Genomic DNA, 57,671 nt, shown 5'->3' with positions numbered 1-57,671 from the left:
TACGCGGGCGAACGCCTGCGCGACGCCGCCAAGAACAAGCTGCTGTCCCCTCTCGATGGCGAGCTGCTCACGCAGTTGAAGAAAAAGAAGTTCGCGCCCGCCGCCATCGAAGGCACGCGCATCGACGGCGAGGTCTATGGCTTTCCGCTGTACTACTACGCCTGGGGATTCTTGTACCGCAAGTCGCTGTTCGAACGCCTGGACTTGCGGCCGCCGGCCAGCTGGAGCGAGTTCCTGCAAACCTGCGAACGCCTGCAGGCGGCGGGCGTGACGCCGCTGGCGGTGGGCGCCAAAAGCGGCTGGCCGGCGGTCGCCTGGTTCGACTACCTGAACCTGCGCATCAACGGCATCGACTTCCACCGCAAGCTGTTGCGCGGCGACGCCAGCTTCGGCGACGCCCGGGTGCGCCAGGTGTTCGACACCTGGAGCGACTTGCTGCGCAAGGGCTACTTCCTGGAGGCGACAATGGAGCAGGAACCGGACCGGGTGCCGCCGTATCTGTACCGCGATCATGTCGGCATGGTGTTGACGGCCAGCTTTGTCGCCGCCAAGTTTCCGGCGGCGGTGGCGGCCGACATGGGCTTCTTCGCCTTCCCGAACTACACGCCCAACCTGCCCGCGTATGAGGAAGCGCCGCTCGATGTGCTGGTGCTGCCGGCCAGGGGCCTGAACACCCACGCCCGCAATCGCTTCCTGGCCTTCCTCGCGGACGGCGGCGCGCTGCGCCAGATCGCCGAGGCCGACCAGACCTTTTCGGTCCAGGCCGACCCGGCCACGCCGCCCAACCTGCTGGGCGAGGCCACCAGCGCGATCCTGGCCGGCGCGGCCGGGCTCACCTACTTCTTCGACCGCGACGCCAGGGCGGACCTGGTCGCGCCCGTGTATGAAGGACTGCGCCAGTTCCTCAAGCCGCCCCATGACACCGGGCTGCTGGTGCGCAGCATCGAGAGCGCGCGCCAGAAAACCCGCATGCCCGGCTACCGTCAGTAGGCGGGCATGGCGCGCACGGCCTGGCGCTTACTGCGCGCGGTCGTAGGAAAACTGGATGCCGGCGGTGCCGCCGGTGGAGACGAACAGGTCGATGAAGGCTGGCACGGTGTCGGTGCGCTGCCAGTCGCGCTGCAGTTCGCAGAACAGCTGCACCGTGCTGATCAGCTTGCCGCCGGCCTGCTCGATGCGGCGCAAGGCCATCTCGTGCGCGGCCAGCGAGGTGCCGCCGACGGCGTCGGCCACCACGTACACCTCGTAGCCGGCCGCCAGCGCGTCGAGCGCCGGGAAGGTCAGGCAGGCTTCGGTCCACAGCGCGGTCATGATCAGTTTCTTGCGGCCGGTCGCTTGCACCGCCTGGCGGAACTCGACGTCTTCCCACGAATTGATGGTGGTGCGGTCGATGGTCGGGTAGCCGTCCAGCACCTTGCGCAGCTGCGGGATGGGCGGCCGGTTCAGGCCGGTCTGGACGTTGACGGTCGAATGGATGATCGGCAAGCCGTAGGCGACGGCGGCCTTGGCGGCGCCGACGATGTTGTTGATCAGCAGCTGGCGGTCCATCGAGGCTATCGAGTTCACCTGCACAGGCTGGTAGTCGATGACGACCAGGGCGCTGTTCTGTGGCGTGAGCAGATGGTCGGTGGCGGGATCACGGATGGTTTCGCTGGTCATGGGAACTCCTGGTCTCTAAAAGTTAAGAACACGTATGATAGTTCCGCAACAAACCTCGCAAAAGTGCCATAAAATGCCCTCAGTGTTCTTAATTTGAAACGATGATGGATTTAAACGACATTTTTTACTTCGTGAAGGTGGTCGAGCACGGCGGTTTTACCCAGGCCGGCCGCGCGCTGAACATGCCGAAGTCCAAGCTCAGCCGCCGCATCGCCGCGCTGGAGGCGGCCCACAACGTGCGCCTGTTGCAGCGGACCACGCGCCACTTCTCGGTCACCGCCATGGGCCAGGAATTTTACGAGCGTTGCCAGGGCGTGCTGGTCGAGGCGGAGGCGGCGCGCGAAGTCATGCAGCGGGTCCACGCCGAACCGCAGGGCGTGATCCGCATGAGCTGCCCCACCGCCCTGCTCGACTATCGGATCGGCGACCTGGTGGCGCGCTTCATGGCCGCGTATCCCAGGGTGCAGGTCCACCTGGACGCCACCAACCGCCGCGTCGACGTGCTGGGCGAGGGACTGGACCTGGCCTTGCGGGTGCGCTTTCCGCCGCTGGAAAACGTCGATCTGGCCATGCGCGTGCTGTCCGGCAGTCCGCAGCGCCTGGTGGCCAGCCCCGGCTTGCTGGCCGCCCACGCCACGCCGGCCGATCCGGCCGGGCTGGCCGACCTGCCCAGCCTGGATTGGGGGCCGGTGCGCGAACACGCCTGGCAGTTGCTCGGCCCCGGCGGCGCGCAAGCGCAGGTCCGGCACCGCCCGCGCTACGTCACCGACGACATGACGGCCCTGCGGCAGGCGGCGCTGCGCGGCACCGGCATCGTGCAACTGCCCGAGATGGTGGTCGAGGCCGACCTGCGGCAAGGCCTGCTGGTCGACATGCTGCCGGGCTGGGCGCCCAAGGGCGGCATCATCCACGCGGTGTTTCCGTCGCGCCGCGGCCTGCTGCCCGGCATACGGCTGCTGATCGACTTTCTGGCCGAGCACATCCGCAAGGAGTGAAACGCAACACCGGCGCCGCGGCGATTGTCATGCAATTGCAATCGGACTACACTGATACGTCCCATCCCGAGTCCCCCGCTGCGCCCACGCGCGGACGCATCCATCGCTTCTTCTTTGAGGAAATCGCAATGAAAAAGGTCATCAGTGTGCTGGCGAGCGGTCTGTTGTTGCTGTCCCTGGGCGGCGGCGCCCTGGCCGAAGAGAACCGCGGCAGCGCCGAGCAGGCGGTCGCGCTGGTCAAGAAGGCGGCGGCCTATTTCCGCGCCAACGGCAAGGACAAGGCCTTCGCCGCCTACGACGATCCCAAGGGCGAATTCGTCGACCGCGACCTGTACATCTTCGTCTACAGCCAGAAGGGCGAGATCCTGGCCCACGGCGCCAACAAGCGCATGATAGGCAAGAACCTGATCGACATTAAGGACGAGGATGGCAAGAAGTTCGTCAAGGAACAGATCGACCTGGCCATGGGCAAAGGCAGCGGCTGGGTCGATCTCAAGTGGATCAATCCGGTGACCAAGGCCATACAGCCCAAGGCCTCGTATGTGGAAAAGGTCGATGACGTGATCATCGGCTCCGGCATCTACAAATAAGCGCCGGCCAGAACATGCGCCGTCGTCCGGCAACGCGCTGCGCCCTGTGGCTGGCGCTGGCCTGCGCCCTCGCGGCGCCGTCCGCGCCGGCGCTGACGGTCGGCGTGATCGACTCGGCGCCGCTGGCCTACCGCGACGCGCACGGGGCCGCCGCCGGCCTGCATGTCGACATCCTGACGGAACTGGCGGCGCGCACCGGCATCCCGATCGACATCCATATCGAACCCAAGGCCAGGTTGCTGGCCGAGCTCAAGGTGGGCAAGCTGGACGGCGCCATCTTCTTCGCCTCGCCCCAGGTCGAGCTGGTCGCGCTGGACGCCGGCGTCACCGACGAGGCCAGGCTGGTGGCCTTGGGCCGTCGTGGCACCCATCTGGAAAGTTACGACGACCTGCTGCGGGCCGGGACCATCCTGCACATGGCCGACACCACGCTGGGCGCCACGCTGGATGCGGACCGGCGCATCCGCAAGCACCAGGTCAACACCTACGAGCAGATGGCCAGGATGTTCGTGCAGCAGCGCGCCGACGTCATCGCCGGAAATATGATGGTGTTGCTATACCAGTTGAGGAAAACCGGCGGCGAGCAGCTGGTCGAGCCGTCGGCCATCCTGTTCCGCAAGGTCGACAACCACTTGTTCATCTCGAAGAAATCGCCGCATCAGGACCAGACCGCCCTGCTGGCCCAAGCCTTGCAGGAGATGGCCAGGAGCGGCGCCATCGACAAGTTCATCGGACGCTACCAAGGGGCTGAGCCGGGGCGCTTGGTGCTGGTCCCGTTGGCAGCGGCGGCGCCGACTGCGCCCGCCGCAGCATCAGCTCCAGCTCGGACGCCGGCACCGGCCGCGAAAAATAATAACCCTGCATGACGTCGCAGTTGGCCTGGCGCAGGAACTCGACCTGCTGCGCGTTCTCCACGCCCTCCGCCACCACCGACAGCCCCAGGCTGTGGGCCAGCGCGATGATGGCGATGGCGATCGCCGCGCCGTCGCCCGGCACGTCGCTGACGAAGCTGCGGTCGATCTTGAGCTGGTCGATCGGGAAGCGCTTCAGGTAGGCCATCGATGAATAGCCGGTGCCGAAATCGTCGATCGACAAATGGATGCCGGCGGCCTGGATGCGCTGCATCAGCGCCAGGTTGGCTTCGACGTTTTCCATCATCGCGCTCTCGGTCAGCTCCAGCTCCAGCAGGTGCGCCGGCAGCCCGGTCTCCGCCAGCAGCGCCTCGATCTCGTCCATCAGGTCCTGGTCGCGGGTCTGGTGGGCCGACAGGTTGACCGCCACGTGGGCGATGCCCTCCAGCAGTCCCTCGCGCAGCCATTGCGCGGCCTGGCGGCAGGCGGTCTGCAGCACCCAGCGTCCCAGCGGCACGATCACGCCGCTGTCCTCGGCCACCGGGATGAATTCCGCCGGGCTGACCGGCCCCAGTTCCGGACAGGTCCAGCGCGCCAACACCTCGAAGCCGATCATGCGGCCGCTGCGCGTGTCGATCTGCGGCTGGTAGTGCAGCATCAGTTCATCGTTGTCGAGCGCGCGCCGCAGCCTGGCCTCCATCGTCAGCCGCTTGTGGGCGCGCAGCGTCATCTCCTGGTGGAACACCTGGCTGGTGTTCTTGCCCAGGTGCTTGGCGTGGTACATCGCCATGTCGGCGCCGCGCATCAGCGTCTCGGCGTTGTCGCCATGCGCCGGATAGGTGGCCACGCCGATGCTGGCGCTGACGTACAGCTGCTGGCCCTCGACCGGGAACGGCGCCGCCAGCGCGCCGAGGATCTTGTCGGCCACCCCGGCCGTGACGCGCGCCGCGTCCGTGGCCTCGACGATGACGACGAATTCGTCGCCGCCGATGCGGCAGATGATGTCCTGCGCGCCCAGCGTCGCCAGCAGGCGCCGCGCCACCAGCTGCAGCAGCAGGTCGCCGCAGGTGTGGCCCAGGGTGTCGTTGACCACCTTGAAGTTGTCCAGGTCGAGCAGCAGCAGGCCGACCGCGCTGGCCTGGCGGTCGGCCCGGCCCAGGCAGGCGTCGAGGTTCTCGTTGAAGGCGTTGCGGTTCGGCAGCGCCGTCACCGGATCGACCAGGGCCAGGTAGTTCAGGCGCCGCTCGGCCGCGCGCACGGTGGCGCGCATGCGCGCCACCAGCAGCCAGGCCAGCGCCATCGAGGCCAGCGCCACCGCCAGCGTGTAGGCCGCAAACGCGGCCAGGCGGCGGTACAGCGGCGCCAGGGTGGCGCGCAAGACCACGCTGCCGATCACGGCGCCGTTGGCGGCGACCGGCTCCAGCACTTCGAGCGCGCCGGCGGAAAACACCTGGCGCCCGTCCCGCAAGGCCTGGTCGACGGTGGGCGGCGCGCCGCCGGCGCGCCGATAGCTGGCCAGCGGCACGCTGCGCGGATCGAGGATGGCGGCGCTTTCCACCACCGGCGACAGCGCCAGTCCGGCCAGCGTCTCGGCGGCGGCGCGCTGGTCCTGGAACATCAGCGCGGCGCTGCTGTTGCTGCCGACGATGCGCGCCTGCACCTGCACATCGTCGAGCAGCGCATCGCGCAGCACAAAATACTGAAACACCACCAGCAGCAAGGCGGCCACGCCGAGCGCGGCGCCGGCCACCAGCAGCATGCTGCGCGCGACGGTGCTGCCGAGCGCTCCCGTGGCTGCGCCCTGGTCGGACGCCTGCGGCGGCGCGCGCATCATTGCACGCTCCTGGCCAGGCGCAGCAGCTTGGAGCTGAGCACCATGCGGGCGCCGCGCAAGGCGCCGAGGTCGGCGTCGAACACCACCCGCTTGTCGTCCATGAACAGCGCCAGCATCGCGCCGGCGCGGGCGATCTGGCGGTCGTCGGCCACGGTGAGCACGCTGGCGCCGGCCGCGGCCAGGTCCTGCCGCAGTTGCGGCCAGGCGTCGCGGTCCTGGCGGTCCAGCACCAGCAGGTGACAGTTGCGCGGCGCCGCGCCGGCGGCCAGCACGCGCACCTCCAGCCGGTGGCCGTTGACGCTCTTGTCGCGCAGCTCCTGCAGCGCCGCCAGCAGCGCGTTGCCGCTGTAGGTGCACAGCACCAGCGGACTGGCCTGCGGCAGCGCCTCGGCCGGCCATTCGGCGAACACCGCGAAGTTGAACACGAAGGCCGCCTTGAGCTGGTACTCCGGCACCGCGCTTTCCGCGCGCGCGGCGGCGCTCCAGCCGCCCAGCAACAGGGCCAGCGGCAAGCTGGAGAACCACACGGCTATGGCGCGCACCATCGGCATCTCAATAATCCAGCATCAGTTTCAGTTGCAGCCGCCGGCCGTCCTGCAGGATCGCGTCCTGCAAGTGCTCCACCGAGGCGGGATCGGCATAGCGGCGGTTGAACAGGTTGTAGGCGGTCAGCGCCAGGTCGGCGTGGCGCGTCAAGCGATGCGAGTACAGGTTCAGGTTGGCCAGCAGCGCGGCGCCGGTGCTGCCGCCCTGGATCATGGCGCGCCGGCCCACGTACTGGGCCTCGGCGCCGGCGCGCCAGGCGCCGTGCAGCGGCATGGTCAGGTTCAGCTTGACCAGCTGGCTGGGCGTGTTGACGTTGCCGCCCTCGCCGTCGCCGCCGTCCTGGCGCGTGCGCTGCCAGCTGTAACTGGCCTTCAGGCGCGCCGCGTTGCTCCAGTTTTGCTCGTATTCGAATTCCACCCCGCGCGCCACCGCGCGGCCGGCATTGACAAAGATCGGCAAGCGGCCCTGGTCGACCTGCGTGATCAGCGCCGACACCACGTTGCGGAAAGCGGAGACCGTCACGCGCCGGTTGCCGGCCAGCTGGCGCACCAGCGCCAGCTCGGCGCTGACGATGCGCTCGCGGCCCAGCGCGGGATTGGCCAGCTGGCCGCCGTCGCCGGGCGCGCTGTAATACAGCTCATAGTTGTTGGGCGCGCGGTAGGCGTTGCCGTACATGGCCTTGAGCGTGGTCGCCGCGCTCCACTGGTGCACCAGCGCCAGGCGCGGGCTGAACACGCCGCCGGTGGCGACCTGGCGGTCGTAGCGCAGGCCGGCGTTCAGCAGCAGCGCCGGCGTCAGCGCCAGCTGGTCCTGCAGGTACAGGCCGTAGCGGTTGCCGTCGTGGTTTTCGTTCAGGTACAGCGCATACGGATCGACGTCGAAGTTGAGCATGCGCTGGCGATAGTCGTCCTCGTAGGACAGGCCGGCCAGCAGCTTGTGGTCGCCGACATTGGCCAGCAAGGTCAGCTCCGCGCCGCACCAGCGGCTGGCGAAGACGTCGCGATTGAGGACGCCGTTGGCGTCGTCGCCCACGTAGTAGCCCAGCGAGCCATACTCGGCCCAGTAGGCGCGCGCATTGAGCTCGATCTGCGGCGACAACATGGTGCGGTAAGCCAGGTCGGCGTAGTTCTGCGTGTCGACCGTGCGCGAACGCGGATCGTTGAAGCGCTGGCTGTACGAGGCGGTCGGCACGCCCTTGTCTCGCTCCGCGTGGATCAGGGTGGCGGTCCAGGCGCCGTGGATGGCCTTGGCGAACAGGCGGTGGCCGCTTTCATAATCGAGGCCGCGCGCCACGCCGTCGCTGACGCCGTCCCGCGCGTAGGCGGCATAGAACTGGTCGCGGCCGTCGGTCTTGTGGCGGCTGGCCGACAGCAGCCAGTCGGTGCCAAAACTGTCGGTCCAGGCCTGGCTGGCGTGGCCGCGGCGGGCGCCGTCCTGGCCGCCGGCCAAGGTCAGCGCGCTGCCGTCGATGTCGCGCGGGCGGCGCGTGATGACGTTGATCACGCCGAAAAAGGCGTTGGCCCCATACACCGACGAACCGGGACCGGGCACGTATTCGATGCGCTCGACCAGCTCCAGGTCGAGCGGGAATTCCCCGCCCATCGGCCCCGAATCGAACACCGCGTCGTTGATGCGGTTGCCGTCGATCTGCAGCAGGAAGCGGGTGTTGTAGTCGCCAGGCCGCAGGAAGCCGCGCGCGCCGACGTAGCTGTAGTTGCGGTCGTAGCTGGCGTAGACCCCGCGCACGCTGCGCAGCACCTCGGCCAGGCTGCGCCAGCCATAGGCGCGGATATCGGCGGTGGTGATCACGGTGACGCTGGACGGCGCCTCGCTGGCGCGCTGGACGAACTTCGACGCGCTGTACACCTCCAGCGACATCAGTTGCTCCAACGGCAAGGCCGTCAAGTCTTGCGCGGCGTCGCCGGCCGCTGCGGCGCCTGCGTGCAACGCGAGCACACCGCACAGCACGGGGAGGCATAGCGGCGCCGTTCTCCGTTGATTCATCATCGCCATCTGCCTCTCACACCCGAATAATTGCTCCAATAAAACATGTTGGCAGGTTGAGGCGCGCTTGTACAGTCGGTGCTGCCGATGACAGCCATGCGCTGGTGTTTCCGCAACAACGCGGACGCGCCCGCGCCCACTTCCCGCCATTTCGTGTCAGACGAGGCCGGCTTGACATTTATCAAGCCGTTTGGCGATCTCGTCAGATATTGTTTGCGCAATATTTAATTATAAGCAACTAGGGACATGCAAGTGAGTTCGACACCTCGACATCACTCTTGAACCACGCCAGTAACGCCCTGAACAGGGGCGGCACGCTGCACCTCGCGCCACACCAGCACGCACGGGGACATTTGGGTTAGTGGCTCGGGATTCACCACAAGGGAATTCTGAATGACCAATTATTCTGACATTTGCATCATCGGCGCAGGCATAGGAGGTTTGACTTGCGCCACCCGTTTGATACGCGCCGCCATCAGCAAGCACCTGCGCATACGGGTGTTCGACCTGAATGCCGCCGTGGGCGGCCGCATCCAGTCGCGCAAGATCGACGGGGAGGAAATCGCCGAACTCGGCGCCGCCCGCTACTCGCCGCAGCTGCATCCGAACTTCCAGCAGTTGATGCAGGGCAGCGAACTGCCGCACGCGGTCTATCCCTTCACCGAGGCGGTATTCCACGAGCGGGTGCAGGAGCAGCTGAAGGCTACCCTGCTAAGCCTGAGCAAGATGGTGAAGGAACATCCGCACGACTCGTTCCTGCAGTTCGTCAGCCACTACCTTGGCGCCGCCGAAGCCACCCGCATCATCATGGCCACCGGCTATGACGCCCTGCTGCTGCCCATCGTCTCCCCGGCCATGGCCTACGACATCATCAAAAAACACCCGGAGACGCAAAGCATCACCGAGAACGCCGCCAACGAATGGCTGTACGCGACCGACGGCTACGGCCAACTGCTGAGCCAGCTGCAGGGCGAGGCGCAGGCCGGCGGCGTGCAGTTCGAGCTGGGCCACCGCCTGCTGTCGGTGGAAAAATCCGGTGCCGAGCACGTGCTCGCCTTCAACCACATGGGCGAACGCCGGGTGCACCGGGCGCGCCATCTGGTCATGGCCGTGCCGCCCACCGCCATGGCGCGCCTGAACCTGGACCTGCGCTCCGGCTGGAGTGCGTTCCAGTACGATTCCCTGCCCTTGTTCAAAGGCTTCCTGACCTTCGACCAGGCCTGGTGGCAAGCGCTGGGACTGACCGACAAGGTGTTGATGGCCGAGAACCCGCTGCGGAAAATCTACTTCAAGGGCGACAAATACCTGCTGTTCTACACCGACAGCCACAGCGCGACCTATTGGCGGGACTGCCTGACGCAAGGCGAGGACGTCTACCTGGAACACGTCCGCCGCCACCTGGAGGAAGTGCTGCCGCTCAACGGCCAGCCACTGCCGCCGATCAAGGGGCATTTTTACAAGCATTGGCCGCACGGCGTCGAGTTCTGCATGGACACCGACGCCGACCATCCGGCCGCCCTGCTGCACCAGGACGGCATCATCGCCTGCTCGGACGCCTACACCTCGCACTGCGGATGGATGGAAGGCAGCCTGATCAGCGCGCGCCACGCCAGCCAGCTGCTGCTCGACCGGCTGAGCCAACAGGGCGGCGCCGCGAACGACGCCAAGGCGTTCGACACCTCGACCGCCGAGGGTGTATGAGTCTGCTTGATTTTCCACGCTTGCACTTCCGAGGTTACGCCCGCGCCAATGTGCCGACCGCCAATCGCAACACGCACGGCCACATCGACATCGCCACCAACACGGTCTCGATGGCGGGAGCCCCCTTCGACCTGGACCGCCCTCCGTCCGACTTCCACCAGCACCTGAAGCAGCTCGCGCCGCGCTTCGATGCCGCCGGCAAGCCGGACCCGGAAGGCGTGTTCAGCCAGGCCAGCGGCTACAACGCCTGCGGCAACAACCACTTTTCGTGGGAAAACGCCAGGATCACCGGCGTCCAGCTGCGCCATGGCGAGGTCGACACCGAGGACGCGCTGGTCGGCGCCAAGCTGGCCTTGTGGGGCCACTACAACGACTACCTGCGCACCACCTTCAACCGCGCCAGGTGGGTCGACAACCACCCCGCCCAGCCGGACACCACCTTGATCTACGCCGGCCAGTTCACGCTGAGCGGCAAGCTGGCCACGGCCAACACGCCGGCCCTGTTCAGCGCCGACATCGCGCAGGCGCACTCGGTGCGCTGGCTGGGCAGCGGCCATATCACCGAGCGCAGCGGACATTTCCTGGACGAGGAGTTCGGCCGCTCCAGGCTGTTCCAATTCTCGGTGGCGAAGCAGGACCCGCATTTCCTCTTCAATCCCGACACGCCGCTGCCGGCCAGCATGCGCGCGCTGCAACAGGCGCTGGCCGGCGACGATGTGTTGGGCCTGACGATCCAGTACGCGCTGTTCAATATGTCGACACCGCAGAAGCCGGACTCGCCGGTGTTCTACGACCTGGCCGGCAGCATCGGCCTGTGGCGGCGCGACGAGCTGGCCACCTATCCATCCGGCCGCCTGCTGCTGCCGCGCCAGGGCAGCCTGGGGCCGGTGCTGGTCCAGCTGGATGGCGAGCGGGTCTCGCTGAACATGCCGACCGCGATTCCGTTCACCACCCGCGCGGCCGGCCCCGTGTCCGAGCAGCATCCGACGCACGCCCTGGGCGGCAAGGCGGCGCTGGGCGACCTGCTGCTGCATGGCGCCGACGGCGTGCTGCTGGCGCGCATCCCCGAGCAGTTGTACCTGGACCACTGGCGCCACCACGGCGTGGTCGACGTGCCGCTGCCGCATGGCGCCGTGGCCACCGGCCCGCTCAGCCTGGGCAACGCGCAGGCGCAGTGGGACGAGGCCGAGTGGGTGCACCAGTCCGACAGCAACCAGCTGTATCTGGAAGCCCCCAACCGCCAACAACGGCAGGACTACCCGCAGACGATCACGCTGCAAAGCCGCTACCGGGGCGAATTGAAGGAGCATCCGGCGCTGGCCGTGCAGGCCGGGCACGGCGAACTGCTGGCATTCGACCTGCAAGCCTCGGCACTCGGCGCTGGCTACACCGAGCTGACCGTCACCGGCCGCGCATCCGGCGCCACCCGCATCGTGCTGGGCGAAGGACGGCACGCCCAGCACCTCGGCGCCCGCGTGCTGCCCGACGACTGGCATCTGGACCAGGTGCCGGCCGAACAGGTCGACTACGCCTTCCTCTACCGCCACGTGATGGCTTATTACGAGCTGGTCTATCCCTTCATGGCGGACAAGGTGTTCAGCCTGGCGGACCATTGCAAGTGCGACACCTATGCGCGCCTGATGTGGCAGATGTGCGATCCGCAGAACCGCGACAAGAGCTACTACATGCCGAGCACGCGCGAGCTGTCGTTGCCGAAAGCGCGGCTGTTCCTGAAATACCTGACCCAGGTCGAAGCCGCCGCCAGGACCGCCGCGCCGCCGGAACCGGCGCCGCATGTCATCCGCAGCAAGGAAGCGCTGATCGACGAGCTGAAAAAGGCGGTCGACCTGGAACTGTCGCTGATGATGCAGTACCTGTATGCCGCCTACAGCATCCCCAACTACGAGCAGGGCCTGAAGCTGGTCGAGGCCGGCCGCTGGCGGGCGGACGAGCTGGAGCTGGCCTGCGGCGACGCCGACCGGCGCCGCAACAGCGGTGCGCGCGGCGCGCTGCTGGAGATCGCCCACGAAGAGATGATCCACTACCTGTTGATCAACAACGTGCTGATGGCGCTGGGCGAGCCCTTCCACGCGGGCGTTCCGCTGCTGGGCCAGCAGGCGCGGGAGCGCTTCGGCCTGGACACGGAGTTTGCGTTCGAACCATTCTCCGAGCACGTGCTGGCCAGGTTCGTGCGCTTCGAGTGGCCGGACTACCTGCCCACGCCGGGCAAATCGATCGCCAGCTTCTACCTCGCCATCCGCCAGGCCCTGGCCGAGCTGCCCGAACTGTTCGACGCCGACGGCGGCAAGCGCGGCGGCGAGCACCACCTGTTCCTCAAGGAGCTGACCAACCGCGCCTATCCCGGCTACCAGCTGGAGGTTGGCGACCGCGCCAGCGCGCTGTTCGCGATCGACTTCGTCACCGAGCAGGGCGAAGGCGTGGCGGTCGATTCGCCGCATTTCGACGTCTCGCATTTCCACCGATTGCGCGCGCTGGGCGGCCGTTTCTCGTCGCGCGACAAACCGTTCGAGCCGGCCCTGCCCTCGCTGAAAAACCCGGTGCTGGCGGCGCGCGCCGACTGCACCGTGGTGACCGATCCGCAGGCCCGCTCGCTGATGCAGCTGTACCAGGGCTGCTACGAGCTGACCTTCGGCCTGATGGGCCACCATTTTGCGCAACAGCCGCTGGGCAGCCTGCGCCGTTCGCGCCTGATGAACGCGGCCATCGACATCATGACCGGCCTGTTGCGGCCCGTGTCGGCCGCGCTGATGAACATGCCGTCCGGCCTGCCCGGCCGCAACGCCGGGCCGCCGGTGCCGGAGCCGCCGCGCGCCGCCGTCAGCGCCGACTACAGCCTGGGTTGCGAACAGCTGGCGCAGAAATGCCAGGCGCTGGCGCAGTACGCGCGCAGCCTGGAGGCCGGCGTGGTCGCCTCGGCGCAGATCGACATGTTGGCGTTTTTTAATCAGCAATTAACCGATTTATCTCGGGGAAAGATGTCTAGAGAGGCTTGAAATGAACAAGATCATCATCGTCGGCGGCGGCCTGGCCGGCAGCCTGACCGCCATCTACATGGCGCAACGGGGCCACGACGTCCACATCATCGAAAAGCGCGCCGATCCGCTGGGGCCCAACGCGGCCAGCGCCGATCCGATCGGCTCGCGCGCGATCGGCGTCAGCATGACCGTGCGCGGCATCAAGGCGGTGCTGGGGGCCGGCATCAGCAAGCAGGAGCTGGACCAGTGCGGCGAGCCCATCGTCGGCATGGCGTTCTCCGTGCGCGGCGACTACAAGGTGCGCGAGCTGACCCCGCTCGAAGGCCTGTTCCCGCTGTCGCTGGACCGCACCGCCTTCCAGCGGCTACTGAACCGGCACGCCGTCAAGCACGAGGTCAACTACTACTTCGAGCACAAATGCCTGGATGTCGACCTCGACCGGAAGACCGTGCTGATCCAGGGCAGCGATGGCGCCATGCAGACGCTGCAAGGCGACCTGATCATCGGCGCCGACGGCGCCCACTCGGCGGTGCGGCGCGCCATGCAAAGCGGCGTGCGGCGCTTCGATTTCAAGCAGACCTTCTTCCGCCACGGCTACAAGACGCTGGTGCTGCCGGACGCCGCCGGACTGGGCTTCCGCAAGGACTTGCTGTACTTCTTCGGCATGGATTCCAAGGGCCTGTTCGCCGGCCGCGCCGCCACCATCCCGGACGGCAGCATCAGCTTCGCCATCTGCCTGCCCTACACCGGCACGCCCAGCCTGGCCACGCTCAACCGGGAAGCGCTGGCGGAGTTCTTCAGCCGCTACTTCGGCAGCCTGCCGCCGGCCAGCCGCCAGGAATTGCTGGAGCAGTTCATCGCCCTGCCCAGCAACGACCTGATCAACGTCCGCTCCAACACCTTCCACTACAAGGGCAATGTGCTGCTGATCGGCGACGCCGCGCACGCCACCGCGCCCTTCCTCGGCCAGGGCATGAACATGGCGCTGGAGGATGTGTATGTCTTCGCAACCCTGCTGGAGCGCCAGCCCGACGCCCTGCCCCAGGTGCTGGCCGAGTTCACCCGCCAGCGCAAGGTGCAGGCCGACGCCATGCAGGACATGGCGATCGCCAACTACGAGGCGCTGAGCAACCCGAATCTGATTTTCTTCCTGCAGACCCGGTACACCCGCTACATGCACAAGAAATTCCCCCGTGTTTATCCGCCCGACATGGCGGAGAAACTGTACTTCACATCGGTTCCCTACGATGAGTTGCAGCAAATCCAGAAGAAGCAAAACGTTTGGTACAAACTTGGAAGGGTAAATTAATGAAGATACTCGTAATCGGCGCAGGCCCCGCAGGACTGATCTTTGCCAGTCAGATGAAGCAAGCCCGACCGGGCTGGGACATCAGCATCGCGGAAAAGAACACCCAGGAAGAAGTGCTGGGCTGGGGCGTGGTGCTGCCGGGACGGCCGCCGCGCCATCCGGCCAATCCGCTGTCCTACCTGGAGCAGCCGGAGCTGCTCAACCCGCAGTACCTGGAAGAGTTCAAGCTGGTGCACCGCGACCAGCCCAACCTGATGAGCACCGGCATCACGCTGTGCGGCGTCGGCCGCCAGGCGCTGGTGCAGGCGCTGCGCGCCAAGTGCGTGGCGGCCGGCATCGCCATCAACTACGAAACGCCGCTTGCCAGCAAGGAACAGCTGGAAGCCGAGTACGACCTGGTGGTGCTGTCCAACGGCGTCAACCACAAGTCGCTGGAGTTGCCGCAGGCGCTGGCGGCGCAGGTCGACTTCGGCCGCAACAAATACATCTGGTACGGCACCACCCAACTGTTCGACCAGATGAACCTGGTATTCCGCAGCAACGAGCAAGGCATCTTCATCGGCCACGCCTACAAATACTCGGACACGATGAGCACCTTCATTGTCGAGTGCAGCGAGCACAGCTTCGCCCGCGCCGGGCTGGAGCACCGCAGCGACAGCGAAGTGGCAGCCTACCTCGCCAAGACCTTCGCGGCCGAACTGGGCGATCACGGCCTGGTCAGCCAGCCTGGCCAGGGCTGGCGCAACTTCATGACGCTCAGCCGTGAACAGGCCTGCGACGGCAAGTTCGTGATGATCGGCGATGCGCTGCAGTCCGGCCACTTCTCGATCGGCCACGGCACCACGATGGCGGTGACGGTCGCGCTGCTGCTGGCGAAAACCCTGAGCGCCGAGGCCGACACCGCCGCCGCCCTGGCCAGCTTCAACGCCCGCGCCGTGCCGCTGGTGCGGCTGTTCAAGGACCACGCCGACAGCAGCCGCCGCTGGTTTGAAACCGTCAGCGACCGCATCGGCCTGAGCAACGCCGAACTGACCATCAGCTTCGACGCCCGCCGCAAGGACTTGCCGCCGTTGCAGGACGCGCTGATGGCCACGCTCGGCTACGCGCTGGGTCGATAAGGAGCCGCCATGCCGACCTACGCCACCCCGCCGCTGCTGCCGCCGCAATGGAGCAGCGCCTACATCTCCTACTGGTCGCCGATGCGGGAAGAGGACGAAGTCACCTCCGGCTATTGCTGGTTCGACTACGAGCGCAACATCTGCCGCATCGACGGCCTGTTCAATCCCTGGTCGGAACGGGAAACCGGCCACCGGCTGTGGATGTCGGAGATCGGCGACGCCGGACGCGAGCGCAGCCGCAAGCAAAAGGTGGCGTATGCCAGGCAAGGCGTGCAACTGCAGGAAACGGCGCTGCCCGACGAGGTGGCGCCGTTCCGCGAACTATTCCTGCCGCAGGCCATCCTGCGCGACGGCGCGGCGCTGCACGACGGCCGCCATGCCGTGCTGGGCCGGCAGGCCGACGCCTGGGTGATCGAACGCCCCGGCAAGGCGCGTTCGATCTTCTACCTGCAAGCCGGCGGCAACCACCTGCTGCGCATGGTCACCGGCAACGACCCGCAGCATCTGTCGGTGCGCGATTTTCCAAACTTCTCCGCCGCCGCTATTGCGGCCGACATTTTCACGCCCGACTAGGCCTTATTTTCAAAGGAAACCTGTATGCCCTTGCTTGTCTACATACTCGGCTTGACGATCTTCTCGCTGACCACCTCCGAATTCATGGTCGCGGGCATGATGCCGTCGCTGGCGCTGGCCCTGGGCGAACCGGTGACGCGGATCGGCTACCTGATCTCGCTGTACGCCATCGGCATGGTGGTCGGCGGGCCGCTGATCACCGTCGGCATGCTCAAGCTGCGCATCACCAAGAAGGAAGGCTTGCTTGGGCTGCTGAGCCTGTATGTGATCGCCCAATCCATCGCCGCCTCGGCCACCAGTTATGACGTCATGGCGATCGCGCGGCTGGCCACCGGCGTCGCAGCGTCGGCCTGCTTCGGCGTCTCGCTGGCGATCTGTGCCGACGTGGTCGACGTGCGCGCGCGCGGGCGCGCCGCCGCCATCGTGATCGGCGGCCTGATGCTCGCGTCCGTGGTGGGCGTGCCGATGGCCACGCTGATCGACCAGCATCTGGGCTGGCGCGCCAGCTTCTGGCTGGTGGTGGTGCTGACGGTGCTGTGCATGGTGCTGGTCACGCTGCTGGTGCCGCGCTCCAAGCCATCGCAGGCGGTCAGCCTGGACAGCGAACTGAAGGAGTTCCGCAATCCCCATCTGTGGACGGCCTTCGCCAGCAGCGGCCTCATCATCGGTGCGATCTTCGCCGCCTTCAGCTACTTCGCGCCCATCCTGATCGAGGTCAGCGGCTTCCCGCCCTCCTCGATACCCTGGCTGCTGGGCGTGTACGGCGTCGCCAACGTGGTGGGCAATGGCGTGGTCGGGCGCTTTGCCGACCAGTACACGATCCCGCTCATGGTCGGGGGCATGCTGATCCTGGGCGTCAGCCTGGCGCTGTTCGCCGTCTTCGCACAGGACCAGACGATCAGCGTCGCCTTGCTGGTGGTGACCGGCCTGGTCGGCATGTCGATGAATCCCGCCATCATCGCGCGGGTGATGCGCACCGCGCATCCGGGGCCGTTGGTCAACACCATCCACACCTCGGTCATCAACATCGGCCTGGGGGCCGGGTCGTGGATCGGCGGGCTGGGGATCGCCGCCGGCTACGGCCTGCGCTCGCCGTTGTGGGTGGGCGTCGCGCTGGCGGTGCTGGCACTCATCAGCCTGCTGCCCTATCTCGGGCAAAGAACTACAGCGCGGGCGCGACTTCCTTCAGCATCGCCACTGCGCTGACCAGCCGGGCATTCAGTTCCTCATGCTTGAGCACGCCTCGCTCCAGATCGAAGTTGTCATTGAAAGCGGGAATGGCGAGGCTGGCCTTGACCTGCCCGCCAAAGAATGGCGCGGAGCCGGTGGCGGCGGCCAGCACGGAGGCGCCGCCACGGGCGCCGGGCGAGGTCGCCAGCAAGACCATCGGCTTGTTCTGGAACACCTTGGGTTCTATCCGCGAGCACCAATCGAACAGGTTCTTAAAGGCGGCGCTGTACGAGGCGTTGTGTTCGGCAAACGAGATGATCATGGCGTCGCAGGCGGCGATTTTTTGCAAGAAGGCCTTGGCCAGTTCCGGATGGCCGGAGGCCGCTTCCCGGTCGATGCTGAACAGCGGCATTTCGTAATCGTTTAAATCCAGCAGCTCGACCTCGGCGCCGTCCAGCAGGCCGGCGGCGTAGGTCGCCAGTTTCTTGTTGATCGATTTGCGGCTGTTGCTTGCTGCGAATGCTAATACTTTCATATTTCTCCTGATGGATACGATGTCGAACTAACACTTATTGTATAGTACATGTTTTATTTTTAACAAATTTCCGAAAGGCAAACGACATGAAAACAGCATCTCTCGTCCTGGGCGCCGCACTGGCGTTCGCCGGCAGCGCGCACGCAGCCAACTACACGCTCGACTTTGACGCCCCCAAGATCTGCACCGCCAACGGCAGCGGCTACGGCGCGCATCAGGATTGCTCCAACGGCAATGGCAGCATCGGGCAGGATTACGGCGACGTGGCCGGCGTGGTCGATGTTCATTACGCCGCGCCCTATACCGGCGCCGGCACGCTCAATTGGTGGAGCACCGGCTACAGCACCCTGCATGGCGTGCTGTGGGGTGGCAAGAACGACGCCCATTCGGCCGCCCGCATCGATCTGCTGCCGCAGCAGGCCGGCCAGGTGGTGAGCCTGTCGCGCTTCGACCTCGGCACCTACGGCAGCGCGCACACCACCTCGGTGACGGTGTCGGCGATCGGCGGCCCGGTGTTGTTCAGCTTTGACGGCATTATTCCGACCGGCAACTCGGCCACCACCCTGATGCCGAACGTCTCCTCGGCCAGCGGCCTGAGCATTCTGTGGCATGACAGCGCCTACAACGTCGGCATCGACAATATCAAGTTCTCGGTGAGCGCCGTGCCAGAGCCATCGTCGTATGCGATGCTGGCGGGCGGTTTGCTGTTGCTCGGCGCGATCGCGCGCCGCCGCCGCGCCTAGGCAATACGAAAAAAGCAGCGCTTCGAAGCCGAGCCTTACCCAAACGATATAGCTGAGTGCAAAAGTCGTATTGGCGTTTTCCGGTCCAAATCGCCTAAGATTTTCACTTGGCAGATTTAAAAAAAGGGTACGGCCGCAACCAGGCCGTCCATCCGGAGACAAACTTCACATTTCGAGCGTTGCATGAGCACTTTTTCCACCCTGGACGTCACCGTCTTTCTCGTTTATTTCATCCTGGTCGCCGGCTACGGCATCTGGGTTTTCCGACGCAAGCAAGGCGGCTCCGGCAAAGCCTCGCATGACTACTTCCTGGCCGAGGGTTCGCTGACCTGGTGGGCCATCGGCGCCTCGCTGATCGCCTCCAACATCTCGGCCGAGCAGTTCATCGGCATGAGCGGCTCCGGCTTCCGCATCGGCATGGCGATCGCCGTGTATGAGCTGATGGCCGCCGCCACGCTGGTGATCGTGGCCGTGTTCTTCATGCCGGTCTATTTGAAGAACCGCATCTACACCATGCCGCAATTCCTCGAACAGCGCTACGGCAAGGCGGTCGCCACGACGATGGCGCTGTTCTGGCTGGGCCTGTACGTGGTGGTCAACCTGACCTCCATCCTCTACCTGGGCGCGCTGGCCATCAGCAGTCTGTCCGGCATCGCCTTGCTGCCGTGCATGCTGTTCCTGGCCGTATTCGCGGCCGTCATCACGCTGGGCGGCATGAAGGTGATCGGCTACACCGACGTGGTGCAAGTGACCTGCCTGGTGGTCGGCGGCCTGGTCACGACCTGGCTGGCGCTCGACATGGTGGCCGCGCTGGCGCACAAGCAAGGCGCGCTGTCCGGCCTGTCCGAACTGTACGCCCATACCCGCGACCACTTCGACATGGTGCTCACGCGCGACAATCCCAACTACATGGACCTGCCCGGCCTATCGGTGCTGCTGGGCGGCATGTGGATCGTCAACCTGAACTATTGGGGCTGCAACCAGTACATCACCCAGCGCGCCCTCGGCGCCGACCTGCCGACCGCGCGCAAGGGCCTGCTGTTCGCGGCCTTCTTGAAGCTGCTGATGCCGGTGATCGTGGTGCTGCCCGGTATCGCCGCGTATGCGCTCGACAAGTCCGGCGCGCTGGGCGATGCGATGAAGGTTGGCGGCGAAATCAATCCCGACCGCGCCTACCCTATCCTGCTCAATCTTCTGCCATCGGGCTTGAAGGGTATTGCCTTCGCCGCGCTGACGGCGGCGGTGGTGGCCTCGCTGGCCGGCAAGGCCAACAGCATCGCCACCATCTTCACGCTCGACATCTACAACAAGGCCTTCAACAAGCAGGCCAGCGAACAGCGCATGGTGTGGATCGGCCGTGTCAGCGTGGTGGTGGCGATGGCGCTGGCCGTGCTGATTGCGCCGATGCTGGGCATCGACAAGAAAGGCGGCTTCCAGTACATCCAGGAATACACCGGCTTCGTCTCGCCCGGCATCCTGGCCATGTTCCTGCTGGGCTTCTTCTGGAAAAGGACTACGGCCGGCGCGGCCATGTTCGCCACCTTGGGCGGCCTGGTTGGTTCGATCGTGCTGAAATTCCTGCCGTCGATGATGGATCTGTCCTTCCTGGTGCCGATCGGCTTTGCCAAGGTCACCGCCGGCGGCCTGGCCGAGATCCCCTTCCTCGACCGCATGTTCATCGTGTTCTGGGTGGTGGTGGCCGGCATGGTCGTGATCAGCAAGATGGCCGGCGTCAAGCGCGACAACTTGTCGAAGCCGATGCACATCGATACTTCGCTGTTCCGCGTCGACGGCGCTTTTGCGCTGGGTTCGGCCGTGATCGCCGTCGCGCTGACGACGATCTACAGCCTTTGGTGGTAACGACGCGCCCGATATCCGGAGATACACAAGCAAAAGCCGCGGGCGGGGCGTGAAGCGTAGCCGCAGTAAATTTGGACGCGGCGACGTCGCTCGCCCGGTTGCGCGCATACCAATGTAGCATTCACAATACGCTATGAGATCCAGAGGGAGTTCAGTGTCGCTCTCAGGCTCAACAGCCCGGCCCTCGTCTCCCTCCGTAGAATCGATTTTGCATCCAAAATTTTGCTCGACATGACAACCTGCCTGTTAGGGGCTATCATCGGACTATGGTTACGAACAACGCTCGGATCAAGATTTCGGAAAATGGGGAAAGCGGTGGCCAAAAAGATCGGCAGTTCTGTCGTAGGTGAGAAGAGTACCAAGAAGACGATAGCTAATGTGGCTGAAAAGGTCGTGTTGTCAGTTCATAAGGCGCCCGCGTCAAAGCCTCCAACAGGCAAGACTTACAAAGTGACGCTCGCGCGCGCTAAGGGGCGAGGCCAGACAGTTGTCATATCGGCACCCGGCAAGGTCCTCGAGGCGAATACCACCTTGAAGCCAGGGAAGATCGTGAAGTTGAACCTTTCGCGAAGCAACGTAGTGGGCAAACATCCCGAGATCCACCACCTTCCGGCACCCAAGACCAAGTTGAAGCTCGACGACGAAACGCGAAAGTCGCTCTTAGCCTCGATGGTGCTGATCTGATGGCCCTCTCAGTGAATAAACCGGCTGACTACGATACCCGAGTCTTCCTTAATTGCCCGTTCGACGCCAAGTTCAAGCCTCTTTTCGACGCAATCGTCTTTACGATTCACGATCTTGGCTTTCAGGCTCGGACTCGCTCCATGACATGAGCCGCGTGCAGTTGGGGAAGAACAGGCTACCTCGCTTTAACATGCCATTCGAGGCCGGAATCGCCTATGCAATGCATACGTTGAATCCATATCAATGGGACCACCACATTGGCATCCTGGATGGGGTTCAGTACCAACACAACGCAAGCATCAGCGACCTTGCGGGGTTGGACACCAAGGTTCATGAGAACGATCCCGTCAAAGCAATTGGCTGTGTTCGGGATTTTCTCCGCAAGAAGTCTGCACGTACGCTGCCGGGGGCTAAGCATGTGACCGACCGTTATCTCGCATTTCAGGGCACCTTAGCTGTGGCCGCCAAGAAAAACAAAGTCAAGCTGAGCGAACTTAAATCCTGGAATTACGCAAACGACCTTCAGGACCTGATGGCTAGTTGGATACTCCAGAACCCATCGTAGAGTCGAACTCAACTCTAACTCATCTGACAGCTCATCTCAGGCCAAGTCAGCGCTAGTACAAAATAAGAAGAGCAGACGCTGCATTTGCAGCGCCCGCTCTTTTTTATCGTCCAGCGTTTTACCGGGTTAGCTTGCCCGTCACATCGTAGACGGCGGCCTCCAGATGCACCACGGTGCTGATGGACTGCTCGTCGGCAGCGCTGGACGCCAGGGTGAGCTTGTAATCGCCCTTGGCGACCTTCCAGGTTTTCGATGCCGAGTCATAGACCGCCAGCAAGCGCGGATCGACGGTAACAGACGACTGAACGCCCGCCCCCGGTTGCAGCTCGACCTTCTGGAAGCCGGCCAGACGCTTGGGCGCTTCCCAGCGCACCTTCAACGGCGACACGTAGAGCTGGGCCACCTGCTTGCCCGCCACCTTGCCGGCATTCTTCACCGTGAACGAGGCCCGCAGCACGCCGCCCTTGACGCTGGCGGCCAGGTCCGAGAAAGCAAACTCGGTGTAGGACAAGCCGTGGCCGAACGGGAACAAGGGCTTGAGGCCCTTCAGGTCGAACCACTTGTAGCCAACCGCCGCGCCTTCGCTGTAGTCGACATCGAAGCGCCGGTCCGCCACTTCGGGGTAACCGTCCAGCACCGGGCGCGGCAATTGCGATTCCGACGCCGGGAAGGTGGCCGGCAAATGTCCCGACGGATTGACCTCGCCAAACAGCACGCCGGCAATCGCCTCGCCGCCATCGCTGCCGGGATACCAGGCCTCCAGCACGGCCGACACCTTCGGCAGCCACGGCATCGTCACCGGACCGCCGGTTTCCAGCACCACGACCGTGTTGGCGTTGGCCGCCACCACCGTTGAGATCAGCTCGTCCTGCTGGTCGGGCAGCGACAGGTTCGGCATGTCGAAGCCCTCGCCCGTCCACTGTGTGGCGAACACCAGCACCACGTCGCTGTCGCGCGCCAGCTTGGCCGCTGCAGCGCGGTCGCTGCCGTCGTTGTACACCACCGTGGCCGACGGCATGCGGGCCTGGATGGCTTTCAGCGGCGACGACGGATAGACCATGACCGGACCGGGCCAGGTCTTGGGCGCCAGTTCCGGCGCCGCATTGCCGCCGGCCGGGTACACCAGCGACGAACCGCCACCGGCCAGCACGCCGCGGTCGGCATAGCCGCCGATCACCGCGATGCGTTTGGCGGATGGCTTCAACGGCAAGGCGCCGGCGCTATTCTTCAGCAGCACCATGCCCTCCTGCGCATCCTTGCGCGACACGGCCGCGTGCGCCTTGAAGTCGATGGTCTGCGGCGCCGGCGCCACCGGGTGGTCCACCACGCCGTGCGCGAACATCGCATACAGGATGCGGCGCACCATGTCGTCCAGGCGCGCCTGCGGCACCCAGCCGTTCAACACGGCCTCCTTCAGCGGCGGGCCGAAATAGTCGGCCTGGTCGAACGGCATGCCCGATTGCTGGTCCAGCCCGGCATTGGCGGCCGGCACCGTGCTGTGCACCGCGCCCCAGTCCGACATCACCCAACCCTTGAAGCCCCAATCCTTCTTCAGCACCTCGTTCAGCAGATAGCTGTTCTCGCACGAATAGGCGCCGTTGACACGGTTGTAGGAACACATGACCGAACCCGGATTGCCGTCCTCGTTCGCGATCTGCAAGGCCAGCAGATCCGACATGCGCGCCGAGCGGTCGTCGATCCTGACGTTGAGCGTGGTGCGGCCGGTTTCCTGGTCGTTCAGGGCGAAGTGCTTGAGCGTGGACACCACGCGGTTCGACTGGATGCCCTTGATTTGCGCGCCGACGATCTTGCCGGCCAACAGGGGGTCCTCGCCCGCATATTCGAAGTTGCGGCCGTTGCGCGGCTCGCGCATCAGGTTGACGCCGCCGGCCAGCAGCACGTTGAAGCCGTAGGCGCGTGCCTCCGCGCCGATCATGGCGCCGCCCGCATAGGCGGTCTGCAGATCCCAGGTGGCCGCCGTATTCAAGCCGGACGGCAGCGCCGTGCCCGGCCGCGCGTCCGGGCCGGCCTGGCTGGCCACGCCCACGCCGGCGTCGGTTTCCCACAGATGGGGGATGCCCAGGCGCGGCACGCCGTAGATGAAGCCGGCCGATTGCTTGTGCGACGGCGCCGGCCGGGTGCTCTTTTTCGATTCCATGTCAGCGCCGAAGTAGCCGTAGACCAGCTTGAGCTTCTCGTCGAAGGTCATCGCCGCGACCGCCAGGCGGGCCCGTTCCTCCGCGCCCAGCTGCGCGTTCATCCACGGCGTGGCCGCAGGCGCTGCAGTCTCGCCGGTTTGCGCGCCGACGCTACCGCAGCAGAGCGCCACGGCGGCCGATATCAGGCTGATTTTTCTCCGCAATTTCATTTGTCTCCGTCACTTTCTGAATTGTTTGCGGGCGATTGTGCCCCCGCCGCGCAGACCGGGCAATTATGAAAATGACGAATCGGTGGAACGATATTCCGCAACACCTTCTTGTTCAAAGCACGCTCTCTAGGTAATATACGGTATACGATTTCTGGATTGTGGCAAATCATGGATCAGCTCACGCAGACCTTCGGATGGGACAACTCCGACGCGCTCAAGGAATGCTTCCGGCGCAGCGGCGCGACGGAGCCGCTGCGGGCCTGCATCGGGCCGCTGCCGCTGTCGGGCGCGGTGATCGTGCGCTGGACCGCCGACGACGCCGATACCGCGATCCGTTCCATCGTGCCCCATCCCGACAGCTACCGCATCGCCATCCAGCTGGAACCACAGCAATCGGAAGTCTGGAACGACAGCGCCCCGGTCTGGAGCGGCGTCATCGGCGCCAACCGTTTTCGCGTCTGCATGCCGGGCGCCCAGGGCCGCTGGCTGCGCCTGAGCGGCTGCGACATCGTCAACATCTTCGTCCCGACGGCAACCGTGCGGTCCATGGCGGCAAGTTGCGGCCAGAGCCTTTCCACACTGTCGAGCAACTGGATCGCGCCGGATCGGGTGGTCATGGACCTGACCCTGAAGCTGCTCGACGCCGACACCCTGGCCGGCGACTGGGCGCCGCAATTCCGCGACCACCTGACATCGGCACTTGTGGCATATTTGCTACAGCAGCACGCGCAGCTGCCCGCCGCCTCCGCCACCAGCAGCCTGGCGGGTTCGCGCCTGCAAAAGATCTTGACCTACATGGCCGAGCGGCTGGCCGAGGAAATCGCCGTGGTGGACATGGCCGAGGCCTGCGCGATGAGCGCATCCCACTTCTCGCGCGAATTCCACAAATCGGTCGGCATGCCGCCGCACCAATACCTGATGAAGCTGCGCATCGAGCGCGCGCGCGAGCTCCTGGTCGGCGGCGACGCCCGCATCATCGACGTTGCGCTCGACCTGGGCTTCTCCAACGCCAGCCATTTCTCCCGCGCCTTCGCGCGCCGCTACGGCGTGGCGCCGGCGGCCTTCCGCCAGCTGGCGCGCGATGTGCAGACCGAGGCGTGCAGCGTCGCAGATTGAAGCGTTTTTGTGTTACTTCCGCAGGATTTGACGCGCAGGCAGGTCTTGAAAATTTCAAGATCGTAGTTGCCAGCTTTTATAAGTCGTCAAAAAGGGAGACACAACAATATGTTCCAAATGACTCGCATCCACCGCGCCGTCCTGCTCGCATTGGGCGGCGCGGCCATCACCTCCACCCTGCCCGCTCTCGCCCAGGAGCAGGAAGCGGCAACGGAAATCCAGCGCGTGACCGTGACCGGCTCGTCCATCAAGCGCATCGCCGGCGAATCCGCGCTGCCGGTCACGATCATGAAGGCCGATGAATTCGTCAGCAAGGGCATGACCACGATCGAGGAAGTGCTGTCCTCGGTGTCCGCCAACCAGCAGACCACCGTCGGCAGCACCAGCATCGGCTTCGACGGCGGCGGCAAGTCGTCGGCCAATCTGCGCGGCCTCGGCGACGACCGCACGCTGGTGCTGCTCAACGGCCGGCGCCTGGCCAACCATCCCTTCGACGGCAGCAGCGTCGACCTGAACGCCATTCCGTTCGCGGCGCTGGACCGGGTAGAGATCCTGCGCGACGGCGCCTCGCACATCTACGGCACCGATGCGGTGGCCGGCGTGATCAACTTCATCACCAAGCGCTCGTTCACCGGCGTGTCGGCCACCGCCGAAGCCGTCATTCCGCAACAGACCGGCGGACGCGAAAAGCGCGGCAACGTCACCGCCGGCTTCGGCGACCTGCAAAAGGATGGCTACAATATCTTTGGCGTGCTCGACTACCACGACCAGGGCCGGGTGCGTTCGATCGACCGGCCGTACTCGTCCACCGGCATCCAACCGGCATACGGCATCAACAAGACCAGCGGCACCACCTTCCCCGCCAACTTCTTTTCCGCCAAGGGCATCACCGGCAACCCACGCTATGCGAGCGGCTGCTTTGCGCCGAACACGGTGCCGCAAGCCGGCAATGGCAGCACCGACATGGGCACCTGCCGGCAGGACTATGCGCGCCTGGTCGACGATATTCCGGATACCAAGCAGACCACCGCCTATGTCAAGGGCGCGCTGCGTTTCGGCGCCTATGGCCTGGCCACGCTGGACTACCTGCACTCGGAAAGCGAGAACATCAGCCGCATCGCACCGCCGCCCTTGACCGGACTGAAAATGCACGCCGATAACAAGTGGTATCCGGGCGCGGCGGGCGGCACGCCCGCCGTGAGCGGCCTCACCGGCGAAGACCTGACGATCAGCTGGCGTCCGCTGGAGGCGGGACAGCGGACCTCGAAGAACCTCGGCGTGTCCGACCGCGTGGTGCTCAACCTGGAAGGCTCGGCCTACGGATGGGACCTGACGGGCGGCGCCAGCTACGCGCAAACGCGGGTCACCCAGGATTTCACCAGCGGCTATGTGAAAGACGCCCTGATCCAGCCGGGCATCAGCGCCGGCACGCTCAACCCGTTCGGCGCGCAAGACGCCCAGGGAGCGGCCTACCTGCAAGGCGCGCTGTTGACCGGCAACGCCTTGAACGCCAAGGCGAAAAACACCAGCGTCGACGCGCGCGCAACGCGCGAGCTGATGGCGCTGCCCGGCGGCGCCCTGGCGCTGGCGATCGGCGCCGAACATCGCACGGAGAATTCCACCTACACCGTCAACCACGCGATCGTCGACCAGGCCGCGATCTATCGCGCCACCGCCCTGTTTGGCGTGAAGGACCAGGACGCCTCGCGCTCGCTGTCGGCCGTGTACGCGGAGCTCGTCGCGCCGCTCCACAAGACGCTGGAACTGCAACTGGCCGCCCGCTCGGACCGGTATAGCGACGCCGGCAGCACCTTCAATCCCAAGCTCGGCATCCGCTTCCAGCCGCTGAAACAGGTGATGCTGCGCGCATCGGCCAATACCGGTTTCCGCGCGCCGAGCTTGTACGAAATGCACTCGCCAGTCTACGACACCAATACCGCGGGCGCCTACGACGATCCGCAACTGTGCCCCGGCAGCGTGGCCAAGGCCGGCGTCAATCCGCTCACGGCATGCCACGCCATCCAGCCCGGCAGGAGCGGCGGCAACCCCGAACTGCACCCCGAGAAGTCGCGCTCGTATTCCTTCGGCGTGGTGTTCGAGCCGGTGAAGGACCTGACCGCGTCGCTCGACTACTGGCACATCAAAGTCACCGACGGCATCGGCGCGGCGTTGACCGAGGCCGAGCTGTTCGCCGATCCGGAAAAATACCGCGACCGCTTCCACTACAACGCCAGCGGCACGGCGCTCGAGTACGTCAACCTGTCCTCGCTGGCCAACCTGGGCGTTCGCAAGAGCAGCGGCATCGACCTGACGCTGCAGTACCGCTTCCCGCAGACGCCGATAGGCTGGTTCGACACCTGGGTCAACGGCACCTACGTCACCAGCAATGTGTGGCAGACCACGCCGGACGTCGATCCATTCGAAAGCATCGGCGTGTACAACGGCGCCACACGCTGGAAACACAATCTCGCGCTGCGCTGGATGAACGGCGCCTGGAGCTCGACGCTGTCACAACGCTATACCTCCGGCTACGTGGACCAGAACGCGGTGGCGGCGCAATACCAGCGCGATGTCTCCGCCAATTCGGTGTGGACGCTGTCGGGCGCCTACACCGGCTTCAAGAACACCACCGTGACCGCGGGCATCAAGAACCTGCTGAACAGCGATCCACCCTTCTCCAACCAGAACGCCAACCCGCAGACCGGCTACGATCCGCGCCTGTCCGATCCGATCGGCCGCGCCTACTATGTTCGATTGACCTACAAATTCCAATGAAAACCAAACTATTCAATCCGGCTAAGGCACTGGCCGCGATCGCCGTCGCGGCGGGCCTGGCGGCCTGCGCGCATGTCGACCTGATCCGGACGCCGCCGTCGAGTTTCGGCTTCGATCCCTTCTATGCCAAATATGCCGACGCCCAGGGCATACCGATCACCGGCTCCAGCCAGGTGCCGGACGTGGCGATACTGGCGGCGCGCGACATCGTGATATCGATGCTGGCGTACCGTCCCGACATCCGCGACGAGCTGGCGCGCCAAGGCGCCCGCGTCGGCGTCATGGCGATCACGGAAAATACCACCGACCTGCCGGAACAGCGCGACTGGAAAAAGCCGGCGATCGACGACCCCAGGCTGACCAAGTGCGAGGTGCGCGATTACGCCAAGACGATAGGCCAGATGACGGACCGCCAATATTGGGATGCGCGTTCGCGCGGCATGGGCGGCTTGTACACCACGGGCGCCGCCGAGAACATCATGGGCGTGCCGAAGACGCGCTACTACGGAGAGAACATCCTGGTGCACGAGTTTTCGCACAACATCATGAACGCGCTGCGCACCATCGATCCGCAGCTGATCGCGCGCCTTGCAAGCTCCTATGCCCACGCCAGGGAAAAGCGCCTGTGGCAAGGCGCCTACATGGCCAATACCCTGGAAGAGTACTGGGCCGAGGGCACGCAGTTCTGGTTCAATTCCAACAAGGCCTACATCACCGACACGCTGACCGTGGTCAACGACCAGCACTTGCAGGCCCACGATCCGGAGCTGTACGCCATCCTGGCGGAAGTCTATGGCGGCAACCACCATATCGCAGCCGACGTGTTCTACATGCACGCGGCCCGCATGGACAGCGCCCGCGTATCGCTGGACAATTCAGGCAAGGCCAGGAACGACTGCTACTCCTGACGCCCCGCCCCGCTCAAAGCTTGAATTCCCGCCGCAGATCTTCCAGCGTCGAGGCAATGTGGTCGTGCATCATGGCGGCGACCACATTGCCCTTACCCTGCGACCACAGCTTCAGCATGGCCAGATGCTCCTTGTGCGCCCGGCCCTCGCGGCCGGCGGGCTCCAGGTGCTTGCGCACATAGCGTTCGGAAATGATATTGAGGCGTTCGAGCATCTGGATGGTCAGCGGGCGGCCGAGCGGCCGCACCAGCGACATGTGGAAATCGCGGTTGAGACCGCCCACCATGTCCCTGTTCGAGACCATCGCCTCATCCAGCGCGTCCAGCGCGCGCTTGGCCGCGGCCTTGTCCTGCGGCGTGGCCAACCGGCTCGCCTCGCCGACCGAATCGGGTTCCAGTTTCAGGCGCAGCGCGTAGACTTCTTCCGCTTCCTCGGCGCTCAAAGGCCGCACGAAGTAGCCGCGATTGGGATGGGATACCAGCAGGCTTTCCTGCTCAAGGCGCACCAGGGCTTCCCGCAGGGGGATCTTGCTCACGCCCAGTTCGGCGGCCAAGGCATCCTGGCGGATGGAAGCGTCGGGCGCAATCCGGCCGGCGATGATGCGCTCGCGTATCAGCGTGAAGATTTGTTCGGAGAGTGTTCGGACTACAAGGCTCATGCTCCAGCAACCATGCGAATAAAGTATACGAATTATACGCACAAAAAAAAATCCGGCCGCCTCCCGCAAGAAGGCGGCCGGATCGTCAGCAACGCTTATTTGAAGCTGTAGTCCAGGCTGACATACACATAGCGGCCGCGCGGATCGCCCCAACTGTCGTTGTAGCCCAGCGATGAGCCCGGGTCGAAGGCCGGATCGCGGTTGAACACGTTGTTGGCGCCGACACGGATCACCGTGTTCTTGATGCCCGAATACGCCAGCGATGCGTCCAGCGTGGCGATGGCGGGAATCCTCCGGCCCTTGGCATAGAAGTCATACCATTGGTTCTGCACCGCCGATGGTGAACGATCGACCTTGGTGCCGGCCACGTACTTGACGATGCCGGTGCCGCTCCACGCGCCCAGGTCCCAGTTCATGCCGACGTTGGCCAGCACGCGCGGATTGCCGTATTCGCCGCTATCGCACGAGGTGTTGTTCGGACAGTTGATGTAGACGTTGTCGGCCAACAGCACCGTGTCGTAGCGCAGCGTGTAGGTGGCGTCGCCGAACACCTTGATGCGGCCCAGCTGCTCGGTGCGGAAGGTGTAGGACGCTTCCAGGTCGATGCCGGCGGTGTGCGACTCGAAGCGGTTGACCCAGCCAGTCTGGATGCTGGACAGCTCGCCGCGCAAAGGCCCCAGCCGCGCCCGGTCGGCCGCCGACAGCGTCGCGTAGGCCGCGATATCGTCGGCGGTGACGGCTTTGCGCGCCACGCTCGACTTGTAGGCGCCATCTTCATTATCGAGCACCGTCGTGGTATCGAGGATGTCGATCTTGTTTTTCCACTTGATGTCGTAATAGGTCAGGCCGAAGGTCAGGTCCTTGATGGGTTCGATGACGAAGCCGATGTTGTACTGATTCGACTTCTCCGGCTGCAAGCCCTTGGTGCCGACGTTGGAGGCCTTGACCTGGCGGCTGCAGTAGGCATCGAAATACTCATCGCCCTCGACGCAGCGGTGCGGGTCCTTGGTCTGGAAGAAGGCGTCGCGGCCCTGGCTGAAGCGCTGCGGCAGCGACGGCGCCACCATGCCGGTGCTGTAGTTCGCGCGCACCATGATCTCCTTGCTCGGTTTCCACTTCACGCCGAACTTGGGATTGGTGGTGGCGCCGGCCAGCTCATATTTATCGTGGCGCACGGCGGCCTGGGCCTCCAGCGTCTTCAGCAATGGCAAGCTCAGCTCGGCATACACGGCAGACAATTTTTCCGAACCCGAGATCGGCGGCAGCACCGCGTACTGGCCCAGCAAGCCTTGTTGCCAGTCCTGCGACGGCGTGTACGACAGCGAATTCTTGCGCAGTTCGGAACCAATCGAGACGCCGATCTTCCCGCCCGGCAGCTCGCCGAATTCGGTGCCGGCCTGCACTTTGATGGAATCGGTTTTGCTGCGGGTCTTCACGTACATGTCGCCCGACAACTCCCTGATCAAGGCGTCCGAATTGCTGTTGACGCCGAAGGGATTGAAGCGGCCGTCGTCGACCGCCTGGTTCAATGCCTCCAGCTTGTAGGCACCCCGGTATTCGGTGCGGCCGCGCTCCTCGCCGTGCGACAAGGTCGCCGACCAGTCCCAGCCGCCCAACTCTCCCTTGAGGCCGGTCAGCAGCCAGAGGTTGTCGACGTTGGTCTTGATGCCGCCCTCGTAGACCGGGAAATCGCGCCGCACCGTGACCGGCTTGCCGTAGGTGTTGAAGGGATTCGAGGCCGGGATGACCAGGTTGTTGCGGTTGCGGCCCTGCAGCCACGACGATTGGCCGACGATGCGCTTGTCGAAGTTGGTGAAGAAGGCGTTGGCGAACAAGCTCAGGTCCGGGGCGATATCCCAGTTCAGCGCGGCGGTCGCGCCGGCGCGGCGCGACGGCTTGACCAGGTCGGTGAATTCCGCCGTCGCCGACAGGCAGCCGTTGCGGGTCGGCGAAGGGAACCATTCGGCGCCGCTCGGATACGGCAGCTTGGAACCGGGCAGGCATCCCGGGTCGGCAAAGCGGTTGCCGCCGACCGACAGCGTGCCGGCGTCGGTGCCGTGGGCGCCGTAGACGTTGGCGTATTGCAGGCCGCCGCTGGCGCCGAAGTCGATGTGGTTGGCCCAGTCGCGGTCGGTGCCCTTGATGCGCTTGGTGTCCTCATACATCGCGGCGTAGGTCAGGTTGAATTTCTGCGTGGCGCGGTCGCCGTAGCCGCCGGCCACCGACAGCTTGCGCACATCGCCGCCGCCCAGCGTGGTGGCGCCGTAGCTGGTGCTCAGGTCCACGCCCTGGTAATTCTGGCGCATGATGAAGTTGATCACGCCGCCCACCGCATCGGTGCCGTAGATCGCCGAGGCGCCGTCCTTGAGCACCTCGATGCGCTCGATCGCCGCCAGCGGCAGCATGTTCAAGTCCACCGAGGTGAAGCCGTTGGAGTCGTCCGAACCGGACACCGGCAGGCGGTTGCCGTTCAACAGGATCAGGGTCGGCATGCCGCGCAGGCTGGCCGAGGTGGCGCCGTTGCGGAAGTCGTTGCCGTTGGTGAAATCGCGGCCGTTGCCGCCGACCGACGGCAGGTTGCGCAACACGTCCAGCACCGAGGTCGCGCCCGAGCGCTTGATGTCTTCCTTGGTGATCAGGGTCATCGGCGAGACGCCCTCTTGCGCAATGCGTTTGATATTACTGCCGGTGATTTCCACCCGCTCCATCTTGGCGTCCGGCTTGGGCGCCTCCTCCAGCTGCGCGTGCGCCAAGCCGTGGGCCGACAACAAGGCCAGCGCCAACTTCACCCAGCGCACACAAATTTTCTCCTGAAACATATTACTCGTCTCCTAGTGATGACGTCCCCCATCGAGCGTGGAGGATCGTTGCAATGAAACTGCCGGTTTGCTTCGATGGCGTGTGTCAACAGACTATCGAATCGCAACAGAGCTTACGTGGCTCGGCTGAGGACGTCTTGGTAGTCTCAACGCTGGAAACGAACGAAATCGGCACAACCGCGACCAAAACGAACATGGCTCCCGAAGGAGCCATGTGGTCAAATCACTGTCTGGACAGGCTTGAGGCGACTAGCCGGTATGCTCTTCCATTTGCTTGGCCGCGTACATGGCCTGGTCGGCGTAGCGCATCAGCTGCTCGATGTCGGCGCCGTGTTCCGGATAGTGCGCGACCCCGACGCTGGCGGTGATCGCCAGGCCCAGGCCGGTGGCCAGCAACATCGGCGCCGCCAACACCTGGTGGATCTTGTCGACGATCTGCAAGGCGTCGTCGGCCACCAGCACTTCTTCCACGATGACGACGAACTCGTCCCCGCCGAGGCGCGCCACGGTGTCGGATTCGCGCACACAATGCTTGAGCCGGTGCGCCACTTCGCGCAGCAGCAGGTCGCCGCAGGCATGGCCGTGCTCGTCGTTGATCTGCTTGAACTTGTTCAGGTCGATAAACAGCAGGGCCAGCCGGCATTGGTGGCGCTGGGCGCGCGCCACCGCCATCTGCAGGCGGTCGAGGAACAGCCGGCGATTGGGCAGCTGAGTCAGTTCATCATGCTGGGCCATGAAGCGCAGCCTGGAATGCAGCTGCTTGCGCTGGATCGCCGTGGCCACCTGGTGCGATACAAACATCAACAATTCCCGGTCCTGGTCGGTATAGCGGGCATGGTCCGGCTGGTCGCCGCTTTGCAACATCAGCACGCCGATATGGCCCTGGCCGGTGGTCAGCGGCACGCCCAGCCAGCAATCCGGCAGCACGGCCGCCGCCTGCAAGGCCGGTGGCAGCGCGGCCGCCGTGGCCGGTGTCAGCAGCACCGCCTGTCCGCTGCGCAGCACTTCCTCCCCCAGCCAGCAGGCCAGTGGATGCGGCTCGGTGCGGCCATGGGCGTTGACGTGATAGGAGAATTCCACGCAGCCGCCCTTGTCGCTGCGCAGTGCGACCGAGAAGCCGGGCGCCGGCAGCATGGCGCCGATGATCTGGTGGATGTGCTCGAACAGGGCCGGCAGGTCGTCGCTGGCGTGGGCCGCCTCCGAGATCGCGTACAGCGCCGATTGCATCGTTTCGGCCTGCTTGGCGGCCGTGATATCGCGCGCCACGGCCACCCGTAGTTGGTCGCTCTCGGACCAGCGCGCCGACCACATGATGTGGACGATCTTGCCGTCCTTGCGGACGTAGCGGTTTTCAAAGTGGGCGGTGGGCTGGCCGTCCATGATGGCGCGCGCCGCCGACAGGGTGCGTTCGCGGTCGGCCGGCGCCACCAGGTCGATCATCTGCATGCCGATCATTTCCCGAGCGGCATAGCCGAAGATGCGTTCACAGGCGGCGCTGACAAACACGAAGCGGCCCTCGGCGTCGACCATGCAGACGGCGTCCATGAGCAAGTCGGTAAAGCGGGCGATCTTGGCGGCAAGAAATTTTCCCATGGTAGTCAATTTTAGTCCCGATTGGCGCAATCAAGCTGTTTGCCCGCAGATTGTGACTGAAGACCAACAACATCCCCTCCCGCAGGCGTACTAGGCAATTGTGCCTAGTCACTATGGAAAATGCGATCTTGATCTGTATCAATGAAATTCGCGGACCACAAGAACATTATGCAGCTCTGTTCCGAAAATTTCTTACCAGCAGGCAAACCACGAGGACTCGCATGATGAACAAGGACAAAAAAACAACAGCAGCAGATGCGCGCGTCGCCGGACGCCGCCAATTCCTGAACACGGCGGCACTGGTCGGCATCGGCGGCCTGGCCGCCTGCGGCGACAAGCCGGCCAGCGCCGGCGCGGCGGCCTCGGCTTCCGCTTCGGCCAGCGCGGCGGCCCACGGCGGCGCGGCCAACGCCACCCATCTGAAGCCGGGCGAGCTCGACACCTACTACGGCCTGTGGAGCGGCGGCCACACCGGCGACATGCGCGTGCTGGGCCTGCCTTCGGGCCGCGAGATCCACCGCATCCCCTGCTTCGTGCCGGACGCGCTGGTCGGCTGGGGCATCACCAACGAGTCCAAGAAAGTCATGGGCACCAAGCCCGACGGCAGCCTGAAGTACACGGTGGCCGACACCCACCACACCCACGCCTCCTACACCGATGGCAACTACGACGGCCGCTACGCCTGGATCAACGACAAGATCAACGCCCGCATCGCCCGCATCCGCCTCGACTACTTCATCTGCGACAAGATCACCGACCTGCCCAATGTGCAGGGCTTCCACGGCATCTTCCCCGACAAGCGCGACCCGGTCGACGAAAAGATCAACCACACCACCCGCGTGTTCTGCGGCGGCGAGTTCGCCATTCCGCTGCCCAACACCGGCACCGAGGACGGCAGCAAATACCGCGCGCTGTTCAGCTGCGTCGACGCCGAGAGCATGGAGGTGCGCTGGCAGGTGCTGATCGACGGCAACTGCGACCTGGTCGCCACCAGCTACGACGGCAAGCTCGCCGCCACCAACCAGTACAACACCGAGATGGGCGTGCACTACGAGGACATGATGTCCGCCGAGCGCGACGCCTGCCTGTTCTTCAACGTCGCCCGCGTCGAGGCGGCCGTCAAGGCCGGCAAGTTCAAGACCATCGGCGACTCCAAGGTGCCCGTGGTCGACGGCACCCAGGCCGCCAACAAGGACCCGAAAACCGCGCTGACGGCCTACGTCTCGGTGCCGAAGAACCCGCACGGCGTCAACGCCAGCCCGGACGGCAAGTACTTCATCTGCTCCGGCAAGCTGTCGCCGACCGGCACCGTGATCGAACTGAGCCGCGTGCTGGACTGGTTCGATGGCAAGCTGGAAAAACTCGACAGCGCCATCGTCGCCGAAGTCGAACTCGGCCTGGGCCCTCTGCATACTGCCTTCGACGACCGCGGCAACGCCTTCACCACGCTGTTCCTCGACAGCCAGGTGGTCAAATGGAACGTCGACGCCGCGATCAAGTTCCACAAGGGCGACAAGACCGCCAAATACGTGATCGACCGCCTCGACGTGCAATACCAGCCGGGCCACCTGAACGCCTCCCACTCGGAAACCAAGGCCGCCGACGGCAAATACCTGGCGGTCGGCTGCAAATTCTCCAAGGACCGCTTCCTGCCGGTCGGCCCGCTGCATCCGGAGAACGAGCAGTTCATCGACATCTCCGGCGAGAAGATGGTGCTGCTGGCCGACCACCCGGTGCGCGGCGAGCCGCACGACTTCATCATCTTCAAGCGCGAGCTGGTCCATCCGAAGCAGATCTATGCGCTGGACGATTTCCCGCTGGCGACCAAGGACCCCAAGGATTCCGGCGTGGTCCGCAACGGCAAGAAGGTGACCGTGCGCATGACCTCGCAGGCGCCCGCCTTCAGCCTGCGCGAGTTCAAGCTGAAGAAGGGTGACGAGGTGACGCTGATCCTGACCAACCTCGACAAGGTGGAAGACTTGACGCACGGCTTCGCCATTCCGAAGTACAACGTCAACTTCATCGTCAACCCGCAGGAAACCGCCTCGGTCAGCTTCATCGCCGACAAGCCGGGTGTGTTCTGGTGCTATTGCACCCACTTCTGCCACGCGCTGCACCTGGAAATGCGCACGCGCATGATCGTCGAAGGCTAAGCGCCGAGAGCAGCACCAGCGCGCCCCGTGCGGGGCGCGCTTCACCAGGGACATCCATGTTTTCCTACCGCGATTTTTTTTCCTGGCAAGGGCTCGCCAGACTGTTTCTGCTCGGCGCCCTGTGGCTGGCCGCAGTCCCCGGCCGCGCCGCCAGCGGCTCCTACGAGGCGGCCCTGCCGCCCGATCTGTCCACCGCCAAGAACATGTGCGCGCTGGTCGCCTGCGCCGAGGTCTTCCCCGGCGCCGCCAGTTTTTCCGAACGCCTGGGCCAGCCGCCCTATGTGCAAGCCTACGGCCCCGAGGTCGCCGGCCGCAAGCCGCTGCTCGGCTACGTCATGCTGTCGACCGACATCACCGACACCCCGGCCTACTCCGGCAAGCCGGTGGTCACGCTGATGGGCATGGACTTGAAGGGCCGCTTCGTCGGCATCAAAGTGCTCAAGCATTCCGAACCCATCCTGCTGCTGGGCATACCGGAATCGGCCCTGCTCAACTTCAACCGCCAGTACCTGGGCAAATCGGTGGCCGACAAGATCGAGGTCGGCCAGTCGCGTCCCGACGAGGGCGTGCTGGGGGTCGACGCCATCTCCGGCGCCACCGTCACGGTGATCGTGCAAAACCAGGTCATGATGAGCTCCGGCATGGCCATCGCCCGCCAGGTCGGCATCGTCGCGCCCACCGTGCGCGCGCCGGCCGTCTACGCGGTGCGCGGCACGCGCCTGTCGTGGGACCAGCTGGTCAAGCAGGGCAGCGTGCAACGGCTGCTGGTCAAGCCGCAGCAGGTCGGCCTGGAGCCGGGCGGCAACCCCTTCATCGAACTGTGGTTCGGCGACCTGGGCCATCCCGACGTCGGCGCCAGCCTGCTGGGCGACGCCGGCTACCGCGCGCTGCAGGCCCAGCTCGGCCCGCGCGACCACGCGCTGTTCATCGTCCGCAGCGGCGGCATCGAATCGTTCAAGGGTTCCGGCTTCGTGCGCGGCGGCCTGTATGACCGCATCCAGGTCAAGCAAGGCGCCGATTCCTACACCTTCCGCGACACCGACTACCTGAACCTGTACGGCCTGGAGGCGGCCGGCGCGCCGGCCTACAACGAGTCGGCGATCTTCGTGATCCGCTCGGCGGCCTTCTCCAGCGCCTATCCGTGGAAGCTGTCCTTCCTCGGCAACCGGGTCGACCGCGCCACCGGCGCGCGCAGCTTCACCACCTTCGACGCCGGCTACTGGCTGGCCGCCGAGCTGCTGCAGGGCGGCCGCCCCGCCGTCGCCGAGGCCGCCAAGCCCTACGAGCGCATCTGGCGCTCGCGCGCGCTCGAGATCGGCCTGTTCGCGCTGCTGCTGGTGGGCGTGAGCGTGGTGTACGCGCTGCGCGAACGCCTGACCCGGCGCGCCACCCACAAGAACAAATGGCCGGTGAACGCCTTCAAGTACAGCGCCTGGGGCCTGAGCATAGTCCTGGTCGGCTTCGGCGCCATGGCCCAGCCTTCGATCACGCAAGTGCTGACCTGGTTCCACGCGCTGCTGTTCCAGTGGACCTGGTCGCTGTTCCTGACCGCCCCGTTCATCTTCCTGTTCTGGATCTTCATCATCGTCACCGTGTTCCTGTTCGGACGCGGCCTGTTCTGCGGCTGGATGTGCCCGTTCGGCTCGCTGTCCGAGGCGCTCTACAAGGTCGGCCGGGTGATCGGCCTCAAGCGCTTCCAGCGGCAGTTGCCGCGCGCCCTGCACGACCGCCTCAAATGGCTCAAATACGCCATCTTCCTGGCGCTGCTGACGGTGTCGATGTTCTCCATGGGCCTGGCCGAGAAACTGGCCGAGGTCGAACCGTTCAAGACCACCTTCCTGGTCGGCATCAGCCACCGCGCGTGGCCGTATGGCTTGTTCGTCAGCGTGCTGCTGGGCCTGTCGCTGTTCATCGAGCGGCCGTATTGCAAATACATCTGCCCGCTGGGCGCGGCGCTGGCCGTGCCCAGCACCTTCCGTTGGTTCGGCCTCAAGCGCAAGCGGGACTGCAACAGCTGCAAGGCTTGCGCGGTCGGCTGCGGCGCGCAGGCGATCGACGCGGCCGGCCGCATCGACCACCGCGAATGCCTGCACTGCCTCGACTGCATGGTGCTGTACACCGATCCCAAGGCCTGCCCGCCGCTGTCCAAGGAACGCAAGCGGCGCGAGCGCGACGGCCTGGAGATCAAGGCGATCGGCGCCGACGGCTACTTCATCCCGATCTACCGGGTGCCGTCCACGCCGGCCTCGGCCGCTGTGCTGGCCGGCCCCGACCCGCGCATGCCGACCGACCCGGCGGCCCCGCCACGGCCGGCCAGCAGCGGCCCGGCCTGGGTGGTGCAGGAAGTGTTCGAACACCTGTGGCCGTGGAGCGCCGCCGGCTGGGCCGCCCAGCGCTGGCTGCAACTGGCCGGCTACGCGCTGGCCATCGTGGCCAGCCTGGCCTGGCTGTTCGCCGGACTGGGCCAGTTGTCGGCCGGCGCCATCATCGGCTGGTGGACCGGCTGGAGCGTGTGCGAAGTGGCGCTGCGCCTGTCCGGCCGCCGCTACGTCAAGGACGGCCCGTGGTGGCAGGCGCGCTACCGCCGCGCCAGCCTGATGGACATGCTGAGCTACGTCAGCTTCAAGAACCTGCTGGTCGGCGCCGCGCTGTTCCTCGCACTCAAGACCTGGGGAGCGCTGTCGGTATGAAGCCCGCCGCCCCGCTCCGCGCGCTGACGCCGCTGTCACTGGTATTGCTGCTGTGCCTGGCCGCGACGCCGGCGCGCGCCGCCACGCTGCAGGTCGGCCCCGGCGCGTCGCTGCAACAGGCGATCGCCGCCGCCCGCCCCGGCGACGTGCTGGAGATCGCCCGCGGCCTCTACCACGGCAACTTCGTGGTCGACAAGCCGCTGACCCTGCGCGGCGTCCAGCGCCCGACCCTGAGCGGCGACGGCCACGGCGACACCTTGCGCGTCACCGCCGCCGACGTCGTCATCGAGGGCCTGATCGTGCGCGACTCCGGCGACAGCCTGAAGGACCAGAACGCCGGCATCTACCTGTATCCGGGCGCCCACCGCGCCATCGTGCGCCACTGCGATCTGACCTACAACCTGTTCGGACTGTGGATAGAAAAATCCAACGACGTGCGCATCGAAGGCAACCTGATCACCGGCAAGCGCGACTACAACTCCTCGCAACGCGGCAACGGCGTGCAGCTGTACAACACCACCGGCGCCCAGATCATCGGCAACAACATCAGCTTCGTGCGCGACGCGCTGTATGTCGACGTCTCGCACCACGCCGTGTTCCGCGGCAACCGGCTGCACCACAGCCGCTACGGCAGCCACTACATGAACTCCTACTACAACCTGTGGGAAGACAACGACAGCTACTACAACCGCGGCGGCCTGGCGCTGATGGAGGTGCGCAACCAGGTGGTGCGCAACAATCGCACCTGGGGCAATTCCGACCACGGCATCATGCTGCGCACCATGCAGGACTCGCTGGTCGAGAACAACGTGGTCGCCGGCAACCAGCGCGGCCTGTTCATCTACGACGTCGAATACGTCACCATCCGCCACAACCTGGTGGTCGACAACCGGGTCGGCGTGCATCTGTCGGCCGGCTCGATCCACAACCAGGTCGAGGACAACGATTTCATCGCCAACCGCGAGCAGGTGCGCTACGTCGGCGCGCGCGACGAGCGCTGGGGCGGCGAGCGCGGCAACCACTGGAGCAACTACCTGGGCTGGGACCGCAACGGCGACGGCATCGGCGACGTCCCCTACGAAGCCAACGACATGGTCGACCGCCTGAGCTGGCGCCACCCCGGCACCCGCCTGCTGATGGCCAGCCCGGCGGTGCAGGCGCTGCGCCTGGTGTCGCAGCAATTCCCGCTGCTGCGCGTGCCCAGCGTGGTCGATCCCAAGCCGCATATGCAGCCCAATAACAAAAACTGGAGCACCTGGTATGGCAAGCACTATCCCGGACAATAAGCCCGCCGACGCCGCGATCCTGGTGTCCGGCGTGAGCAAGCACTACGGCGCGCTGCACGCGGTCGACGGCGTCGACCTGTCGGTGGCCCAGGGCGAGATCTTCGGCCTGATCGGCCACAACGGCGCCGGCAAGAGCACGCTGTTCAAGATGATGCTCGGCCTGGTCGCGCCCGACGCCGGCACGATCCGCATCCATGGCACGGCGGTGAACGGGCGCGGCTTCCGCCACACCCGGCGCCAGCTCGGCTATCTGCCCGAGAACGTGGTGCTGTACGACAATCTGAGCGGACTGGAGACGCTGGCCTTCTTCGCCCGCCTGAAGGGCGCGCCGGCCAGCCAGTGCGCGACCATGCTGGAACAGGTCGGACTGGCGCACGCCGGCCACAAGCCGCTGCGCGACTATTCGAAGGGCATGCGCCAGCGCCTCGGCTTCGCCCAGGCGCTGCTGGGCTCGCCACGGGTGCTGTTCCTCGACGAACCCACCAACGGCCTCGACCCGCAGGCGATCCGCGACTTCTATGCCACGCTGCGCGGCCTGCGCGACCAGGGCGTGACCATCATCATCACCTCGCACATCCTGGCCGAGCTGCAGGAGCGGGTCGACCGGCTGGCGATCATGTCGGCCGGGAAGATCCAGGCGCTCGGCAGCGTGGCCCAGCTGCGCGAGCAGACCCATCTGCCGTTGACGCTGAACCTGACCTTGGCGCCGGACGACCACGCGCTGGCGCGCCAGCTGACCGCCCACCTGACCGGCGTGCTCGCCACCGACGGCCCGCGCGGCCTGAGCTTGCGCTGCCCGCGCGAGGCCAAGATGGCGGTGCTGGCGGCGCTGTCCGGCCTGGGCCCGCGCCTGGCCGACCTCGACCTGCGGGAGCCGTCGCTGGAAGACGTCTTCTTCGGCTTTTCGGACTAACAAAGGAATCCCCGCCATGGAATGGTCCCAAATCTACACGCTGGCCACGAAGGAATTCCGCGACCGCATCCGCAACCGCTGGGTGCTGGCGGTGGCGCTGGTGTTCACCGTGTTCTCGCTGGTGATCACCTACCTGGGCGCGGCCCAGCAGGGCGAGATCGGCCTGAAGTCGATCGAGCTCACCATCAGCAGCCTGGTCAGCCTGGTGATCTACCTGATCCCGCTGATCGCGCTGCTGCTCGGCTTTGACGCCATCGTCGGCGAACGCGAGCGCGGCTCGCTGGACCTGCTGCTGGCGCTGCCGCTGACCCGGCTCGAACTGCTGCTGGGCAAATACCTGGGCCTGGCCGCCGCGCTGACCTTGTCGACCCTGGCCGGCTTCGCGCTGGTGGCGGTGCTGCTGTACCAGCAATTCAGCTGGCCCGGCCTGGTGCACTACCTGGGCTTCATGTTCAGCTCGGTGCTGCTGGGGCTGGCCTTCCTCAGCCTGGCCGTCTGCATGTCGGTGCTGGCGCGCGAGCGCACCCGCGCCTCCGGCCTGGCGATCGCGCTGTGGTTCTTCTACGTGCTGGTGTTCGACCTGATCGTGCTGGGCGCGCTGGTGGCCAGCGGCGGCAGCTACGGCGGCGACCTGTTCGCCTACGTGCTGCTGTTCAACCCGGCCGACGTGTTCCGCATCATGAACATTTTTTCCCTCGACGAGGTCCGCACCATGTACGGCCTGAGCAGCATCATTCCCGCTGCCCTGGCCAAGCCGTGGATGATGGGCAGCGTCATGTTTGCCTGGATTATCGCGCCGCTCGCCGTGGCGCGCTGGAGATTTACCTCATGAAAACCAACCGCCGCAACTTCCTCTTCGGCGCCGCCGCCCTGCTGCTGGCGCCCGCGCTGGCCGGTTGCCAGCGCCGCGTGCCCGCCGCGCTGACCACACCGCTGGAGATCGACGCCCGCACCACCTGCGACCTCGACGGCATGCCGCTGGTCGACTACCCCGGCCCGAAGGCGCAGCTGTTCTACGCCGGCCAGAGCGCGCCGGTGTACTTCTGCGACACCGTCGAACTGTTCCACACGCTGCTGGCGCCGGAACAAGTCAGGACGGTGGCGGCCGTGTTCGTGCAGGACATGGGCAAGACCGACTGGGAACAGCCGCGCGGCCACTGGTTCGACGCCAGCACCGGCTTCTACGTGCTGGGCAGCAAGCGCCAAGGTTCGATGGGACCGTCGATCGCCAGCTTCTCGCGCCAGGCCGACGCCGACACCTTCGTCACGCAATGGGGCGGGCGCCGCCTGCGCTACGCCGAGATCAAGCGCGACATGGTCGACCTGTCGGGCGGCGCGCTGCACGACAGCAAAATGTAGGGACCCAGCCATGCATCACTACTCACTCGGCCCCTCCAGCGCGGACAGCGCAACCCTGCCGGCGCTGGCGCTCAAGGGCGCGCTGGTCGGCGCCGCCCACCTCGCGCTGCTGCTGACGGCGCTGCACGCCAGCGGCGTCGTCACGCTCAAGGCCGCGCCACGCCCGGCCGGCATGTTGACCGTGATGCTGGTCGCGGCCCCCGCCCGGCCGACGCCGGCCGCCCCCGCGCACAAGCCGGTGCCGGTGGTGGCGCAGGCCGCGCCGGCACGCCCGGCCGCCGTGGCGCCGCCCAGGGACGCCACGCTCGCGATAGCCGAAACCGCCATTCCCGCCGCCGCGCCTGCCGCCGCCATCGCCGCTGCCGTGGCCACCGTGGCCGGCACGCCGGCCGCCGCGCCGGAACAGCGCAGCGAGGCCAGCTTCAATGCCGCCTACCTGAACAATCCGGAGCCGGTCTATCCGCTGGCGTCGCGCCGCCAGGGCGAGGCCGGCAAGGTGGTGCTGCTGGTGCAGGTCAGCCCGCAGGGCACGGTCGAGCGGCTGGAAGTGCGCCAGAGCTGCGGATTCGCCCGCCTCGACCAGGCCGCGCTGGACGCCGTGCGGCGCTGGCGCTTCGTGCCGGCGCGCCTGGGCGAACACGCCATCGCGGCCAGCGTGCTGGTGCCGCTCACTTTCAGCCTGAACAGCTAAGCAATGCAATGCAATGCACGATACCAAGAACAGGAACACAGCATGAGCACCCACTACTCCCCGCGCCGCCTGGCCGGGCTCGCCATGTTGGCCGCCGCGGCCAACGCCGGCGCCACTGAACCGCAACAACTGGAAGAGATGGTGGTGTCCGCTTCGCGCGGCGCCACCAGGCTGGCCGAGACGCCGGCCGCGATCGGCGTGGTCCGGCAAGACATCCTGCAACGCGACCGGCCCAAGACCATGGGCGAGGTGGTCAACCGCATCGCCGGCGTCTACTGGAACGACCTCGGCAACGAGCAGCACAGCATGAGCATCCGCCAGCCGGTCAGCACCAACGCCGTCTACCAATACCTGGAGGACGGCATTCCGATCCGCCCGCTGGGCGTGTTCAACCACAACGCCCTCAACGAGATCAACCTGGCCGGCACCGACAGCGTCGAGGTGGTCAAGGGCGCGGCTTCGTCGCTGTACGGCAGCAACGCCGTCGGCGGCGCGATCAACTTCATGACGGCGGCGCCCTCGCCCACGCCGTATGCCAGCGTCAGCGTCCGGCGCGACAACATCAACGGCTACCAGCGCCTCGACACCGCCGCCAGCGACACCTGGGGCGATCTCGGCCTGCGCTTCTCGCACTACAGCGCGCGCCGCAGCGGCGACAACTGGCAGCAGTACAGCCGGGGCGACAAGGACGCCTTCTCGCTGCGCGGCGACTACGTGCTGAGCGACCATGCGCTGCTGCGCGCCACCTTGGTGCACACCGAACTGGACGCGGCGATGACGGGCACCCTGAACCAGACCGACTACCAGCGCCAGCCCGGCAAGAGCGTCAACCGCTTCACCTACCGGCGCGACATCAGCACCCGCGCCAACCTGGCGTGGGAGGCCGAGACCGTGGCCCGCGGCCTGAGCACGGTCACGCTGTTCTCGCGCAAGAACGACCACGGCCAGCTGCCCAGCTACACCCTGGTCGGCTGCAGCGCCGGCGCCACCGTCTGCCAGGGCAGCGAGAACAACAGCCATGTCGACTCGCTCGGCCTGGACCTCAAGCACCAGCAGGACTTCGTCTGGCTGGCCTCGCGGCTGCTGGCCGGCGTCTACCTCGACAACAGCGCCGCGCCCTACACCAGCAACAATCTGCGCGTGCTGCGCGACCCCGCCAGCGGCAACAACCTCAGCTACAGCAACGCCAACCTGCTCAATCCCAAGGGCGTGCGCGACTACCGGGCCGACATCCGCAACGTCGCGCTGTTCGGCCAGTGGGAAGCCAGCCCGCTGGCCGCGACCCGCGTGGTGCTGGGCGCGCGCGCCGACCGCATCCGCTACGACTACCGCAACACGCTGGCCCCGGCCGGCAGCGACAACTACGGCGCGGCCAGCGAAACGCGCAGCTTCTCGCGGATCAGCCCGAAACTGGGCGCAACCTACGCGCTCGACGCGCGCAGCAATGTCTACGCCAACCTCAGCCGCGGCTTCACGCCGCCGGAACTGAGCCAGCTGTACGGCAAGACCGGCGTGCCGGACCTGCGCCCGGCCACCTACAACAACTACGAACTGGGCCTGCGCAGCACGCAGCTGGACGGCGCGCTCAAGCTCAACGCCGCGCTGTACCGGCTGGACGGCAGCGACACCATCGTCAGCTACACCATCGCGCCGGGCAACAGCGAAAACCGCAACGCCGGCCGCACCCGCAGCCAGGGACTGGAGCTGGGGCTGAACTATGACGCCGGCCCGTTCGACGCGCGCCTGGCCACGGCGCTGGCCAGCCACCGCTACCGGTCCTACCGCGTGGCGGCCAACCTGGACTACAGCGGCAAGCAGATGCCGCAGGCGCCGGCCGACATCAGCAGCGCCGAGCTGGGCTACCGCCCGGCCGCCGGCGCGCGCGTCGCGCTGGAGCTGCTGCACCAGGGCCGCTACTGGATGAACAATGCCAACACCGTGCGCTATGGCGGCCACACCCTGCTCAACCTGCGCGCCAACCAGGTGCTGGCCGGCGGCTGGGAAGTGTGGCTGCAGGTGCGCAACCTGAGCGACCGCCGCTACGCCGACAACGCCAGCAGCGCCTATACCGGCCTCGGCGCCTACCTGCCCGACAGCCAGAACGCCTACACACCGGGCGCGCCGCGCAGTGTCATGCTGGGGCTGAACTACACCTACGGCAAACACTGACGCCATGACACCGAGGCCCACCATGACCATCTCTCTTCCCAAGCCGCGCCGCGCGCTGGCCGCCTTCGGGCTGGCGGCGCTGGCCGCGCATGCAACAGCAACAGCGGCTGCTACGCCGGCGCCCTACGCCGGCAACGCCTTCGCGCCGGACGGCACGCTGTGGAGCGTGCAGCTGGACGCGCAGGGCCGGCTGGCCGTCCACCGCAGCGCCGACGACGGCCGCCACTGGCTGCCGCCACTTCTGCTGGACACCGCCGGCGATCCGATCAAGACCAGCGGCGAAGGACCGCCGAAAATCCTGTTCGGGCCGCAAGGCGTGGTGCTGATCAGCTATGCCCGTCCGCTGGCGCAAAAGTACGCGGCCGAGATCCGCCTGCTGCGCTCGACCGACGGCGGCGCGCATTTCGCCGCGCCGGTCACGCTGCACCAGGACCGCCAGCCGACCAGCCACAGCTACGCCGCCATGGCCTTCGACGCCGCCGGCGCGCTGCACACGGTGTGGATCGACGGCCGCGACAAGCTGGCCGCGACCACCGCGGCCACGACCGCCACGACAAGCGGCGGCAGCGCCAATTATCGCGGCGCCACGCTGTACCGCAACGTCTCGCTGGACGGCGGCGCCAGCTTCGGTCCCGACCTGCGGCTGTCCGATCACAGTTGCGAGTGTTGCCGCATCGCCCTGTCGCCCACGGCGGACGGCCGGGTGGCGGCGCTGTGGCGCCATGTCAGCGCGCCCAATATCCGCGATCACGCCTTCCTGCTGCTGCCCGGCGCCGGCAACGCGGCGGCCACGCCGGTGCGCGCCAGCTACGACAACTGGGCCGTCGACGGCTGCCCGCACCACGGCCCGGCGCTGACGCCGGCCGCTGATGGCGGCTACCACGCGGTCTGGTTCGGCGTGCGCGACGGCGTCAGCCACGTGCGCTACGGCCGGCTGGACCCGTCCGGCGCGCCGCTGGGCGCGGCCCAGGCGCTGCCCGACAGCCAGGCCGAACACGCCGACATCCTCGCCAGCGGAGCGCGCCTGGCCATCGTCTGGCGCAGCTACGACGGCAGCGCCACGCAGCTGCGGGCCTGGCTGTCGGACGACGACGGCCGGCATTTCACCCTGCGCGAACTGGCCAGCAGCGGCGCCGACAACGGCTACCCGCAACTGCTGCAAAAGAACGGCCGGCTGTTTGCAATCTGGAACACCACGGAGGAACGCCATGTCGAAGCACTGTGACATCCGCCCGGCGCGGCCGCTCCGCAACCGGTCCGCCTGGCTGGCGGCGGCGCTGCTGACGCTGCCCCAGGCCGGCGTCGCGCACGCCGCCGCCCGCATCGAAAGCTTCGACACCGGCAGCTGGCAGCGCTTGCAGAAGGACTTGCCGCGCCCGTCGGTCGTGGTGTTCTCCACCACCGACTGCGGCCATTGTCCGGGCACCATCGCGGCGCTGGCCGCGCAGCTCCAGCAGCAGGCGCCGCAGCAGCCCAAGGTTCCGCTGGTGGTGGTGGTGATGGACGGCGACGGCCAGCCCGAGCTGCTGCAGGAACCCCACTACCGCGCGGCCGACCGGCTGTTCGTGTTCCGGGGCCAGGGCACGGCGCTGCAATACTCGGTCCATCCAGGCTGGCGCGGCATGACGCCGTATGTCGCCCTGCTGCCGCACGAAGGCGCCGTCGAACTGGTGCTGGGCCGGCCCTCGGCGCAGGCGCTGGAACGCTGGCTGCAGCCCGGCCGCCAACCTTGACGCACATTAAGAAAATCGCGATCCGGCCCGCATTTTGATCCGGATCAAGGAATTGACGTATCCCCACGTGCAACACTTTAAGCACTCTCACTCACTACATCCATTTTTCGAAGGAACACCACATGAAAACCCCGACCGTATTACTGAGCATCCTGAGCCTGGCACTACTGAGCGCCTGCGGCCAAAAAGAGGCGGCGGCGCCAGCCGCTGAGCCCGCCGCCGTCGCGGTGGCGGCCGCCCCGCCTGCAGCCGAGAACGTCGTCGGCAAGGCGACCTACAGCAAGACCTGCTCGCTGTGCCACGCAGCCAATGTGGCCGGCGCCCCAAAACCGGGCGACAAGGCAGACTGGGCGCCGCGCATCGCCCAGGGCGTGGACGTGCTGTACCAGCATGCGCTGCAAGGCTTCACCGGAACCAAGGGCCAGATGCCGGCACGCGGCGGCTCGGCGACGCTGAGCGACGCCGACGTCAAGGCCACGGTCGACTACATGGTCGGGCAATCGCGCTGAGCGGCCAGGAGAATCCGATGTTGACTCCCCTCGACGCCAGCCAGCTGCGCCGCCGGCGCCTGATGCTGGCCGTGCCGCTGGTCGCCTGCGGCCTGGTGGTGGCGCCGGTGCAGGTCCAGCCAGGCATTCACCAGGCCTCGCGCAACCTGATGGGCACGCGGCTCGACCTGACCTTGCAAGGCGGCGATGGCCGTCGTTTGAATGAAGCGGCCGACGCCGCTTTTGCCGAGATGACGCGGCTGGCCGACATGATGAGCCGCTACCGCCAGGACAGCGTGCTCAACGCGATCAACCTGGCGGCCGGCGTGCAGCCGGTGCAAGTGCCGCCCGAACTGATGCGGGTGCTGGAGATGGCGCAGCAGGCGGCCCAGGCCAGCGGCGGCGCCTTCGACGCGACCGTCGGCACGCTGAAGGACTGGAATTTCGACGCCGACCATCCCGGCCTGCCGACAGCCGCGCAACTGGCCGCGCAACTGCCGCTGGTGGGCAGCAAGGGCTTGCGGCTGGACCGGCGGCGCGGCACCGCCTACCTGCGCGAGCGCGGCATGCGGCTCGACCTGGGCGGCATCGCCAAGCTGCCGATCCTGCAGGCCGGCCTGGAGCGGCTGCACGCGCACGGCGTGCGCAACGCCATGCTCAACGGTGGCGGCGACGTGCTGGTCAGCGGCAAGCTCGATGGCCGCCCCTGGCGGGTCGGCCTGCGCGATCCGCGCCGGCCCGACCAGCTGCTCGGCGCGGTCGAATTGACGCGCGGCTTTGTCGCCGCGTCCGGCGACTACGAGCGCTACTTCATGTACCAGGGCAAGCGCCTGCACCATATCCTCGACCCGCACACCGGCTACCCGAGCCAGGGGCCGCATGGCCTGGCGCTGGTTGGCGACGACCTGGCCGCCATCAACGGCCTGGGCGCGGCCATCATGGTCGCCGGCGCGGCGGCGGGACAGCGGCGCCTGGCCAAGCTGCCCGGCGTCGACGCCTTCATGGTCGACGCCGACCGCCGGCTTTGGCTGTCCGACGGCATGCGCACGCGCCTGCGCCAGGCGTAGTCGACAGGCAAACGGCGTGCATCCATAGTCCGGAGTATTTGCCGGAACGCCACAATTCCGCTGGTGCCGCGCAATGGATCGGCACGCTCGCTTCAACCCGCGGCGATCGGGTTCGTGACAATGCGCGTATTTTCGCCGCACGTGTACTGATAGACTCGGCTGAGGGTTGGGCCATCTTTGTCAGACGGAGGCTAGCTGGATGAAGGATGAACGTTTGGAACAGGCGGCAATTGTCTTGGTCATCGACGACGATCCCTTTATCCGGCTTCTGGCGCGCGACTGCATGGAGAAAATCGGCCTGCAAGTGATTGAAGCGGAAGATGCCGGCTCCGGCCTCGCCGCCATCGGCATCCACGCGCCGGATATCATCCTGCTCGATGTCGTGATGCCTGGCACCAATGGCTTCGACGTTTGCCGGCAGGCGCGCCAACTCCCCAACATGGAGTTTTGCCCCATCGTCATGCTGACCGCCCTGGAGGACGCCGAGTCGGTCACCCAAGCTTACGAGGCCGGCGCCACCGATTTCGTCGGCAAGCCGATCAATTGGCAATTGCTGCAATATCGGGTGCGGTTCATCCTGAAGGCTGCGGCATCGTTCAGGTCGGTATTCAAGAGCGATGTGCAGATGGCAAAGGCGCAACGGCTATCGTCGGTCGGCAGTTGGGAATGGCACATAGTATCCGGCCTCGTGGCCTGGTCGGACGAGATGTACCGCATCTGCGACGTGAGTCCTGCCAGCTTCGACAAAAGCTATCAGAACTTCCTGGCGCTGGTGCATCCGGCAGACCGGCCGCAGGTGGAGAACGCCCTACATAGCGCAGTCGAACACGGGATTGCCTACGACCTGGAATATCGCTTGCTCCGGTCGGACGGTGCGGTGCGTGCCGTGCACGGCAAGGGCGACGTCTTGTTTGGTCTGGATGGCCAGGCCCTGTCGATGAGCGGTACCTTGCAGGACATCACCCAGCGCAAGCTGGCCGAGGAACGCATTCACTACCTCGCCAATTATGACGAGCTGACCGACCTCCCCAACCGCAATCTACTGGAGGACCGCATGAACCAGGCCATCCTCCAGGCCCGTCGCAACGGTCATCGCGTGGTTGTTCTGTGCCTTAATCTGGATGGCTTCAAATTGATCAACGACAGTCACGGCCTTGCCGTTGGCAACGGCTTGCTGCAAGCAGTGGCCGCGCGCGCCAAGGCGGCAGTCCGCGAGTCCGACACCGTCGCACGTTTCGGCGCAGACGAATTCGTGCTGATCTTTCCAGAGATGGTCCACAACCGTGACGTGCTGCACTCGGCGCAAAGAGCCCTGGACCTGTTCGCCGAGCCCTTCCTGGTAGACGCTCGCAAACTGCATGTGACAGCCAGCATCGGCGTCTGCCTGTACCCCGATGACGGCGATGACGTCGACGTCGTCTTGAGGAACGCCGACGTGGCCATGTACGAGGCCAAGGAAAGTGGACGCAATTGCTTTAAATTTTACGCACAGGAAATGGGACGCCGCATCGAGCAATATGTCGAAATGGAAAATGCGCTGCGCGTGGCGCTTGAGCAGCAGCAGTTCGAGGTCTACTACCAGCCCAAGGTCAATCTTTGCAGCGGCAGGTTCAGCGGCGTGGAAGCGTTGGTCCGCTGGAACCATCCACAGAACGGCATGGTCCAGCCCGGCAGCTTTATTTCGCTGGCCGAGAAGACCGGCTTGATCGGCCCGATAGGCGAATGGGTATTGCACACGGCCTGCGTCCAGGCCAGGCAATGGCACGATATGGGGTTTGACGAGATGACGGTCGCGGTCAATCTGTCGGCCATTCAGTTCGACCAGCAGGACGTTGCCGCCCTGGTGACGCGCATCCTGGCCGAGACCGGGCTGGCGCCCCGGCACCTGGAGCTTGAATTAACCGAGAGTATGCTGATGGGCGACAGCGACAGCATGCTGGCGGCGCTGAAGGACATCAAGGCCATCGGCGTCACGCTCACGCTCGACGACTTTGGCACCGGCTATTCAAGCCTGGCTTACCTGAAGCGCTTTCCCATCGACGTCATCAAGATAGACCGCAGCTTTGTCCGTAGTATTACGACCGACCCCAACGATGCGTCGCTGACCAGGACCATCGTCCTGATGGCCAAGTCCCTGAAGATGAAAACGGTCGCCGAAGGCGTCGAGACGCAGGGGCAGCTGGGTTTCCTCAACGCGATCAAATGCGATGACGTGCAGGGCTTTTATTTCAGCAAGCCGGTGCCCGCGGCGGCGCTGACGGAAATGCTGCGTCACCAGCAGAACCGCCCCGTGCTGCCGCGTGGCGCCGAGCCCGAGCGCACCATCCTGCTGCTGGATGACGAACCGCACATACTGAGCGCGCTCAGACGCGTCTTTCGCAACGAGCACTACCAGATACTACAGACCACGTCCCCGTTCGAGGCCTTTGAACTGCTGGCCATGCACCGTGTCCAGGTGATCCTCAGCGATCAACGCATGCCCATCATGTCCGGCACGGACTTTCTGTCGAAGGTCAAGGAACTGCATCCGGACACGGTCCGCATTATTCTCTCCGGCTATACCGAGCTGGAGTCGGTCATCGACGCCATCAACCGGGGCGCCGTGTACCGTTTCTTCACCAAGCCATGGGACGACCAGCAACTGCGCGACCACGTTCGGGAAGCGTTTGCCCACCATTGGCGGCTGCATGGCAATCCGGACCAACCAGCAATGCCGGGGGCCGGGCAACAGGCCTAGCGATGCATTAAACGGGAGATCGTCATGACGCCAAGGGCGAAATCGTGGCTGCTGGCGCTGCTGCTGTTGGCGTCGGGCGCCGCGCTGGGGCAGGATCAGCAGGCGCGAACGCTGGTGGTGGGCAGCGAAGAGGAATTCCCGCCGTTTTCCACCGGCACCACCAGCGCCACGGCGGGCGGGTTTACGGTGGAGTTGTGGCAGGCGGTGGCCAAGGAACGGGGGCTGCCCTATATCTTGCGCGTCGCTCCCTTCGATCAGATTTTGCAGGAATTCAAGGATGGCAAAATCGATGTGCTGATCAATCTTGCGCAGTCCCGCGCGCGGCGCGAGTTTGCCGATTTCACGGTGCCGCACGTGACAGTCAACGGCGCCGTATTTGTGCGCAAGGGTAGCTCCGGCATCAGCACCGAAGCGGACTTGGCCGGCAAGGCGATCATCGTGCTGAAAGCCGATCTCGCGCATGACTACGCGCTGAGCCAGGGCTGGCAGCGTCAGCTGGTGGTCGAACGCACCGCGGCTGACTGCTTCGGACTGCTCGCATCGGGCCAGCACGACGCCGTGCTGATCAGCAAACTGGTGGGGATGCAGACCCTGCTGGCAACGGATATACGGAATGTCAAGGCGCTGGATTTAAGGGTGGGGTTTGCCCAGAAATTCTCGTTCGCCGTTCAAAAAGGCAATGCCGATCTGCTCGCCAGCATCAACGAAGGCATGTCTATCGTTAAGCTGAACGGCACTTATGACCAGATCCACGACAAGTGGTTTGGCATCTACGAAGAGCACAAGGTGTCGTTGCAGGATGTCTTGCCGTATTTGATACCAGGTTTGATCGTGGTGCTGATCCTGATGGGCTATCTGGCGCACAAGCGCCGGATCGAAAACACGCTGCGTCACGCGAACGAAACGCTGGAGCAGCGGGTGGCGCTGCGCACGCGCGAGCTCGAAGCGGCCAAGGACCTGGCGGAATCGTCGAGCCAGGCCAAGGGCAACTTTCTCGCCAATATGAGCCATGAGATCCGTACACCGATGAACGCCGTCATCGGAATGCTGTACCTGACGCTCAAGACCGAGCTCAAGCCGAAACAGCGCGACTATCTGGAAAAGATCGATGTGGCGAGCAAACATTTGCTGGGCATCATCAACGACATTCTCGACTTTTCCAAGATTGAGGCGGGCAAGCTGGAGATCGAGACCGTCGACTTCGACCTGAAGGGCGTGCTGCAAAACGTGCACGATCAGGTATTGTTCAGGGCGCTTGAAAAGAGCTTGCGGATGCGGCTGGAAATCGATCCGAGGTTGCCGCGCTACCTGCGCGGCGATCCGCTGCGCCTGACCCAGGTGCTGCTGAACTTCGCCAACAACGCCGTAAAATTTTCCTCCCGCGGCGAGATCGTGATCACCGCCACGGAAGCGGGCAAGGACGACAGTGACAGCCTGGTCCGCGTCGAAGTGCGCGACCACGGTCCGGGCATCAGTGACGTCGAGCAGGAAAAATTGTTCCAGCCGTTCCAACAGGCCGACACCACCACCACTCGCCGCTACGGTGGAACCGGCCTCGGACTCATCATCAGCAAGCAACTGGTGGCGCTGATGGGGGGCACCGTCGGCATGCAGAGCCAACTCGGGCAAGGCAGCACCTTCTGGTGCGAAATACGCCTCGCCTTCGGCCGCACGCCGCTCGACAACGACGTCGCGCAGGCGCCCAGGCATGGCGCCTGCTTGCGCGGGATGCGTATTTTACTGACGGAAGACAATTTGCTCAACCAACAAGTCGGGTACGACATGCTGACCGACGCGGGAGCGCAGGTCACCGTCGCCGATCACGGCGCCCAAGCGCTGGACCTGTTGCGCCAGCGAGTTTTCGATTGCGTGTTGATGGACATTCAGATGCCGGAGATGGATGGCCTGGAGGCGATCAAGCATATCCGCGCAGATCCGGCCCTACGCGCACTGCCGGTGATCGCGCTCACTGCCAACGCGCGCAGCGAGGAGCGCCAGCAATATATCGCGTCAGGCATGAATGACGTGGTCAGCAAACCCATCGACGCTACGCTGTTATTTGACATGCTCCTGAAATGGGCAGGCCGGTCCGGATCCGGGCCGGCAACTGCAGCGCAGCCGGTGGAAGCTTCAGGCCCGCAGGTGCACCCGGTTGATGCCGCGCCGCAGCTGGGACCTGAGGATTTTGACCTGTCGGTATTATCCGGCCTTTGTGTCAACGCCCCGGAGCGCCTGGAGCGTTATGTCGACGTATTTATTGACTCGCTACAGCAGGCTATCACGGAGATCAATGTGGCCCTGTCACAGCAGGACAGCGCGGCGATCGGTGCGTTGGGCCATCGGATCAAGTCAACCGCGAGCGCCGCCGGCGCAACGGGATTGGCCGAGCTCGGACGCTTGCTGGAAGCAAAGCGAACCGATGGCGACTTGAGGCTGGCGCGCCAGCTGGTTACCCGACTTCCAGCCTACCTGGAAGCAATCAAGCGGCTGGTTGACGCGCATAAAATCAGGACGCCGCCATGAATACCCGGCCGTGATTCCGCGTGCGTGGGACTCAGCGCACGTCCAGCAGCTCGACGTCGAAGATCAGGGTGGCGTTCGGCGGGATCGGGCCGGCGCCGTTTTCGCCGTAGCCCATGGCGGCCGGCACGATCAGCGTGCGCTTGCCGCCGACCTTCATGCCCTTGACGCCTTCATCCCAACCAGGAATGACGCGGCTGGCGCCCAGCGGGAAGCTGAACGGCTCGCGCCCGATGGAGGAATCGAACTGCGCGCCGTGCTGCGCCGGCGCTGCCGGCAGGTACAGCCAGCCGGTGTAGTTGACCACGGCGGTGACGCCGGCCAATGCTTCCTTGCCGGTGCCGACCACGGTGTCGATCTTTTGCAAAGGTGCGGCGTCGGCAGCGGCGGTTTGCGGCGCCTTGGCGCGCTCGCAGCCGGCCAGGGCCAAGGTCAGGGTGAGGCCGATAACGCAGGTGGACAGCAGTTGTTTCATCTTGTACTTTCGGGTGGAATGTAAATCGGGAATTGATCAAGTCTCGGTGTCGCAGATCCGGTCGCGCCCGGCGGACTTGGCCTGGTAGAGGCGGCGGTCGACCCGGTCCAGGAAGACGTTGCGGTCGTCATGGGCGCCGGGCACGATGGTGCCGACACCCATGCTGACGGTGACCGCGCGGCCGACGCCCGAGCGGGCGTGCGGGATTTCCTTGTGCTGCAACAGTCTGCGGCAGCGCTCGGCCACGTTGCGGGCGGCGTCCTCGTCGGTGGCCGGCAGCAGCAGCACAAATTCCTCGCCGCCGAAGCGCGCGCACAGGTCGCGCGTGCGGGAGGCGCAGCTGTCCAATGCCTGGGCCACGCGGCGCAGGCATTCATCGCCCTGCACATGGCCGTAGTGGTCGTTGTACTGCTTGAAGTAATCGATGTCGATGACCAGCAGCGACAGCGGCTCGCCGGTGGCGCGCGCTTTGGCCCATTCGACCGGATACAGGGTGTCGAACATGCGGCGGTTGGCCACGCCGGTCAGGCTGTCGCGGTAGGACAGCACTTCCAGCTCGCGCTGCAGCTGCAGGATCTTGTCTTCGGCTTGCTTGCGCGCGGTGATGTCGAACATGAATCCCGCCAGCGCGTCGACGCCGCCATCGGCATGCCGCACCACGTGCACCACGTCGCGGATCCAGACCTGGTCGCCATCGCGCGTCAGTGCGCGGTAGTCGGCTTCGTGGTCCACGCCCTTTTGCGACTGGGCGACACAGAAATCGACCGTCTTCTGCCGGTCATCTTCGTGGATACGGTCGGCCCAGTCGTTCACCGTCAGCCAGCTCGACTGTTTCCAGCCCAGCAGCTCTTCGATCTGCGGGCCGATGTAGGTGAAACGCATGCTGGCCCAATCGATCCGCCAAGGGATGGCGCGGGTCGATTCAAGCAGGGTGCGATAGACGCTGGGATCGGTGTCGGCGACGGCTTCGGAGTCTGGATGCGGAGAGGTCATGAATCGCGGGAATGAGCGGGAACGGCGCCATTGTGCCCTAAATGCGGCGACCTCACACCGCTATCCTATCGCGATGATCGGGTTCAGCGCAGCGCGGGCCAGGATAAACACATCTTCCGGCGCCTGTCTCATCGGATGCGCTTTCGCTCCCCGGCATTTCCAGTCATACGATTACACGTATCGCAATGCCAGATTCGTCCAACACCATCTCAACCGGCTGCCCCACCGACAAATGCGCGGATCGGGCAATCGCTGTCGGGATACGCACCGCCAGGCTATTGCCCCACTGCTGAACGGTAAGATTTACTGACTTTGCCATAGTATCCTCCGGATGCATCCACAAGTATCTACATGGACCGTTCCATATCAACGGAAACGATCCCCCGCGTGGCGTTCCATTTTCTAAAGGCGAGGATCGGAGTCGAACCGATCAAGCCCGAGGCCTTCTATCCGCTTTGGTCTATAATGAAAACATCTCAGTAGGAGAAATTTCATGAAACTCAAGACGCCCGGCTCTGCTGATCGGTTCCGTTCTCCCACTACGTTAAAGGGAAATGCACCATTTCTAGGCGCGACGGTGAAGCAATGGGACCTGGCCATCGTTGGCAACATGGAACACACGCTTGCCCAGATCAAACGGCGCGCTGAATTGACGCCGAAGCGTGACGTGAACAAAGCCATTAATTTTGACGTGGCGAGCTACGCTAGTCGAAGACTGGCTGACCAAAAATAACCGCCTTCTTTCTGAAAACGCGGCTTTGGTCGCGTTTTTTGCCATGACCTTCGAAAAAACCGCTGCAGAAATAGGCCCTCTGGTCGTAATGTTCGCTGGTCCGAATGGGTCTGGCAAAACATCACTAATAGACGAACTTAAGCTAACCGGCCTCGCAACCATGCGCGGCGTGGTGCCATTGCCAGAGCATTTTATCAATCCAGACCAGGTGGCCAAAGACCTGAAGGGTGAATTTGCGGATCAAAATGCCCGCGACGAGGCGGCCCAACGCGCAGCGATGGCAGCGCGCGCCGAAGCAATCGCCGGACGATTGCCGTTTGCATTCGAAACGGTTATGTCACACCCTTCACGTATCAATGAAATGCTGATGCTCAAGGAACAGGGCTACCATCTGTTTCTGACCTTCATCACCACCGACGATCCCGAGAAGAACGTCGAGCGGGTAAAATTTCGCTACGAAACAGGCAGCACCACCGGCCATTACGTCAAGCCAGATAAGGTGCGCGTTCGCTACCATCGTACGCTCGCGCTACTGCCACGCGCAGCGGAAATTGCCGATGCCGTCTACGTCTACGACAATAGTATCGACGGTAAAGGCGCCACGCTACAGGTGGTCATTGAACGCGGTGGACAGTTCTCCATCGCAGATGGCGCCGAAGACTGGGTGATTGAAAAGTTGGTCAGACCTCTGCAACGACGCGAAGAGGAAATGGACCAACTAATGGATGCGCTTGCTCGAACGGGCTACCAATTGGCTGATACTGATGAGTTGAGAGGGGCCTATGATGGCGTGGTACTGACTACCACCGACTATTTCATCGCGCACTACGATGCAGCCCAAAATCAGACGGTACTTCATGATCGACTGATGCTCGAGACAGCAAACAGGACGCAAGGTCAGCTACCCGTCGCCTATCAAGATGGAGAGTTCCTTACGGTCCGCTATTCAACCGAAAATGTTCCGCTCGTTACGCGGCAGGCGCAAACTGCAAACTGATCAGGTGTACAGCGCAACCCGTGAATGCTGACACCGTTCTTGAAATGCAAAAAGGGCAGCCACATCGGCTGCCCTTCTACATACTGGAGCGGGAGAAGAGTCTCGAACTCTCGACCTCAACCTTGGCAAGGTTGCGCTCTACCAACTGAGCTACTCCCGCTTGGAGTTCAAATTGTCTGGAGGCGAGGATCGGAGTCGAACCGACCTAGACGGCTTTGCAGGCCGCTGCATAACCGCTTTGCTACCTCGCCAGAGGAAACTATTTACTAAGACGCACAGCGGGGTTACGCGCTGCGATCCGGAATTCTGGAGCGGGAGAAGAGTCTCGAACTCTCGACCTCAACCTTGGCAAGGTTGCGCTCTACCAACTGAGCTACTCCCGCATTGGAGCTACTGATTTTTACTGCGCCAACCAGTCTCAAAGAAACTGGAGCGGGAGAAGAGTCTCGAACTCTCGACCTCAACCTTGGCAAGGTTGCGCTCTACCAACTGAGCTACTCCCGCATTTGGAGTCCAACATCATAGCAGCTAGCGGTCATTATTGCCAGTGCTACTTAGTTCTTGATAACTTGGAGCGGGAGAAGAGTCTCGAACTCTCGACCTCAACCTTGGCAAGGTTGCGCTCTACCAACTGAGCTACTCCCGCGTCGCTGTCATCAACAACAGGCCAGCATTATAGATGATCCATGGCATCTGT

At 65.1% G+C, this 57,671-nt stretch carries 44 protein-coding genes, 5 tRNA genes and 1 pseudogene (1 of these 50 running past the window's edge); 33 read left to right on the top strand and 17 right to left on the bottom strand.

What is annotated here, in order from left to right; genetic code table 11:
• Positions 1 to 990, top strand: the 3' portion of a protein-coding gene (locus tag KVP70_RS26830; RefSeq protein WP_217945467.1) for an ABC transporter substrate-binding protein. It extends 288 nt beyond the left edge of the window; only the last 990 of its 1,278 coding nucleotides appear in the window; its start codon lies off the left edge, out of view; its stop codon occupies positions 988 to 990.
• A 27-nt stretch (positions 991 to 1,017) separates the two neighbouring features.
• Here the strand turns inward: KVP70_RS26830 and KVP70_RS26825 are convergent, their stop codons facing one another.
• Positions 1,018 to 1,659, bottom strand: a complete 642-nt coding sequence (locus tag KVP70_RS26825; RefSeq protein WP_217945466.1) for a hydrolase — start codon at positions 1,657 to 1,659, stop codon at positions 1,018 to 1,020.
• 101 nt (positions 1,660 to 1,760) lie between these two features.
• On the opposite strand from KVP70_RS26825, the gene KVP70_RS26820 reads away from it, so the two are divergent.
• The 3 genes and pseudogenes from KVP70_RS26820 to KVP70_RS35690 all read left to right on the top strand — a co-directional run.
• On the top strand, positions 1,761 to 2,654 hold the full coding sequence (locus tag KVP70_RS26820) for a LysR substrate-binding domain-containing protein (protein ID WP_217945465.1): 894 nt from the start codon (positions 1,761 to 1,763) through the stop codon (positions 2,652 to 2,654).
• Between the two features lie 128 nt (positions 2,655 to 2,782).
• Complete coding sequence (locus KVP70_RS26815) at positions 2,783 to 3,244, top strand: cache domain-containing protein (protein ID WP_217945464.1); 462 nt, start codon at positions 2,783 to 2,785, stop codon at positions 3,242 to 3,244.
• A 14-nt stretch (positions 3,245 to 3,258) separates the two neighbouring features.
• Positions 3,259 to 3,510 (top strand): annotated as a pseudogene (locus KVP70_RS35690) (transporter substrate-binding domain-containing protein); the annotation flags it as partial.
• Between the two features lie 460 nt (positions 3,511 to 3,970).
• On the opposite strand, the gene KVP70_RS26810 reads toward KVP70_RS35690, so the two are convergent.
• From KVP70_RS26810 to KVP70_RS26800, 3 genes are read right to left on the bottom strand one after another with little or no spacing between them, the layout of a single operon-like run.
• Positions 3,971 to 5,929, bottom strand: a complete 1,959-nt coding sequence (locus KVP70_RS26810; protein ID WP_217945463.1) for a putative bifunctional diguanylate cyclase/phosphodiesterase — start codon at positions 5,927 to 5,929, stop codon at positions 3,971 to 3,973.
• Positions 5,926 to 6,480: a YfiR family protein gene (locus KVP70_RS26805; RefSeq protein WP_217945462.1), complete on the bottom strand. Its 555-nt coding sequence runs from the start codon at positions 6,478 to 6,480 to the stop codon at positions 5,926 to 5,928. The genes KVP70_RS26810 and KVP70_RS26805 overlap by 4 nt, the downstream gene beginning before the upstream one ends.
• A 1-nt stretch (position 6,481) precedes the next feature.
• A complete protein-coding gene (locus KVP70_RS26800) occupies positions 6,482 to 8,488 on the bottom strand; it encodes a TonB-dependent receptor plug domain-containing protein (protein WP_229225117.1) in 2,007 nt (668 codons plus the stop codon).
• A 384-nt stretch (positions 8,489 to 8,872) separates the two neighbouring features.
• Between KVP70_RS26800 and vioA the strand changes: the two genes are divergently transcribed.
• The 6 genes from vioA to KVP70_RS26770 are packed head-to-tail and all read left to right on the top strand — an operon-like array spanning position 8,873 to position 17,382.
• Complete coding sequence (vioA, locus tag KVP70_RS26795; protein ID WP_217945461.1) at positions 8,873 to 10,180, top strand: flavin-dependent violacein biosynthesis tryptophan-2 monooxygenase VioA; 1,308 nt, start codon at positions 8,873 to 8,875, stop codon at positions 10,178 to 10,180.
• Positions 10,177 to 13,194, top strand: coding sequence for an iminophenyl-pyruvate dimer synthase VioB (gene vioB, locus KVP70_RS26790; protein WP_217945460.1), 3,018 nt, complete (start codon positions 10,177 to 10,179; stop codon positions 13,192 to 13,194). Before vioA ends, vioB begins: the two co-directional genes overlap by 4 nt.
• A 1-nt stretch (position 13,195) precedes the next feature.
• Positions 13,196 to 14,485 (top strand): NADP-dependent violacein biosynthesis oxygenase VioC, encoded by a 1,290-nt coding sequence (gene vioC, locus KVP70_RS26785; RefSeq protein WP_217945459.1) that lies wholly within the window; start codon positions 13,196 to 13,198, stop codon positions 14,483 to 14,485.
• On the top strand, positions 14,485 to 15,603 hold the full coding sequence (gene vioD, locus KVP70_RS26780) for a flavin-dependent violacein biosynthesis monooxygenase VioD (RefSeq protein WP_229225116.1): 1,119 nt from the start codon (positions 14,485 to 14,487) through the stop codon (positions 15,601 to 15,603). The genes vioC and vioD overlap by 1 nt, the downstream gene beginning before the upstream one ends.
• A 9-nt stretch (positions 15,604 to 15,612) precedes the next feature.
• Positions 15,613 to 16,176 (top strand): violacein biosynthesis enzyme VioE, encoded by a 564-nt coding sequence (gene vioE / locus KVP70_RS26775; protein ID WP_217945458.1) that lies wholly within the window; start codon positions 15,613 to 15,615, stop codon positions 16,174 to 16,176.
• A 24-nt stretch (positions 16,177 to 16,200) separates the two neighbouring features.
• The gene (locus KVP70_RS26770) at positions 16,201 to 17,382 is read left to right on the top strand and encodes an MFS transporter (protein ID WP_217945457.1); all 1,182 of its coding nucleotides are present in this window, start codon (positions 16,201 to 16,203) and stop codon (positions 17,380 to 17,382) included.
• On the opposite strand, the gene KVP70_RS26765 is transcribed toward KVP70_RS26770, so the two are convergent.
• Positions 17,339 to 17,881, bottom strand: coding sequence for an NADPH-dependent FMN reductase (locus KVP70_RS26765; RefSeq protein ID WP_217945456.1), 543 nt, complete (start codon positions 17,879 to 17,881; stop codon positions 17,339 to 17,341). The two genes, KVP70_RS26770 and KVP70_RS26765, sit on opposite strands and share 44 nt — an antisense overlap.
• Before the next feature lie 86 nt (positions 17,882 to 17,967).
• Between KVP70_RS26765 and KVP70_RS26760 the strand changes: the two genes are divergently transcribed.
• The 4 genes from KVP70_RS26760 (at position 17,968) to KVP70_RS26745 (ending at position 21,733) form a co-directional block, all read left to right on the top strand.
• On the top strand, positions 17,968 to 18,624 hold the full coding sequence (locus KVP70_RS26760; RefSeq protein WP_217945455.1) for a PEP-CTERM sorting domain-containing protein: 657 nt from the start codon (positions 17,968 to 17,970) through the stop codon (positions 18,622 to 18,624).
• A gap of 183 nt (positions 18,625 to 18,807) precedes the next feature.
• Complete coding sequence (locus KVP70_RS26755; RefSeq protein WP_217945454.1) at positions 18,808 to 20,484, top strand: sodium:solute symporter family transporter; 1,677 nt, start codon at positions 18,808 to 18,810, stop codon at positions 20,482 to 20,484.
• 315 nt (positions 20,485 to 20,799) lie between these two features.
• Positions 20,800 to 21,168, top strand: coding sequence for a hypothetical protein (locus tag KVP70_RS26750; protein WP_217945453.1), 369 nt, complete (start codon positions 20,800 to 20,802; stop codon positions 21,166 to 21,168).
• A 145-nt stretch (positions 21,169 to 21,313) separates the two neighbouring features.
• Entirely contained in the window at positions 21,314 to 21,733 is a 420-nt protein-coding gene (locus tag KVP70_RS26745) for a hypothetical protein (protein WP_217945452.1), read from the top strand.
• 118 nt (positions 21,734 to 21,851) lie between these two features.
• Here the strand turns inward: KVP70_RS26745 and KVP70_RS26740 are convergent, their stop codons facing one another.
• Positions 21,852 to 24,101 carry a glycoside hydrolase family 3 C-terminal domain-containing protein gene (locus KVP70_RS26740; RefSeq protein ID WP_217945451.1) on the bottom strand — a complete coding sequence of 750 codons (2,250 nt, stop codon included), beginning with the start codon at positions 24,099 to 24,101 and terminating at the stop codon, positions 21,852 to 21,854.
• A 168-nt stretch (positions 24,102 to 24,269) separates the two neighbouring features.
• On the opposite strand from KVP70_RS26740, the gene KVP70_RS26735 reads away from it, so the two are divergent.
• The 3 genes from KVP70_RS26735 to KVP70_RS26725 all read left to right on the top strand — a co-directional run bounded on the left by KVP70_RS26735 (position 24,270) and on the right by KVP70_RS26725 (position 28,900).
• Complete coding sequence (locus KVP70_RS26735) at positions 24,270 to 25,217, top strand: helix-turn-helix domain-containing protein (RefSeq protein WP_217945450.1); 948 nt, start codon at positions 24,270 to 24,272, stop codon at positions 25,215 to 25,217.
• A gap of 108 nt (positions 25,218 to 25,325) precedes the next feature.
• A complete protein-coding gene (locus KVP70_RS26730; RefSeq protein WP_229225115.1) occupies positions 25,326 to 27,992 on the top strand; it encodes a TonB-dependent receptor in 2,667 nt (888 codons plus the stop codon).
• Positions 27,989 to 28,900, top strand: coding sequence for a hypothetical protein (locus KVP70_RS26725; RefSeq protein ID WP_217945449.1), 912 nt, complete (start codon positions 27,989 to 27,991; stop codon positions 28,898 to 28,900). Before KVP70_RS26730 ends, KVP70_RS26725 begins: the two co-directional genes overlap by 4 nt.
• A gap of 13 nt (positions 28,901 to 28,913) precedes the next feature.
• Here the strand turns inward: KVP70_RS26725 and KVP70_RS26720 are convergent, their stop codons facing one another.
• From KVP70_RS26720 to KVP70_RS26710, 3 genes are all read right to left on the bottom strand, one after another.
• Positions 28,914 to 29,558, bottom strand: a complete 645-nt coding sequence (locus tag KVP70_RS26720; RefSeq protein ID WP_217945448.1) for a GntR family transcriptional regulator — start codon at positions 29,556 to 29,558, stop codon at positions 28,914 to 28,916.
• A gap of 95 nt (positions 29,559 to 29,653) precedes the next feature.
• Positions 29,654 to 32,377, bottom strand: coding sequence for a TonB-dependent receptor (locus KVP70_RS26715; protein ID WP_217945447.1), 2,724 nt, complete (start codon positions 32,375 to 32,377; stop codon positions 29,654 to 29,656).
• 249 nt (positions 32,378 to 32,626) lie between these two features.
• On the bottom strand, positions 32,627 to 33,970 hold the full coding sequence (locus KVP70_RS26710) for a diguanylate cyclase domain-containing protein (RefSeq protein ID WP_229225114.1): 1,344 nt from the start codon (positions 33,968 to 33,970) through the stop codon (positions 32,627 to 32,629).
• Positions 33,971 to 34,191: 221 nt separating this feature from the next.
• Here KVP70_RS26710 and nosZ point away from each other — a divergent pair, with 221 nt between their 5' ends.
• From nosZ to KVP70_RS26640, 14 genes are all read left to right on the top strand, one after another.
• Complete coding sequence (gene nosZ / locus KVP70_RS26705; protein ID WP_217945446.1) at positions 34,192 to 36,123, top strand: TAT-dependent nitrous-oxide reductase; 1,932 nt, start codon at positions 34,192 to 34,194, stop codon at positions 36,121 to 36,123.
• 56 nt (positions 36,124 to 36,179) lie between these two features.
• Positions 36,180 to 38,813: a NosR/NirI family protein gene (locus tag KVP70_RS26700; RefSeq protein ID WP_217945445.1), complete on the top strand. Its 2,634-nt coding sequence runs from the start codon at positions 36,180 to 36,182 to the stop codon at positions 38,811 to 38,813.
• Positions 38,810 to 40,099: a nitrous oxide reductase family maturation protein NosD gene (locus tag KVP70_RS26695; protein WP_217945444.1), complete on the top strand. Its 1,290-nt coding sequence runs from the start codon at positions 38,810 to 38,812 to the stop codon at positions 40,097 to 40,099. The genes KVP70_RS26700 and KVP70_RS26695 overlap by 4 nt, the downstream gene beginning before the upstream one ends.
• Positions 40,074 to 41,012: an ABC transporter ATP-binding protein gene (locus KVP70_RS26690; RefSeq protein ID WP_217945443.1), complete on the top strand. Its 939-nt coding sequence runs from the start codon at positions 40,074 to 40,076 to the stop codon at positions 41,010 to 41,012. The genes KVP70_RS26695 and KVP70_RS26690 overlap by 26 nt, the downstream gene beginning before the upstream one ends.
• A 16-nt stretch (positions 41,013 to 41,028) precedes the next feature.
• Entirely contained in the window at positions 41,029 to 41,844 is an 816-nt protein-coding gene (locus KVP70_RS26685) for an ABC transporter permease (protein ID WP_217945442.1), read from the top strand.
• A complete protein-coding gene (locus tag KVP70_RS26680) occupies positions 41,841 to 42,371 on the top strand; it encodes a nitrous oxide reductase accessory protein NosL (RefSeq protein ID WP_217945441.1) in 531 nt (176 codons plus the stop codon). Before KVP70_RS26685 ends, KVP70_RS26680 begins: the two co-directional genes overlap by 4 nt.
• 10 nt (positions 42,372 to 42,381) lie before the next feature.
• The gene (locus KVP70_RS26675) at positions 42,382 to 43,062 is read left to right on the top strand and encodes an energy transducer TonB (RefSeq protein WP_217945440.1); all 681 of its coding nucleotides are present in this window, start codon (positions 42,382 to 42,384) and stop codon (positions 43,060 to 43,062) included.
• A gap of 42 nt (positions 43,063 to 43,104) precedes the next feature.
• Complete coding sequence (locus KVP70_RS26670) at positions 43,105 to 45,231, top strand: TonB-dependent receptor (RefSeq protein ID WP_229225113.1); 2,127 nt, start codon at positions 43,105 to 43,107, stop codon at positions 45,229 to 45,231.
• A 22-nt stretch (positions 45,232 to 45,253) separates the two neighbouring features.
• On the top strand, positions 45,254 to 46,456 hold the full coding sequence (locus KVP70_RS26665; protein WP_217945439.1) for a hypothetical protein: 1,203 nt from the start codon (positions 45,254 to 45,256) through the stop codon (positions 46,454 to 46,456).
• Positions 46,440 to 46,964, top strand: a complete 525-nt coding sequence (locus tag KVP70_RS26660; protein ID WP_217945438.1) for a hypothetical protein — start codon at positions 46,440 to 46,442, stop codon at positions 46,962 to 46,964. Before KVP70_RS26665 ends, KVP70_RS26660 begins: the two co-directional genes overlap by 17 nt.
• 122 nt (positions 46,965 to 47,086) lie before the next feature.
• On the top strand, positions 47,087 to 47,473 hold the full coding sequence (locus KVP70_RS26655; RefSeq protein ID WP_217945437.1) for a c-type cytochrome: 387 nt from the start codon (positions 47,087 to 47,089) through the stop codon (positions 47,471 to 47,473).
• A gap of 17 nt (positions 47,474 to 47,490) precedes the next feature.
• Positions 47,491 to 48,519 carry an FAD:protein FMN transferase gene (locus tag KVP70_RS26650; RefSeq protein WP_217945436.1) on the top strand — a complete coding sequence of 343 codons (1,029 nt, stop codon included), beginning with the start codon at positions 47,491 to 47,493 and terminating at the stop codon, positions 48,517 to 48,519.
• A gap of 199 nt (positions 48,520 to 48,718) precedes the next feature.
• Positions 48,719 to 51,256, top strand: coding sequence for an EAL domain-containing protein (locus tag KVP70_RS26645; protein WP_217945435.1), 2,538 nt, complete (start codon positions 48,719 to 48,721; stop codon positions 51,254 to 51,256).
• 24 nt (positions 51,257 to 51,280) lie between these two features.
• A complete protein-coding gene (locus KVP70_RS26640; RefSeq protein ID WP_217945434.1) occupies positions 51,281 to 53,779 on the top strand; it encodes a transporter substrate-binding domain-containing protein in 2,499 nt (832 codons plus the stop codon).
• 31 nt (positions 53,780 to 53,810) lie between these two features.
• On the opposite strand, the gene KVP70_RS26635 is transcribed toward KVP70_RS26640, so the two are convergent.
• From KVP70_RS26635 to KVP70_RS26625, 3 genes are all read right to left on the bottom strand, one after another.
• Complete coding sequence (locus KVP70_RS26635) at positions 53,811 to 54,251, bottom strand: FKBP-type peptidyl-prolyl cis-trans isomerase (RefSeq protein ID WP_217945433.1); 441 nt, start codon at positions 54,249 to 54,251, stop codon at positions 53,811 to 53,813.
• Between the two features lie 36 nt (positions 54,252 to 54,287).
• On the bottom strand, positions 54,288 to 55,244 hold the full coding sequence (locus KVP70_RS26630) for a sensor domain-containing diguanylate cyclase (protein ID WP_217945432.1): 957 nt from the start codon (positions 55,242 to 55,244) through the stop codon (positions 54,288 to 54,290).
• A gap of 163 nt (positions 55,245 to 55,407) precedes the next feature.
• Complete coding sequence (locus tag KVP70_RS26625; RefSeq protein ID WP_217945431.1) at positions 55,408 to 55,563, bottom strand: AbrB/MazE/SpoVT family DNA-binding domain-containing protein; 156 nt, start codon at positions 55,561 to 55,563, stop codon at positions 55,408 to 55,410.
• Positions 55,564 to 55,737: 174 nt separating this feature from the next.
• Here KVP70_RS26625 and KVP70_RS26620 point away from each other — a divergent pair, with 174 nt between their 5' ends.
• Both KVP70_RS26620 and KVP70_RS26615 read left to right on the top strand, forming a co-directional pair.
• Positions 55,738 to 55,977: a hypothetical protein gene (locus KVP70_RS26620; RefSeq protein WP_217945430.1), complete on the top strand. Its 240-nt coding sequence runs from the start codon at positions 55,738 to 55,740 to the stop codon at positions 55,975 to 55,977.
• Between the two features lie 43 nt (positions 55,978 to 56,020).
• Positions 56,021 to 56,974: an ATPase gene (locus tag KVP70_RS26615; protein ID WP_217945429.1), complete on the top strand. Its 954-nt coding sequence runs from the start codon at positions 56,021 to 56,023 to the stop codon at positions 56,972 to 56,974.
• An 84-nt stretch (positions 56,975 to 57,058) separates the two neighbouring features.
• Here the strand turns inward: KVP70_RS26615 and KVP70_RS26610 are convergent.
• From KVP70_RS26610 to KVP70_RS26590, 5 genes are all read right to left on the bottom strand, one after another.
• Positions 57,059 to 57,134: transfer RNA gene (locus KVP70_RS26610), tRNA-Gly, on the bottom strand.
• Between the two features lie 17 nt (positions 57,135 to 57,151).
• A tRNA-Cys gene (locus KVP70_RS26605) sits at positions 57,152 to 57,225 on the bottom strand.
• Positions 57,226 to 57,281: 56 nt separating this feature from the next.
• Positions 57,282 to 57,357 (bottom strand) — tRNA-Gly (locus KVP70_RS26600).
• A 45-nt stretch (positions 57,358 to 57,402) separates the two neighbouring features.
• Positions 57,403 to 57,478 (bottom strand) — tRNA-Gly (locus KVP70_RS26595).
• Positions 57,479 to 57,544: 66 nt separating this feature from the next.
• A tRNA-Gly gene (locus KVP70_RS26590) sits at positions 57,545 to 57,620 on the bottom strand.
• Positions 57,621 to 57,671: the final 51 nt, after the last annotated feature.

This window comes from Duganella violaceipulchra, assembly GCF_019166075.1.
GTDB classification, from domain to species: Bacteria; Pseudomonadota; Gammaproteobacteria; order Burkholderiales; family Burkholderiaceae_D; genus Rugamonas; species Rugamonas violaceipulchra.
Note: the sequence above shows the minus strand (reverse complement) of the source record. Positions and strands in the feature narration are given on the sequence as shown.

Excerpts from the sequence above, each read along its gene's own strand:
- KVP70_RS26625 (WP_217945431.1), bottom strand. The coding sequence starts at position 55,563 with ATGGCAAAGTCAGTAAATCTTACCGTTCAGCAGTGGGGCAATAGCCTG.
- vioC (WP_217945459.1), top strand. The coding sequence starts at position 13,196 with ATGAACAAGATCATCATCGTCGGCGGCGGCCTGGCCGGCAGCCTGACC.
- vioB (WP_217945460.1), top strand. The coding sequence starts at position 10,177 with ATGAGTCTGCTTGATTTTCCACGCTTGCACTTCCGAGGTTACGCCCGC.
- KVP70_RS26765 (WP_217945456.1), bottom strand. The coding sequence starts at position 17,881 with ATGAAAGTATTAGCATTCGCAGCAAGCAACAGCCGCAAATCGATCAAC.
- KVP70_RS26670 (WP_229225113.1), top strand. The coding sequence starts at position 43,105 with ATGAGCACCCACTACTCCCCGCGCCGCCTGGCCGGGCTCGCCATGTTG.
- KVP70_RS26770 (WP_217945457.1), top strand. The coding sequence starts at position 16,201 with ATGCCCTTGCTTGTCTACATACTCGGCTTGACGATCTTCTCGCTGACC.
- KVP70_RS26645 (WP_217945435.1), top strand. The coding sequence starts at position 48,719 with ATGAAGGATGAACGTTTGGAACAGGCGGCAATTGTCTTGGTCATCGAC.
- KVP70_RS26810 (WP_217945463.1), bottom strand. The coding sequence starts at position 5,929 with ATGATGCGCGCGCCGCCGCAGGCGTCCGACCAGGGCGCAGCCACGGGA.
- KVP70_RS26640 (WP_217945434.1), top strand. The coding sequence starts at position 51,281 with ATGACGCCAAGGGCGAAATCGTGGCTGCTGGCGCTGCTGCTGTTGGCG.
- KVP70_RS26630 (WP_217945432.1), bottom strand. The coding sequence starts at position 55,244 with ATGACCTCTCCGCATCCAGACTCCGAAGCCGTCGCCGACACCGATCCC.
- KVP70_RS26660 (WP_217945438.1), top strand. The coding sequence starts at position 46,440 with ATGTCGAAGCACTGTGACATCCGCCCGGCGCGGCCGCTCCGCAACCGG.
- KVP70_RS26735 (WP_217945450.1), top strand. The coding sequence starts at position 24,270 with ATGGATCAGCTCACGCAGACCTTCGGATGGGACAACTCCGACGCGCTC.
- KVP70_RS26800 (WP_229225117.1), bottom strand. The coding sequence starts at position 8,488 with ATGGCGATGATGAATCAACGGAGAACGGCGCCGCTATGCCTCCCCGTG.
- KVP70_RS26675 (WP_217945440.1), top strand. The coding sequence starts at position 42,382 with ATGCATCACTACTCACTCGGCCCCTCCAGCGCGGACAGCGCAACCCTG.
- vioD (WP_229225116.1), top strand. The coding sequence starts at position 14,485 with ATGAAGATACTCGTAATCGGCGCAGGCCCCGCAGGACTGATCTTTGCC.
- KVP70_RS26650 (WP_217945436.1), top strand. The coding sequence starts at position 47,491 with ATGTTGACTCCCCTCGACGCCAGCCAGCTGCGCCGCCGGCGCCTGATG.
- KVP70_RS26665 (WP_217945439.1), top strand. The coding sequence starts at position 45,254 with ATGACCATCTCTCTTCCCAAGCCGCGCCGCGCGCTGGCCGCCTTCGGG.
- KVP70_RS26655 (WP_217945437.1), top strand. The coding sequence starts at position 47,087 with ATGAAAACCCCGACCGTATTACTGAGCATCCTGAGCCTGGCACTACTG.
- KVP70_RS26620 (WP_217945430.1), top strand. The coding sequence starts at position 55,738 with ATGAAACTCAAGACGCCCGGCTCTGCTGATCGGTTCCGTTCTCCCACT.
- KVP70_RS26755 (WP_217945454.1), top strand. The coding sequence starts at position 18,808 with ATGAGCACTTTTTCCACCCTGGACGTCACCGTCTTTCTCGTTTATTTC.
- KVP70_RS26700 (WP_217945445.1), top strand. The coding sequence starts at position 36,180 with ATGTTTTCCTACCGCGATTTTTTTTCCTGGCAAGGGCTCGCCAGACTG.
- KVP70_RS26805 (WP_217945462.1), bottom strand. The coding sequence starts at position 6,480 with ATGCCGATGGTGCGCGCCATAGCCGTGTGGTTCTCCAGCTTGCCGCTG.
- KVP70_RS26745 (WP_217945452.1), top strand. The coding sequence starts at position 21,314 with ATGAGCCGCGTGCAGTTGGGGAAGAACAGGCTACCTCGCTTTAACATG.
- KVP70_RS26695 (WP_217945444.1), top strand. The coding sequence starts at position 38,810 with ATGAAGCCCGCCGCCCCGCTCCGCGCGCTGACGCCGCTGTCACTGGTA.
- KVP70_RS26815 (WP_217945464.1), top strand. The coding sequence starts at position 2,783 with ATGAAAAAGGTCATCAGTGTGCTGGCGAGCGGTCTGTTGTTGCTGTCC.
- KVP70_RS26690 (WP_217945443.1), top strand. The coding sequence starts at position 40,074 with ATGGCAAGCACTATCCCGGACAATAAGCCCGCCGACGCCGCGATCCTG.
- KVP70_RS26680 (WP_217945441.1), top strand. The coding sequence starts at position 41,841 with ATGAAAACCAACCGCCGCAACTTCCTCTTCGGCGCCGCCGCCCTGCTG.
- nosZ (WP_217945446.1), top strand. The coding sequence starts at position 34,192 with ATGATGAACAAGGACAAAAAAACAACAGCAGCAGATGCGCGCGTCGCC.
- KVP70_RS26730 (WP_229225115.1), top strand. The coding sequence starts at position 25,326 with ATGTTCCAAATGACTCGCATCCACCGCGCCGTCCTGCTCGCATTGGGC.
- KVP70_RS26635 (WP_217945433.1), bottom strand. The coding sequence starts at position 54,251 with ATGAAACAACTGCTGTCCACCTGCGTTATCGGCCTCACCCTGACCTTG.
- KVP70_RS26685 (WP_217945442.1), top strand. The coding sequence starts at position 41,029 with ATGGAATGGTCCCAAATCTACACGCTGGCCACGAAGGAATTCCGCGAC.
- vioE (WP_217945458.1), top strand. The coding sequence starts at position 15,613 with ATGCCGACCTACGCCACCCCGCCGCTGCTGCCGCCGCAATGGAGCAGC.
- KVP70_RS26615 (WP_217945429.1), top strand. The coding sequence starts at position 56,021 with ATGACCTTCGAAAAAACCGCTGCAGAAATAGGCCCTCTGGTCGTAATG.
- KVP70_RS26740 (WP_217945451.1), bottom strand. The coding sequence starts at position 24,101 with ATGAAATTGCGGAGAAAAATCAGCCTGATATCGGCCGCCGTGGCGCTC.
- KVP70_RS26820 (WP_217945465.1), top strand. The coding sequence starts at position 1,761 with ATGATGGATTTAAACGACATTTTTTACTTCGTGAAGGTGGTCGAGCAC.
- KVP70_RS26725 (WP_217945449.1), top strand. The coding sequence starts at position 27,989 with ATGAAAACCAAACTATTCAATCCGGCTAAGGCACTGGCCGCGATCGCC.
- KVP70_RS26825 (WP_217945466.1), bottom strand. The coding sequence starts at position 1,659 with ATGACCAGCGAAACCATCCGTGATCCCGCCACCGACCATCTGCTCACG.
- KVP70_RS26715 (WP_217945447.1), bottom strand. The coding sequence starts at position 32,377 with ATGTTTCAGGAGAAAATTTGTGTGCGCTGGGTGAAGTTGGCGCTGGCC.
- KVP70_RS26720 (WP_217945448.1), bottom strand. The coding sequence starts at position 29,558 with ATGAGCCTTGTAGTCCGAACACTCTCCGAACAAATCTTCACGCTGATA.
- KVP70_RS26710 (WP_229225114.1), bottom strand. The coding sequence starts at position 33,970 with ATGGGAAAATTTCTTGCCGCCAAGATCGCCCGCTTTACCGACTTGCTC.
- vioA (WP_217945461.1), top strand. The coding sequence starts at position 8,873 with ATGACCAATTATTCTGACATTTGCATCATCGGCGCAGGCATAGGAGGT.
- KVP70_RS26760 (WP_217945455.1), top strand. The coding sequence starts at position 17,968 with ATGAAAACAGCATCTCTCGTCCTGGGCGCCGCACTGGCGTTCGCCGGC.